Here is a 57,671-nt window from a genome sequence, read left to right as displayed (position 1 = left end):
CTCGTGCCGTTCTTCATGGACGAATACAGATTCAAGAACGACGAGACGGCTCTCGTCAAGTTCTGCGACTTCACCACGCAGGAACAGGCACGTCAGCTAACAGGAGCTGAGGTCTATTTCCCCCGTGAGCATGCCGAAGCGGACGACGGTCAGCTCTCATGGGCGCAGATTGTGGGCTTCAGCGTGCGCGACGCGGAAACAGGAAAGGTGGTCGGCGAGATACATTCCGTGGACGACTCCACCATCAACACGCTCTTCGAGCTGGTCACACCCGAAGGCGACGACCTGCTCATCCCCGCTACGGACGAGCTGATAAGCGACATCAACACCGAGGAACGCATCATTGAGATGAATCTGCCGGAAGGATTGCTTTCCCTTTAAAGACAATAAAAAGAGTATTTATGAAGAAACAGATATGTATCCTTGGCTCCACCGGTAGTATCGGCACACAGGCCCTGGATGTTATAGAACAGCATAGCGACCTTTATGAGGTGTATTGCCTCACGGCAAACAATCGCTACGAGATGCTTGCCCAGCAGGCACGCAAGTTCAGACCTGCCGCTGTCGTTATAGCCAATAAGGACTATTACGAGAACCTCAAGGCGCTGCTCGCTGACATGCCCGACATAAAGGTGTATGCAGGAGCGCAGGCTTTGGACGAGATAGTTGAGGCCGGACCCGTGGACATGGTGCTCACGGCGATGGTGGGATATGCCGGTCTTTCGCCGACCATCCATGCCATCCGTGCCCGCAAGACCATCTGCCTTGCCAACAAGGAGACGCTCGTCGTGGCTGGCGAACTGATATGCCGCCTTGCCACACAGTATAACGTAAACATCCTTCCCGTTGACAGCGAACACTCTGCCATCTTCCAGAGCTTGGTGGGTGAGGGCAACAACGAGATAGAGAAAATCCTGCTCACGGCTTCGGGAGGTCCCTTCCGCAAGTTCACGCTGGAGCAGATGGCTGACGTGAAGGCTGCCGACGCCCTCAAGCATCCCACGTGGGACATGGGAGCCAAGATAACCATCGACTCGGCTTCGATGATGAACAAGGGCTTTGAGGTGATAGAGGCGAAGTGGCTCTTCGGCGTGGAGGCTGACAAGATACAGGTGCTTGTCCATCCGCAGTCAATCGTACACAGCGCCGTGCAGTTTGCTGACGGTGGCGTGAAGGCTCAGCTCGGCGTTCCAGACATGCGCCTCCCCATCCAGTATGCCTTCTCTTATCCTGACCGCCTTTCGCTTAACGCTCCGCGACTGGACCTTTTCAAGCAGCCCCTCGAGTTCTTCGAGCCTGACATGAAGAAGTTCAGATGCCTTGCTATGGCTTATGAGGCGATACGTCAGGGTGGCAATATGCCGTGCGTGGTGAACGCCGCCAACGAGATTGTCAACGAGGCGTTCCGTCATGACCGCTGCGGTTTCCTCCAGATGGCAGACATCATCGAGGCTACCATGCAGAAGGCCACATTCATAACAAAGCCCACATACGACGATTATGTGGCTACGGACGCAGAGGCGCGCCGCATAGCAGCAGAGATGCTGGGATAAGTAAGAATAAAAAACAATTAAAACAAATAAACACTAAAGAATTTTCATGGAAATTTTTCTGTTAAAGGTCCTGCAGTTTATGATGGCCATCTCGCTGTTGGTGCTACTGCATGAGGGCGGACACTTCTTCTTCTCCAAGCTCTTCGGCGTAAGAGTGGAGAAGTTCTATCTGTTCTTCGACCCCTGGTTCCACCTCTTCGAGTTTAAGCCGAAGAACAGCGAAACACGCTACGGCATTGGCTGGCTGCCCCTCGGCGGTTACTGCAAGATATCGGGCATGATAGACGAATCGTTCGACAAGGAACAGATGGCTAAGCCCGCAGAGTCGTGGGAGTTTCGGTCGAAGCCGGCTTGGCAGCGTCTCTTTATTATGATAGGTGGCGTGCTGGTCAACTTCTTTCTCGCTCTCTTCATTTACGCCATGTGTCTTTTCACTTGGGGCGACGATTATGTGAAGACCAAGGACATGAAGCTCGGCATGAAGTTCAGCCAGGAGGCTAAGGCTCTCGGATTCCGCGACGGCGACATCCTCGTAGGAACAGACCAGGGCGAATTCAAGAGTTTCGGTGCTGATATGTTCCGCGATTTGGCTACTGCACGTCAGGCTTACGTTCTGCGTGGCGGCAAGCAGATGACTGTGGACATGCCCGGCGATCTCGATCTGCTGCAGATGTTCAAGTCGGTGCCGCCTTTCGTGGCTCCCCTTGTTGAGGCTCGCGTTGACAGCGTAGTTCCCGGCATGCTTGCTGAGCACATGGGAATGAGAAAGGGCGACCGCATCGTAGCCGTCAACGGCAAGGCAATCGGTTCGTTCAACGACTTCAACTTCGAGGTAGGACGCGTGAGCGACATGCTTGCAGGTGCCAAGACACACGCTGACAGCGTTAAGGCACTCAGTGTAAGCCTCATTCTTGAGCGTAATGCCGGCGGCAAGCTCTGCACCATAAAGACCAAGGGCATACTCAAGACTTCAGACAATGAGAAGGAGAACCTCAAGTTCGGTTTCACTCCGACAATGCCCGACAATAAGGTTACGCATGTAAGCTACGGCTTCTTCGAGAGCTTCCCGGCAGGTATCAAGTACGGATGTAACGTCCTCTCTGGATATGTAGGCGACATGAAGTATCTCTTCAGCGCTGATGGCGCCAAGTCGCTCGGAGGTTTCGGAGCCATCGGCAGCATGTTCCCCGACACATGGAACTGGCACCGCTTCTGGCTTCTCACCGCATTCCTCAGCATCATCCTCGCCTTCATGAACATCCTCCCCATCCCGGCTCTCGACGGCGGACACGTATTGTTCCTCCTCTACGAGATGATAACACGCCGCAAGCCTTCGGAGAACTTCATGATTTGGGCTGAATACATCGGCATCGGCTTGCTAATGCTCTTAATGCTGGTGGCAAATCTGAACGACGTGCTGCGCTGGTTGCACATTATATAATATAATAAAAACGGCTGTATACGATTCGCTTTAGGATCATATACAGCCGTTTTTCTTATAACGGGTCAACATCGAAGTATACGTTCATGGCGGCGTAGTGCTTGTCGCTTAGCAGTCCTTCACGTGCCTCCCTCATCAGTTGTCTTGCGAGATTGAGGTCGATGCCGTTCTCCAGTTTCAGTACTATCTTTCTTATGTTCTCCGTCTTCACTCTTGCCACGGAAGGCTTGTCCGGTCCGAGCACGCGGTCGGCAAACGACTGCCTTAGGCGCGATGCCATCTCGATGGCAGCCGACTCAACGGTGTGTTCGTCGCGATGGCGGAGGAACACATACACCAACCGCCAGTAGGGAGGATAATGAAACATGCGTCTTTCCTCAAGCAGATCGTGTGCGAATCCCGCGAAATCATTGTCAACCACCTGACGTATGACGGGCAGGTCGGCACTCTTTGTCTGCAGAATCACCAGTCCGCGGTCGCCCCTTCGTCCTGCTCTTCCGCTCACTTGCGAGAGCATCATGAAGGCATGCTCGTATGCACGGAAGTCGGGATAGTTGAGCATTGTGTCGGCATTGAGGATGCCCACGACAGCCACATTGCCGAAGTCAAGTCCCTTCGATATCATCTGCGTACCGATAAGAATGTCGGTCCTACCGGACGAGAAGTCGCCGATGATGCGGCTATATGCCCCGGTGGAACGCGTAGTGTCAAGGTCCATTCGGGCTATTCTTGCTCCGGGGAAGAGTTCTCTTACGCGGTCTTCTATCTTCTCCGTGCCATATCCGCGCCCCGTGAGCTCGGTGCTCTCGCAGTTGGGACATTGCTTTGGCACGGCGTAAGTGAAACCGCAGTAGTGGCAGGTCAGCAGGTTCTGCGAGCGATGGTAAGTCAATGACACGTCACAGTTCTTGCATTTCGGCACCCAACCGCATACACGACATTCCACCATAGGTGCAAATCCACGCCGGTTCTGGAACAGAATCACCTGCTTCTTGGCTTTCAGAGCAGCCCGTATAGCATTGAGCAGTTCCATGGAGAACGGTCCCTTCATCATCTTTCGTCTGTAAAGGTCCTTCACGTCCACCACTCGTATCTCCGGTAGAGCCACGTCGCGGAATCGTGTGGTAAGCTTCACGTAGCCGTACTTGCCCGTTGAGGCGTTATAGAAGCTCTCCATTGAGGGCGTGGCGGTGCCTAAAAGCACGTGTGCCCCTTCGTACATTCGGGCAAGCATAATAGCTGCCGAGCGTGCATGATAGCGTGGAGCCGGGTCTTGCTGCTTGAAGGAAGTCTCGTGTTCCTCGTCCACTATCACCATGCCGAGGCGCGTAAAAGGCAGGAAGACGGCGCTGCGTGCGCCCAGAATGATGTCGTAAGGATTGTCAGACAACTGCTTCTTCCATATCTCCACACGTTCTGCGTCGCTGTAACGCGAGTGATAGATGCCCAATCGCGATCCGAACACACGCTTCAGTCTTTCCGTCATCTGCACCGTCAGAGCTATCTCGGGCAGCAGATAGAGCACTTGCTTGCCCTCGTCCAGCATTCTCTGGATGAGATGGATGTATATCTCCGTCTTTCCGCTTGACGTCACGCCGTGGAAGAGCACCACGTTATGACGCATAAACTCCGTCCTTATCTGATTCATTGCGTCCTGCTGCGCCTCGCTGAGCGGAAGGATGTTCTCGGGATGAGCCTCGCCCGTGGTGTTCAGTCGTCCCACCTCACGCTGATAGACAGTCAGGAAGCGACGGTTGATAAGCTGTCGGAGCACGGCGTCCGAGGCGTGTGCTGCGTTAAGCAGTTCGTCGCACGCAATCTCTTCGATGTGTTGTGGCGGCGTCTCGCCGTCCGTTTCGTCCCAATGCGAGAGATGCAGGTAAGTGGCGAAGGTCTGCTGCTGCTTCAAGGCTCGTGCGAGAATAGACATGGCGAGCTGCATGGAAGGCTCCGTGCGAAGGTTCTCAGCCAACGTCACGCACCGCACGGTTCGCGGCTTATAGTTCTCTTCCGCCTTCAGTCCGGCTGGCAACGCCGCCTTAAAGACATCCCCCAACGGTGCCATATAGTACGTGGCTATCCATTGCCACAGCTTCAGCTGTTTCTCCAGCAACACCGGTTCGGCGTCAATCACCTGAAGGATGTCGCGCGTCTGGAAGTCGGGCTTCTGCGAGTGTGTCCTTACCGCCATAGCCGTGTAAGTCTTCGACTTTCCCAGCGGAACGAGCACACGTACCCCCATCTTCACCTTTTCCGCCATTATGTCAGGCACGGAGTAAGTGAAGACACCTTCGAGTGGTAATGGTAAGATAACCTCAACGTATAGCATGTTAAGAAAAACTTCTGCTCTGATCTTATATGACGTAAATCATAAGCAGGAAGGTCAGTATCCATGCTATGACAATCACTTGTGAGAAATGGTCTTTCAGAATCACCTTCGTAGGGTCGCCGCTCTTCTTGTCCACCACGGCTATCTGGATGTAGCGCAGCAGTCCGAGCAGAACGAAGACAAACGTCAGATATAGGTAAGGCGTCTGGAATCGCTCCACCACTTCCGGCGAAACGCAGTACATGATGTAGCAGACGAGCGTTACGGAGGCTGTTATGGTGATGGCTTGATTGATGAACGTAAGATTGTAGCGCACGGTGTTCTTACGCGGAGCCTCTCCCGTCTCGTTCATCCTCAGTACGTCATCCCTTCTTTTGGCGAACGACATGAAGAGCGTGAGGAGGAAGGTCATGATGACAATCCAGCTTGACAGCGCCAACTCGCAAGCGAAGCCTCCGGCAAGGATGCGCAGCACGAAGCCGAACGCCACGATGCACACGTCGAGGATGGCAAACTGCTTGAGCTTGGAGCAGTAAGAGAGATTGAGGATATAATAGAAGACGATGACCGCCATGACCGGACTCATCACTTCAGGCGGCAGCGCCATAAGCACAGCCATTGAAAGGAGGAAGCAAACCGTCATCAGTATGTAGCCCATACGGATGGAGAGGGCACCCGATGCTATTGGGCGCAGGCACTTAACGGGATGGCAACGGTCGGCATCCACGTCCACAATGTCGTTGTAGCAATAGATGGACGATGCCGTGAGGCTGAACGCCACGAATGTGATGGTGGCGAGCCATATTGAGTGAAGGTCGAAGAGTTCGCCTCCGAAGAACATCGGAATGAAGACAAAGAAGTTCTTTATCCATTGTTTCGGACGCGTCAGTCTTAGTATGTTCTTTATCATAGTTATGGAGTTTTAGGGGGTTCCTATTGGTTTTTCCTTTTCATTATCATTGCGGGCAACTTGGTCACTATCCACTGGAGCACCCATGCTATGGGCAGCGTTATCGCCACCGTTGCAAGGAACGTAGGCCAGTAGCCGAGGTGGTGTGGCTCGATGTAGACGAGGACGAAGTGGATGTGGATGAGATATGCCTCCAGACTCAATGCTCCGACGAAGCGGAACGAGCGGTTCACCCATTGCGGCGTGCGGCGGAAGATGCGGTTCATGAGCAGAACGGAGCAGATGGTGAAGGGGATGTAGAGCATTCTCTCCACGAAGAGCGGGAACATGCCGTGCCTTTCCTGCTCAAGATAGAGGCTTGTGCCGAAGGTCATGGCGAAGGCGAGGAGGAGCATCCACACCGCGCTGCCCTCGATGCGCCGTTCGGTTCGTACCATTTCGCCGCAGTTGATGCCGATGAAGAATATCGGGACGCGGCTCCAGAATATCTCGAGATGTCCCACGGCATGATGGATGGGCAGCACCCATTGCACCATTATGCACCATACTATCATCAGCACCGGTGTCCATCTGTATTCGCTGTGGCGCGATATCAGCTTCATGTAGAGCGGTGCAAGCAGATAGAGAAGCATAATGGCTGGCACATACCAGAACGTCAGTTCGTCGTGCAGCCAGAAGTCCCAGTTGATGGTTATGTCGCCGATAAGGTCGACAAGCGACCGTGAGAACTTCCTCGGACCGAGATAGTCAGGCAGATAGAACGCCGTGGCGCACACCAGCCATGTGGGCAAGATGCGCAGCAGGCGTCGTCTATAGAAATGCAGGATGTCCTGATTCTTGCTCCATGCAAACCATAGTCCTACGCCACTAAGGAACAGGAATATGTCTACACCCACGTTGCCGCAACGTCGCAACCCGTAGAACGGGTCGCCACGGTCGAGCGCCACGTGGAAGAGGATGACGAAGAGCATGGCAGCTCCCATCTGTTCGGCTCTGTAGCGCGAAATGTTCTTCAGTTCGATATCGGGTATAAGCATTCTTTCTGAATTTTGAATTAATTCCTAACTCCTATTTTTTTTCTGCGCGCAGCTTCGAGAAGTTATGATAGAACCATGCGAGGGCGATGGACGCAATGATGTAGAGGAGCAGTCCGGTGTAGATGTCGCCGTGGCGCGATATGGGGATGAATATCTTGCGTGTGACGGGATGGAGCACGAAGAGGGCTGCCGATATGTTGCCCACCCATGCTATCCATTTGTTTATCCTTGCCGGCGTAAGCTTAGCTATGCCTACGGAAGCCGTGCAGACGAAGAGCGGAGCCCACAGCCATGTCTGGAAGTTGAAGCTGAAGAAGAACACGAGAGCTATGGATATGACGGTCTGCGTGGTCAGGAATCCGCGACTCATCTGCTTGCCGCGTCGTGCGAAGAGCAGTCCGGCGCAGAACGGCAGCACGCCACCCATGAAGTTGTAGCGGATGCGGTTGAGCGTGTCGCCCTCGGGATCGCAGAACGCCTGCAATGCCCAGCACGCCACGATGAGCAGCAGCGGGAAGATGTCGCCGCGGCGCCACAGCAGCAGACGATAGACGATGTAGAGCTGCATCATCAGTCCGAAGAACCAGTAGGGTCCGGGCCAGATGATGTGGTCAGGGTCGGGCATCACGTTGTTGAACATAAACATCTGGCTGATGATGTCCATCACTTGGTATTTGTGAGGTCCGGGCGTTATGGCGTCCACCATCGTGAAGATCACGTAGCCCACTATCATCATCTTGAAGAGCTTCGTGAAGTGATGGGAGAGGAACGGTATGACGGCGGTCTGCTTCGGCGACGGCTTCTGCGAACCGCGGTTCTCGTACTTCATAACCAGTCCGTAAGCCGAGAGGAAGAGGAACACCGGCACGCCGTAATGTCCGAAGAAGGACACGAGGTGTACGGGCAGATAGATGTCCGGCGAAGCTATCACCTGCATGAGCTGCGAGCTCTTTGACATGGTGAAGGTGTATTCGTTCTCCTTTACAGCCATTCCCAGCCAGTGGCAATAGTTGTGGAGGAAGATGCCGATGATGGCAAGTCCTCTGAGAGCGGCGCATTCCGTGCGCGAGAGTAATGGTTTGTCCATGTTGATATTGTTGTCTGTTATGTTGTCTTTTCTTGTTTCTTGTCTTTGTTGTCCTTATTATGCCTCTTACTTCAGCTTGTCGTAGTCGGCAGAGTTTTTCAGGATGCGCGGTCTGGTCTCGTCATACGCCGGCGAGAGCAGGTTGAGGCGGTCCTTATATTCCGGGCAGCTGATGCCGGCAAGATAGAGCAGCATGTGCGGAAGGGCGTCCGTCATATATCTCTTGTTGCGGGATGCCATCACCTCGCGGAATATCTCGGGGCGCTGTCTGATGTATTTGCGTGAGCACCATATCCACATCGGGATGTCAAACTCGGCGTGAGCCAGACGTGCGTCCACCTTTGCCGAGTGCATACGGCAGAAGAAGTGCATGTCGCCCTCGTAGCATTCCTCGCCATGGTCGGGCACGTAGATGACGATGGCGTCCTTGTTCTCGAACTTCTTCACTATCTCCGTCACGATGGAGTCGTTATAGAGCACGGCGTTGTCGTAGTCAGCCAGAATCTGACGCTCTCTCGCGTTGAGTCCCGGCTTCAGTTCCTTATAGTCGTCTCCCTTGAATTTCTTTCGGTCCTTCGGCGAGCGTTGGCGGTAAGCCACGTGCTGTCCGAGGAGATGGAAGATGATGAGGTTGTTCTCTGTGTTCTGCGACTGCAGCTTGTCATAGTCTTCCAGCAGACCCTCGTCGTACTGGTGGAGTTCGGTGTTGCGTGTGTCGAACTGAGCCGCGCTGAGCTTCGGATTGTTGAGGAAGAAGCCGCCGCTGAAGTCGTACACCGCCTCCTTCGCCTTTGGCAGGAACTGATTGGTGATGAACGTGACGTGATAGCCGGCCTTTCTGAACAGTTCGGGGAAGAGCGGATAGTCACACCATTCTCCCTTGTCGCCTACGGTGTAGAGCGAGAAGATATGCTTGAATACGAAGCTGGTGAGGTTCCACGGGCTTACCACGTCCGTGTACTTGACGAGTCGTCCCTTGTGTTCCAGCTTGGTCTGCCTCGGTGCGGTAGGCATCACGTAGCCGTACTGCGACGAGTGGTGGCGGTTGTAGCTCTCGCCGATGATGAGCACGATGTTTGGCGATGTGAACGAGCATGAGTCCACTCTCACCTTGTCGGCTGTAGCAATGAGCTTGTCCACCTGCTTGGCGGTCAGCGTATTGGCGTAAATGCTGAACACGAGTCGGTAGATGGGCTGATAGAGCACGGCATGGTCTTTCTCCGTCAGCGTGTGCTCCACGTCGCCGATGGTCTTTCCTGTCATCAGCTTCAAGGTGGCAGCCTTGTTGTGCGCACTAATAACGATGGAGAAGACGAGCAACGCCAGAACAGCAAACTCCGTTACGTGGCGGACACGATGGAGAAAGAAGCGCGACTGCACGAGGATTGACCGTACCAGCCTACACCAGTTGCGCGGCACGAAGTGGGGGAAGCGCAGCTTTATGGCTGTAAGAATGTGCACAGCCATGAGCAGCAACACCCATCCCACGCCGCTCATAAGAATGTCAGGTGACACGCATGAGCGTATGAACTCGCCCGCCTCCCTTGAGTCGGTCTCGCCTACGAGCAGCAGCATGGTGGGCGTTAGCGTCGACTGGAACTTTACGAAGCAGTAGACATCCACGACGGCTGCTGTATAGAGCACAAAATAAAAGAATCCTCTTATCCAAGGCTTCACTCTTCTTGGCAGTATCGTCAGTATCGTGGCAAGTACGTATACGTCAAGGAAGAGTTCCGGATATAGGTTGTCGTACAGTTTCGCACCGCGTGCGTCAGGTAGCGTCACCCATGCACATATACATCCAAGCAGGTATATGAACGTGAAGAACGCCCAGTTGCTGCGCAGCGGAGTCATCACAAGTTGCAGCAGATGGCTTACTGTCTTGAGGTATTTCATATTTCTTTCAGTTTATTATAGTGTGTTATATCCTGTCTTCTTCATTCTTACGGCAAATTTACACATCTTTTTTTACTTATTTTATATATGCAATAACAAAATACGCTCAATCGTTCCTTAATAGCTTATTTTTTTGTGTATAAAGGTATTTGCCGAATACAATATTTGCATTTCTGATGCTCAATACTATGAGCTCAGCGCACAACAAAATCTTTGGTGCGAAATTCTTGAGTTTTGAGCGTGCAGCGATAATGCGTTGATGTGTAGCTGGTTATACGGTTGTGGAAAGAAATGTGCAATGAATAGCGGAGCCAAACAAGCATCATTGGTTGCAATAGCGCCACTTTTACACTCTAATAGTGCCACTTTTATCATGCAATAGAGCCACTTTTACACTCTAATAGTGGCACTATCGTAGTGTAAAAGTGGCTCTATCGTATGGTGTGGGTGCTGTTTGTGCAGCAAAATACCGAAAAAACAGCAAACCGGAACTCTATAATCAATTTTTATTTTGTAACAGGTTTTTACTCTTTGTACAATATTTGCATAGCGGACGGGAAGGCGTCCGAATTAGGAATTAGGAGTTTTTTTTATCTTCCCAAGTATTTGTCTGCGAGGTAGCTTGTGAGTGATTCCTTATATATGTCGCCGATGGGCAGATAGGTGTCGGCGTCCATCACTATTCGGTTCTTTGTCACCTCCTTCACCTTCTTCATGTTGACGATGTATGATCGGTGGATGCGTACGAAAGAGGAGGGCAGGCGTTCCTCCATCTTCTTCATGCTTAGGAGCATGATGATGGGGCGCTCGTTCTCGAGGTGCACCTTTAGGTATTCGGACATTCCCTCCACGTAGCGTATGTCCGCAATGTTGACACGCACTACGCGGTGTTCGGTCTTGAGGAAGATGGTGTCGTCGTCATGCAAGGGCTTCTCTTCTGTGGGCGCATCGGCTGGCGGAAGTGACAGGTCAGCCGCCATCTCCATGTCGTAACGTCGCTTTACGCGCTGTGCCGCCTTGCGGAAGTCGTCCAATGAGAACGGCTTGAGCAGGTAGTCGGCGGCGTCCACCTTATATCCGTCGATGGCATACTCTGAGTAGGCGGTGGTGAACACCACGATGGGCGGTGCTGCGAGCGATCGCACGAAGTCCATGCCGTTAAGGTCAGGCATGTTGATGTCGATGAATATGGCGTCAATCTGCTCGCGTGCTATGATGTCGCGTGCTTCAAGGGCGCTCTGGCATTCGCCGACGAGAGTGAGGTATGGTATCTTTCCGACGTAAGCTGCCAGCTGTTGCAGGGCGAGCGGTTCGTCGTCGATAACGAGAGTTCTGATCATATATATGATGTGTTTGGTGTTTGTTTAGCTGTTGTTCTTGCTTAGCGGAATTTCGAGCTGCACGTCGTATTCCTTGTCGTTCTCCTTTATATCGAGGTTGTACTGATTGGGGAACAGCAGGTCAAGTCGGCGGCGTGCATTGGCAAGTCCCACGCCTCCCTTCTTTTTCTTCTCGTCCGGCTTCTGTTCCTGTCGGCTGTTTCGGCATCTGAACTTCAGCTTCTTCTGGTCCACCTCCACCTTGATGTCTATAAACGACGGTGCGGCATAGCTGACGCCGTGCTTGAAAGCGTTCTCCACGAAGATGATGAGCAGCAGCGGTGGCAGCATCACGTCCGGCATCATCTCGGGTATGTCAAGATTGATGCTCACGCGGCTGGAATAGCGTAGGCGCATCAGCTCGATGTAGTTCTTCAGAAACAGCGCCTCGCGCTGTACGGGGATGAGCTTCTTGTCGCCCTCATAGAGGATGTAACGCATCATCTTCGATAGCTCCACGATGGTGGTCTTGGCTCGTTCAGGATTGATGTCGACGAGTGCGTGGATGTTGTTCAGGGTGTTCATGAAGAAATGGGGATTGACCTGATAACGCAGATATTCGAGTTGTCGCTCAAGGTCTTGCTTCTCCAGTCGCTCCCGCTGTTCGCGGTCTTCCTGCGTCTTGAAGTAAAGTTTTACGCCGAGGTTCATGCCCATGAGCATCAGTCCTCCGAAGAACGCCACAGCCTCTCCCGGTCCGAGCATCGGTATGGGATTGATGGGGCGCAGTTCTTCGGGATTATATCTTGGTCTGGGGAAAGGTTTCCCGCCGTGTATAGGCTTGCGGCACATGTCCTCCTTAGGGTCGTGCTCCATTTTCTGGCACAGTCCGGGAGCATGGCACGAGTCAGACTCGCCGCATATATAATAGTTGCAGTCGCTCATCTCCATCCTCTTATCCATATCGTAGCATCTCGGTCCGGCGGGGCGGATAAGGTAAGAGGCGAATGTGCATGAGATTAGCAGCGCCGAAGCCAATATCAGGTATTGCCACGTGCGGCGCTTAAGGATAAGGATGGGCAGCAGCAGGAAGTTATGGATGATCATCAGCACAAGCCAGACGGTATTAAACTCCCATGCGTTAATGATCTCATGCCATGAAAAAGCGATGTTGGGATTTGACGACATACGCATATACAGACTCGCCAGTGGCGATAGGTATAGCAAAAGCCAGATGGATGTATAGATAATGTGTTCCTTGCGGTAGTTCATGTGTGTGGTCATTGTATATTCCATTTACAAAGTTAGAGATGTATTACATAATAATGAAATATAATCAGTGAACGCCGAGAAATACTCAGCGTTCCGCCTGAAATACCGTACGTTTGACGACTTTGTTTATCTGATAGGCTTCCAGTTGAACTTCTTTACGAAGCCTATCACGAGCGAGTGCGTGTAAGTGTGTTGCTTGAGGTTGTTGACGTGTGCCTGCTCTATGGTTCCGAGATATCCGATGCGCCACGTGGTGCGTGCCAGACGGAAGTCAACGGTGAGCATCTGTCGGAATGACGGCGTGGAACCGATGGTGGTGGGCACGACGTTATGGTCATAATTGCCTTGCGTGAATATCTCGTAGTAAGTCTGTCCGTAGTTGGGCGAGAACATCAGTCCTGCAAGCGGAACCGACGCCTCATAGCGGATAACGGCTGGATAGTGGGCGCAGTCGCCGGGGCTTATTGACACTCCGCGGAAATGTCCGGGTGCGCCAAGAGGCAGGTCGAACGCCACAATCGGTCCTATGTCGAGCGAGAAGCGTGCGTTGGCTGGATTGTTGCCGTTGCGGGTGTTATATACGAAGCCGAGATTGGTGTTGACGGCGCCACCCGCCATCACTCTCAGCGTGCGTCGTCCTATGCCTAAGCGCCACTTGTGGAGCATGGCATAGCGGAACGTGTATGAGCCAGCCATCTCGCCACCGTTGCCCGAACGGTTGTCCGCGAAGGCTATGTTGCCCTCGTGGTGTATGGTTCGTGCCCACGATGAGGCGTTCTCACGCATGGTGTGTGAGACGAGCGTAAGGTTGATGCCGTTGTATTTCTCCGGCGAGAGATATGTGTCGAGGATGTTGGTATGGCCTACGCCGAGAAGCAGCGAGGTGGTCTTGCGCTTCTCCGGCGACTCGGCTTTGGCTGGTGGCGTGGCTGTCAGCAGAATGACAGCCACCGCCAGTATGGTCCTGATTATGTTCATAGCACTACATTATATATATTTATAGTCCTACATGTCTTCTTCGTCGGAGAAGAGGCGGAGCTGTCCGGTCATCTCGTCAATCACCTGCTGCTGGCTCTTGCCTGCATCGGGGTCGAGATTCTCCTGCGGTGTGTCGTCATGACGCTCCTCTTTGTCGTCTTCCGGTTCTGGCTCGGGCTGTCGTGTCGGTTCCAGCTCCTTCACGTCCGTTACGTCCAGCGTGGTGACACGCTTGCCCTTCGCCTTATATCCCTTCACGCCGATAAACTCCTCCGCGTCAACGATGATGGGCTGTCGCGGCTGTTCGGTTCCGTCGGGAGCCTTGGCAGGAGCCAAGCTCACTTCTATGCGCGGGAACGGCGTGTCGGTAAGCAATACTAGACGGTTGTTATCGTTCTCGCCGAGATAACTCTGCGGACGCTTTATCGCCTCCATGCGGAAACGCTTGATGTAGAGATTGTTGTCATTGTCGGCGTCATAGAGCACGGCAGTCCATACCTTGTTCGGATTCCACTTCTCGATGATGCGTATGTTGTCCTCGTAGTGGTTGTTAACGTCGAACGAAGACGTGTAGTAGGTGGCGTCGTCCAGTACCACGAGTATTGCGTCGTCGTCATAGAACTCGCCCAAGAGTCGTCCGTGCTCGTCATAGTTCAGTCGGTTGACATCGGCATCGTACCACACCTTGCGGCCTCCCAATGTGGAATGGCCGTGACTCTTCAGTCCGATGCGATGCACGGGGTTGCGTGTCACGAGGTTGCCCTTCGACGTGCGTCCCTTGATGCCTATCTCGGAGAAGTCTTTCTCGATGAATATCTTCTTCAGGCGCGGGTTGGCTTCGAGCGTCACCTTGATGATTTCAGCCTCTCCGTTGGGGTTGGCAGTGAAGTAGAGTATGCGCGAACCCGGTGTGCCCTGCGTGCAGTCATAGTCCTTGCCCACGGTCATTGTGGGCACGAAGAAGCGCTTGATGAAGCATGCGCCGCCCTTTCCGTCGCGATAAACCACGTTGTAGATGGTTCGCTTGTCATTGCGCTTGAACACCTGCACGTGCAGGATGTTCTTGCCCACGAATATCTTGTCAGCCGCCTTCACCATCTTATACTTGCCGTCCTTGAAGAACACGATGATGTCGTCGATGTCAGAACAGTTGCATACGAACTCGTCCTTCTTCAGTCCGGTTCCGATGAAACCTTCCTGACGGTTTATATACAGCTTCTGGTTGGCTTCCACCACCTTTGCCGCCTCGATGGTGTCGAAGCTCTTTATCTCGGTGCGGCGCGGATGGTCTTTGCCATACTTGTCGCGTATGTATTCAAACCAGCGTATCGTAACGTCGGTCATGTGCTGGAGGTCGTTCTCAATGTCGGCGAGTTCAGCCTTGATACGCGCCATGAGTTCGTCCGCCTTGTCCTTGTTATACTTGAGGATGCGCTGCATCTTTATCTCGAGCAGGCGCAGGATGTCGTCGCGTGTGATGTCGCGATGGAAGGCGTATTCCACCATCACCTGCTCCGTATTGCCGTCGGCGTCGGTGCGCTTTGACGGCACTTTGAATGTCTGGTTCTTGAACGGTTCGAGCTTCTGAGCGATGAAGCTGACCACCTCGTCCTGCGATTTCGCCTGCTCGAACTTCTTCTCCTTATATATTCGTTCCTCTATGAAGATGCGCTCCAATGACGAGAAGAAAAGCTGTTCCTCCAGTTCCGACTTGCGAATCTCAAGCTCGCGGCGCAGCAGTCCCATCGTCGAGTCGGTGGAATGGCGCAGCACGTCGCTGACAGTGAGGAAGCAAGGCTTGTTGTCCTCAATCACACAGCAGTTGGGCGATATGTTTATCTCGCAGTCAGAGAATGCGTAGAGAGCGTCAATGGTCTTGTCTGAGGATACGCCAGGAGCGAGATGCACCTGGATTTCCACCTCTGCAGCCGTATTGTCGTCCACCTTTTTTGCCTTTATCTTTCCCTTGTCGATGGCTTTCAGTATGGAGTCGATGAGCGTGGTGGTGGTCTTTGAGAACGGAATCTCGCGTATGACGATGGTCTTCGAGTCGAGCTTCTCTATCTTAGCCCTCACCTTCACCATGCCTCCGCGCTGACCGTCGTTGTAGCGTGCCACGTCAATGGATCCGCCTGTGGGGAAGTCTGGGAAGAGTTGGAAGTCCTCGCCGCGCAGGTAATGTATGGCTGCGTCGCAGATTTCCACGAGGTTATGCGGCAGAATCTTCGAGCTGAGGCCCACGGCAATGCCCTCCGCGCCTTGTGCAAGAAGGAGCGGAAACTTTGCAGGAAGCGTGATAGGCTCCTTGTTTCGTCCGTCGTAAGAGAGTTGCCAGAGAGTGGTTTTGGGATTGAACACCACGTCGAGCGCAAACTTGGAGAGTCGTGCCTCGATGTAACGCGGTGCGGCGGCGCGGTCGCCGGTAAGTATGTTACCCCAGTTACCCTGACAGTCCACCAGCAGATCCTTCTGTCCCATCTGCACGAGAGCGTCACCGATGGAAGCGTCGCCGTGCGGATGGAACTGCATGGTGTGTCCCACGATGTTAGCCACCTTGTTGAAGCGACCGTCGTCCATGCGCTTCATAGAGTGGAGAATGCGTCGTTGCACAGGTTTCAGACCGTCCTCGATGTGGGGGACGGCACGCTCAAGAATTACGTAGGAGGCGTAGTCGAGAAACCAGTTCTGATACATTCCGCTGAGATGATGTACGGCGGATGCGTCGAAACGGTTCACCGGCTTATAGTCGGAGTGCTGCGTAGGAGCTGACTCGCCGTCGGCTTCTTTGCCTTCAGCGTCGTCAGGAACGTTGCCTTCAAGTGTCTGCTCGTCCTTCTCACTCATTTCTTCATTGTCTCTTATCTCGTCGTCCATATCTTTATGTATATCGTGTGGTTTAGGGATTTTTATTAAAATAGCCGAACAGGTCGGCTAACTCGCAAAAGTAATAAAAAAAAGTGGAAAGACAAAACCGAACGCCAACTCTCAACTGTTAAACCCTTTGTTTTATAACATTTAACTACATTATAGATAGAAAATAAGGCAAAAAAGCGTAACTTTGCAATCTATAAGCTATTCTTAAGGATAGCAACAGGCAAATAACGGAAACTCAGAATAACAAAAATATATAAAGAAATGGCACAAGAAGACGTTTTCAAGAAAATCGTTAGTCACTGCAAAGAGTACGGTTTCGTATTCCCGAGCAGCGAGATTTATGATGGTCTGGGCGCAGTTTACGACTATGGTCAGAACGGCGTTGAACTTAAGAACAACATCAAGCAGTACTGGTGGCAGAGCATGGTGCTCCTTCACGAGAACATCGTGGGCATCGATTCAGCCATCTTCATGCATCCTACTATATGGAAGGCCAGCGGACACGTCGACGCTTTCAACGACCCCCTCATTGACAACCGCGACTCAAAGAAACGCTATCGTGCCGACGTTCTCATCGAGGACCAGATAGCTAAGTACGAGGAGAAGATTGACAAGGAAGTGGCTAAGGCACGCAAGCGCTTCGGCGACGCATTCGACGAGGCTCAGTTCCGTTCAACCAATCCCCGTGTGCTGGAGCACCAGCAGAAGCGCGACGCACTCCACGAGCGTTACACCAAGGCTATGCAGGGTCCTGACCTCGCAGAGCTGAAGAAGATTATCGAGGACGAGGAAATCGTAGACCCCATCAGCGGCACAAAGAACTGGACCGACGTTCGTCAGTTCAATCTTATGTTTTCTACAGAGATGGGCTCAACCTCTGAGGGTGCAATGAAGGTGTATCTCCGTCCGGAGACAGCACAGGGCATCTTCGTCAACTATCTCAACGTGCAGAAGACCGGCCGTATGAAGATTCCTTTCGGTATCGCTCAGATCGGTAAGGCTTTCCGTAACGAGATCGTTGCTCGCCAGTTTATCTTCCGTATGCGCGAGTTCGAGCAGATGGAGATGCAGTTCTTCGTACAGCCGGGCACCGAGCTCGAATACTTCCAGAGATGGAAGGAGCTGCGTATGAAGTGGCACCAGGCTCTCGGCTTCGGCGCTGAGAACTATCGCTTCCACGACCATGAGAAGCTCGCTCACTACGCCAACGCCGCTACGGACATCGAGTTCAAGATGCCGTTCGGATTCAAGGAGGTGGAGGGCGTACACAGCCGCACCAACTTCGACCTCTCTCAGCACGAGAAGTTCTCAGGCCGCTCAATCAAGTACTTCGATCCGCAGACAAAGGAATCGTACACTCCGTACGTCATCGAGACATCTATCGGCGTAGACCGTATGTTCCTCAGCGTAATGTGTCACTCATATCGTGAGGAGAAGCTCGAGAACGGCGAGACACGCGTTGTCCTGCTCCTTCCGCCGGCACTCGCTCCTACAAAGCTCGCCGTGCTGCCCCTCGTAAAGAAGGACGGACTGCCAGAGAAGGCTCGCGAGATTGTAAACAACCTGAAGTTCCACTTCAACACTCACTACGACGAGAAGGACACCATCGGCAAGCGCTATCGTCGTCAGGACGCTATCGGCACTCCTTACTGCGTGACCGTCGATTATGACACGCTGAAGGACAACACCGTTACTCTCCGTTTCCGCGACACAATGGAGCAGGAGCGCGTAAGCATCGACCAGCTCCAGGCCATCATCGAGGACAAGGTGAGCATCACCAGCCTCCTGAAGAAGCTCCAGTAAGACGTAGGGCGTGAAGCCCCACCACTTATATACACGTACTTAACATTTGATAATGAAGAAGATATATGCATACCTAACGCTCGCCATTACCACAGCTCTCGCAACAGGGCTGTCGTCATGCAGCGAGACAAAGGAAGAGGATAACGAGTTCGACAACTGGCAGAGCCGCAACGAAACTTACTTCGATGCTAAATACAATTCCGCCAAGCAACTCGCTGACGCAGGCAACACCGACTGGAAGGTGCTGCGCTCATACTCGCTCAACAGCGAGGTGGCAAAGCATACGTACGACCATGTCGTGGTGGAGGTGAAGAATGAAGGCAAAGGATCAGGCTGCCCGTTCTTTACTGACTCCGTGAAGGTGCACTACAGCGGACGCCTTATCCCCACAACCAGCTACCCGAAGGGCCTGTTGTTCGACCAGTCATGGACCGGCGACTATAATCTCTCCACCATGAATCCCTCGACGTTTGCCGTCAGCGGCGTAGTGAACGGTTTCGCCACCGCCCTGCAGAGCATGCACATCGGTGACCGATGGACGGTGACCATTCCGCAGCAGTTAGGCTATGCTTCATCGTCAAAGAGCAGCATCCCTGCCTATTCGACGCTCATCTTCGACATTACGCTCGTGGGTTACTGCCGCGCAGCATCGCCGGCGCAGGCTCCTGCAGCCAATGGCGCCAAGGCCGTGAGCAAGGCAGAGTGGATATACGAGTAAGCAGCATAGCGCGTATATACATTATATAATATATAAGCGCCCTGCAAGGGTAAAAGCATTTTATCAGAACGCTTTTGCCCTTGCAGGGCGCTTTCGTTTTTGCTCTAATGTTAAGTATACGCAACAGATTCGATGATTTTATCAAAAGTGTTGAGTATACGCAACACTTTCATAAAAAGCAAATTGCATAATACTGTCAAGCAAGTGTGGAATCTTTCCCCACTTGCTCCACACTTTTCCCCACTTTCACGCTTCTTTATTTTTGCGATATTTTTCTTACATTGTTGATATTCAATGATTTAAGTTTTTGTGCGTTGTTTTGGCACGCCCGTTGCATTATATTAATCGAACGACGCAACGAACTGAATGGTTCAGGCAGGGTTCATTAAACAGTAAACAATAAAAATATTAACAATTTAAAAATTTACGCATATGAAGAAGTTATTTTTTGCAGCTATCGCAGCTATCGTAATGGTATCAGTAAGCAACGTATTCGCTAACAACTCTATGTCAGGTCTCAACAACGCTCTCCCGCAGGACACAACAACTGTGGACACCGTGGCACCTGCAGAACAGCCCGCTGAGCAGCCCGCAGAACAGCCGGCAGACGCTCCCGTAGAGGCTGAGGATTCAGCAGTAAGCGCAACCAGCGCTGACGACACAGCCATGATGATGTTCTCTGACTCAACAGAGGTGGACACCACAAAAGCTGAGGTTACTCCTGACGTAGCATAATAGGAGGAACCAGGTCATATCCATAATATAATAATACCCCATGCCGCTTCAGCCTGCATCTTCTTGTGAAAGCAAGGGATGCAGGTGTTTTTACGATATGCAAATATCGTACAAGCGGTAAATACTTGTTACAAAAAGAAAATTGATTCTGGAGATTTCTGAAGGCGTTTTCACGGTGTTTTGCAGCGCCAACGACACATCTGCCTGTCCTTATAGGCTCTTTAGCACTCTCATAGTGGCTCTCTCGTAAGCCTACAGAGCCTCTTTTGCTCCTTAGTTGAGGCTCTATGGCAATGCTAAAGAGCCTCTTTAGCAACGTCAATAAGGCTGTTTGGCTCTTCCAAAGATTGCACACTCGGTCTGCTAACCGCTTAACTCGTTGTGCGTAAGCATACTGCCGTTGCACGCTCAAAACTCACGAATTTCGCATCAAGTGTTTCGTTGTCCGCTCAGCTCGTAGTATTGAGCGTTAGAGAGGCAAATATAAGATATTGGAGGACATAAACAATGGTTTTGCTATGTATTCACAAAATTTGCGCTCTTCTTACACTATATTTGTGTGTGTACGTACACATATTCTTTGATATAGGTCAAATTAACAGCGAAAAGACGATAAAACAGGCGGAAAAGCTTGTTTGTGTGCCCAAACAGTAGTACCTTTGCATCGTCAAAACAAGGATACCGTGAGGCATCCGAAGACAAAGGACTATAAGAGAACTTTGAGAGAAAAGGTAAAAAAGAAGGTAAAAAGGTAATCAGGTAATTTAATAGTAAGGTATAGAGATTGAGGATGACAACACAGAAGGTATTGAGATTGTATAGTGAAAGGATGACAAAAAGGTAAAAAGAGAAAGGTATTAGCCAGAAGGTAGAAAGGATTATCAAGGATAACACAGACGATTAGCAAGAGATTAGTAACGATAGGTAATTAGTGAATACAGGTAAGAAGAGAAGGTATGAAGATTGAGACAAGGTAACAATGAATGTATTAGTCAGTAAGGTAAAGGAAAAAAGATTAGGGTAACTCAAGCGTCTCAATGGTATTTAGTCGATGCTTCAAGTCGACAATTAGGTGATTAGACCTTAGGCAAAAGGTCAGGTAAATGGTTTATTAGTCAAAAAAGAGGTAAAAAGGTTATGTTGATGACAATGATGATGACCCTATTCGCAGCCAGCGCTGCAATAGGAATGTGGGGAGATGGCGACGGCAAATAGCCTGAGCTACCCACAAGGAGAGGATGGAGCGTGCGTCGAACGCGATGAAGTTCTCGACATTAATACTGAAAAAAGTAAAAACAAATAGATCAGAGGCTGTTTTGGATGTATTTCCGAGACAGCCTTTTTCGTGCGCATGCCCCAAGGGCTATGTAGGAAAAGTGTAGTTTTTAGGCGCCGAATATATAGGAAAAGTGTAGTTTTTGCTTGCTTATTTCGTAGGAAAAGTGTATTTTTGCGGTAGTAAAAACATAGGAAAAGTGTAATTATGCTATACTTTATCAACGAAATTCAGGCGTATGACCATCTTCTCACATTGTTGAAATTCTTGCGATAGGATGGTAAGTTTACTTATATTGGCACGGATTCAATCTCTATTATTACGACAACAATAAGACGGGTGAGGTGGATTAATGTGGAAACAAAAAACGGTGTCACTTATCTTCCTATTTATTATATAGCGTGCATCAAGCCGGAATAAGAGAAACAGATAACCCTATTCTTTTTATTGATAGGAAAAAAACAGGAGTTAGGAACGACTTTTTATTATTCGTTGTCCTAACTCCTTTATCAATAATAACCTTTTACGTATGGGCTTCCTAATCTTTCATTTCCTTCACTTCCTCAGGCAGGATGGGCATTGCGCCGTTCTGTGTGCAGACGTATGCGCTTACGCTTACCGCCAGCTTGTGAGCCTCCGTTACGGGCTTTCCGGCGAGGATGGATGCGCAGAATGTGCCTGTGAATGAGTCGCCGGCGCCTACCGTGTCAGCCACCTCCACCTTCGGAGTGGGCTGGTACGACATCGATCCAGGTGTGAAGACGTAGCTGCCGTTGGTGCCGCAGGTCAGCACGAGCATGTCCAGGTTGTACTTGCCGAGAATCAGCCAGCACTTGTTCTCGATGTCAAGGCCTGGATAGCCGAACATACGACCGATGAGTACGAGCTCCTCGTCGTTGATCTTGAGGATGTTGCAGCGCTTCATGCTCTCGCAGATCACTTCCTTTGTGTAGAAGTTCTGACGCAGATTGATATCGAAAATCTTCATACAGTCCTTCGGCGTAGCGTCGAGGAACTTGTAGATTGACTCGCGGCTTACGACGTTGCGCTGTGCCAGCGAACCCCAGCAGACGGCGCGTGCGTTCTCTGCAATGGCTTTCACGTCATCGTTGAAGGGGATGTTGTCCCATGCCACGTTCTCCTTGATGTCGTATGTGGGTATGCCCTCGTTGTCGAGAGTCACCTGCACGGTTCCGGTGGGGTAGGGCACGCGCGGCATGCAGTACTGCAAGTTCTTCTCTTCGAGCTGCTGTATGGTCTCTTCTGCGAGCTTGTCCTCGCCAAGAGCGCTGACAGCTATAGAGTTGAGGCCGAACTGACCTGCGTGAAAAGCGAAGTTGGCAGGTGCACCACCGAGCTTCTTACCTTCGGGAAGCACATCCCAGAGCGCTTCGCCGAGTCCTACTACATATTTCTTTTCCATAATATAATTTGGCTTTTAGTTTTTTTATTGCTTAACCTTGGGGATGTAACTCAGCAGGTATGCTACGCCTACTGCCATTACTACAGCAGCCCAAACCTGCGGATACTGTGCGCCTGAAGCCTTGGCAGCGTCGCTTGCGAATCCCATGAAGAGGGGGAATATGGTGCCGCCGAAGAGTCCCATGATCATCAGACCAGACACCTCGTTCTTCTTCTCGGGTGCTGAAAGCATGGCCTGTGAGAAGACGATGGAGAAGACGTTGGAGTTGCCGTAGCCTACGAGGGCGATGGCAGCCCAAAGTTCCCACTGCTCTGTACCGAATACGAGGCCCACCATTGCCACTGCCATCATAAGGACGATGATGGTGAAGAATGTGCGGATGTTGAGCTTGCGCATGATGATAGATCCGGTGAAGCATCCCAGTGTACGGAATGCGAAATAGATGCTGGTGGCATACTCGAACTTGCTCACCGTGTCGGTGTCAGTGCCGAGACGCTCAAGGAGGATTCGCGGAGCCACAGCGTTGGTGCCGACGTCGATGCCCACATGACACATGATGCCGATGAACGACAGCAGGATGATGGGCGATCCGAGCATCTTCAGGCAGTCAACGAAGCCTGAAGCCTTGTCCTCGAGAGGCTCTTCCTCGATGCGTGTCATGCCGAGCCAGAGTGTGGCGATAAGGCCTATCACGAAGAACAGCAGGAAGAGGATGCGCCAGCTGAGTCCGAGAATCGGAGCTGTGGTGGTGGCGCCCCATGCTGCGATGAGCGGAGCGATGAACGATGCGATGGCCTTGACAAACTGTCCGAAGGTGAGAGTGGATGCCAAGTGTCCCTTGACGAGCATTGTCACTAACGGATTGATGGAAGTCTGCATGATGGCGTTGCCTATGCCGAGGAGCGAGAACGAGATATACATCAGCCAGAGCTGGCTCTCCTTGGTAGGCATAAAGCTGTCGAAGAGCGGCAGGAATACTGCCAGCGTTGTTACGATGATGGAGAGGAGCACGGTCTTCTTGCGTCCTATCTTGTTCATCAGCATGCCCGTGGGTACGGAGAAGATAAGGAACCAGAAGAACACGAGCGAGGGGAAGAAGTTGGCTGCCGAATCAGACAGACCGAAGTCTTCCTGCATGTTATTTGATACTGCGCCGACCAAGTCGACAAAGCCCATGGTGAAGAATGCGATCATCACCGGGATAAGCGTTATTTTGCTTGAGTTGGAGTTTCCCATTTGTTGAATATGTATTTATTTAGTTATTAGCTTTGCTTGTCAAATCTGCTGCAAAATTATATATTCAGCATCGCTCAGAATATAAAAAATGTTTCATCTGATTGTAAAAAGTGTATCATACAACATTTATGCAATCAATGTAACAATACTATATTCTGAGCGATTCGGTCATTATTTCAGATTATATACCACGTATTTGCCCTTACCCTTGATGCTTACTTTGTTGTAAGGCTTGGTTGGAAACACGAGGTTGGTCATTGCCATGCGTCCTTCAGCGTCGAAAGCCTCAATGCTGCTGCGGTCGATGAAGAGTTGCAGCTGTGTCATCTTGCCGTGTACGGGAGCAGTGGTCAGTGCGGCGAAGTCGTCGCTGAAGTCCTTCTGTCCGCTCTTTGTGCGGTCCATTGAGAAAGTGCGGATCTTGTCGTCATACGTCATTACCACTTTCTCGCCAAGTTCGTTGAAGAGTGTGATGGTGGCATTGCCCTTGAGCGTAACCACCATTTCGCATGATTCGCTCAGCGTCTTTGTGGATTTCTTGGGACGTGCAGCCTTCAACTCAGGTGAGGGAGTTACGCCGCAGTATGTGTTGCCTTCATATTCGTAGAGGTCAAGGTCGCGCGGGATGGAGTTGCCCGAGCGATACTGCTTGGTTGGCACCTGGTTGGCATACTGCCAGTTGCTCATCCATGCCATAGCCACGCGGCGTCCGTCAGGAGCATTGTCGAAGGTTACGGTGGCGTAATGGTCCTTGCCATAGTCCATCCATCGTGTCACCTCGGGAGCTGTCTCACATGTGAACTTCTTGCCGTCGAAGTTGCCCACGAAGTATTGTGTAGCCGAACCTCCGAACGGTCCGCCAGGATTGATGTTGCAAATGAGCATCCACTTGTATTTGTCAGTGCCGCGCACACGCAACTTCATAAGGTCCGGACATTCCCAAACGCCGCTGTGATTGCCGTATTCTGCACCGAACTGGCTTTCGAGCTTCCACGCCTTGAGGTCGTCAGACGAATAGATGTTCATGTGCTGACCCTCTGCGAGAATCATGTTCCATTTCTTGATGTCCTCGTTCCAGAACATGTGCGGGTCGCGGAAGTCGGGCGTATTGCTTGTAATTATTGGGTTGCCGTCATACTTTGTGAATGTCTTGCCGTTGTCCGTGCTGTATGCCAGGCTCTGTGTCTGGTTTTCGCCAGCCGACGTATACATAGCCACCACTGTTCCGTTGCCGAATCCGGCAGTGTTGTTGTGGTCCACAACAGCCGAACCTGAGAATATCGTGCCCCAAGCATCGGGTTGAACTGGAGTACCCTCAAACTTCCAGTGCATAAGGTCGGTTGATGTAGAGTGTCCCCAGGTCATGTTTTCCCACTGCGATCCGTAGGGATTGTACTGGAAGTAGAGATGCCACACGCCGTCCTTATAGAACATGCCGTTAGGATCGTTCATCCATCCGTATGTCGGTGTGTGATGATAAACGGGACGATACTGCTCTGTATTTGTCGTGTCGTATGAGTCGGCATACCTCATGTTATTCCAGCATGTGAAGCTCGAAATGCCACCGTCGTTACGATATGTGCCATTCACATGGATGTCGAGCGAGATGTTCTTGCTGTCCTTGAACTCGCTGATGTAGAGCGGCACATAATAGTCGATGTGGTTGGAAGCGAGGCGGATGTTGAGTGCCTTCACCTGACTGTTGCCGTCAATCACCTTGACGTTGCACATCTCAGCCTTCTCCTGCACCGGTAAGAGCAGGACTTTCTGCGAATTGTCCACGCGATAAATGCAATGGTTGCTACTGAGAAACTTGGTTGCTTGAGCTGAGGCTGTCATGGCAACCCCAAGAAGAAGCGATGCTGCCGCATTGCGACTGAGGAATGTCTTGTTCATATTATTTGTAGGTTTTTAGAATAATCAGAATCGCATTAGCCCTATTATAGGCTTAGGTTTTCCGTGTGCAAATTTACGTAATCTGCTGGAATGTGCATGTTACTTATGTTTCCTAAACTTATAGATATCGCCTAATGAAACAATAATTGAATTATTTGTCTGTTTTTTTGAAGTGTATATATTGAGAAAATCATTAACTTTGTTACTTGAAGAAAAGAAGCAACTAAACCTTACATTCATATATGATACATAAAACCTATAATACATTACTTATAATACTTGTGGCCATTCTCGCGCTCACGGGCTGTTCTTCACATTATAAATATAAGATAGGTGTGTCGCAGTGTGTTGGCGGAAGATGGCGAGAAAAAGCCAACAACGAGATGCTCTCAGCCCAACATCTTTACGACAATGACGTGAAGGTGATTATCAAGAATGCGGACAACAACAACGAGCGGCAGTGTTTGCAGATAGACAGTCTTGTGGATGAGGGAGTAGACTTGCTCGTGGTGTCGCCTAACGACTATCATGCTCTTGACCGTAGTCTGCAGCGTGCCCGCAAGAAGAACATTCCGATAGTGTTCTTTGACCGTATCACCGCCATGAAGGATTATGCCGCCTACATTGGTGGAGACAATGTGGAGGCAGGACGCATGATGGGCGAATATGCCGCTATGCTCTGCCGCGACAGTGTTGTGACGGACGGACGACGGCCCGTGGTGCTGGAGATGACCGGCCCGCTGGAAATTTCACCGGCAACGCAACGTCACGCAGGTTTCAGCAATGCCGTCAGTAACCATTCTTCTATAGATTATCGTCATGTGCCGAGCCTATGGTCGTATGACGACTGCAAGCGCATTATGCGACAGTGGATAAAGGATGGCAAGGATGTGGACATCGTGTTCTGTCATAGCGACCTTGCTGCCATGGGCGCTTACGATGCAGCGAAAGAGTTGCACAAGGAGCGTGACATCCGCTTCCTTGGTATCGACGGACTGCCAGGAGAGGGCATTGACGCCGTACAGCAGGGCAGACTAAGCGCTTCTTACATATATCCTACTCATGGCGAGGAGGTTATAGCTCTCGCGCTGCGTATACTCGAAGGCAAGCCCTACGAGCGCATCAACAATATGAAGAGCATTGTCATAACGCCGCAGAACGTGGCGGACATATCGCTGACCAGCCATTCGCTGATGAAGCAGAACCAGTATCTTGCCACCATCCAGTCGAAGCTGGAGGCTTATCTCGGTTTTTATCAGACACAGCGTAAGCTGCTTGTGGTGTCGTTGCTCGTAATCCTGCTCTTGGTAGTGGCTGTCATTACCATCTGGCGAGCTGTGCGTGCAGTGCGTCGTGCCAACCGCCGCATGCGCGAAATGAACGACGAGCAGACCCGCTTCTTCACCAATGCCTCACACCAGCTGCGCACTCCGCTGACGCTCATAGCCGGACCAGTGGGTCAGCTTGCTGAAGGAAAGGGCGACGCAAGGCAGCTCATCAGCATCATACAGCGCAATGTGGAGCAGCTGCAGAGCCTAGTGGGGGACGTCCTGCAGTTCCGTCGTGAGAACCGCAACGTCGTAGACGACACCACCGCTGTCACAGAAGAGCAGATTCTGGCAAGTATGAAGTCGGTGCAGGAAAGCCGGCACGACTCGCTTATAAATGACAATACGGACGAACTTGCCACCGTGCTCATCGTGGACGACAACGCCGATATGCGTGCTTATCTGCGCACGCTGCTGCTCGACCGCTATTACGTTATAGAGGCGGCTGACGGACAGAGCGGACTGAAGCTTGCCGTGGAGAGCGTGCCCGACATTGTCGTGTCTGACGTGATGATGCCCGTGATGGACGGACTGACGTTCTGCACGCGGCTGAAGCAGCATGAAGCGACAAGCCACATCCCCGTGTTGCTGCTTACGGCACGCAGCAGCGAGCAACAACACATCGAAGGACTGCAGACGGGGGCTGACATGTATATGACAAAGCCGTTCAGTGTGGACCTGCTTCTTGCCAATATAGCCTCGCTTCTTGCCAACAGACAGAAGCTACGCCAGCTCTTCAAGGCAGAAAAGGAAGCCGACAAGCCTGTCGTTGAAGACAAAGCCCCGTCGCCTGACCGCCATTTCCTTGACACATTCCTCAAGGCAATGGACAAGCACATGGGCAATACCAACCTCAAAATGGAAGACCTCGGCGATGAAATGGGACTTTCCCGTGTGCAGCTTTATCGCAAGGTGAAGGCGCTGACCGGAATGACACCAGTGGAGATTCTGCGCGAAACACGCCTCAAGCGAGCCATGCAGCTGCTTAAGACCACCGACAAGACTGTTTCGGAGATAGCCAATGAAGTGGGATTTGCCACCCCAGGCTACTTCTCGTCATGCTTTAAGAAGCAGTATGACAAGTATCCGACAGACATAAGAGAGGAGTTAAGGGTATAAGTTTCCTGATAAAAGACAACTAAATTTTCATCGGAAAACAAAGAAAAACTTGCTTCTTATTGAAATTTTAGCTATTTTTGTGGCAGATGATTAAGAGTGGAGAATTATCATATACAAAGAAAGAATGTATTAATAATAAGATAGATATGGAAGGAATGAAACTGACACGAGAGGAAGCTTTGCGACGCTGGAATGCCTCAAAAGAGCTGAAACGCAAAATGTCTGAGAAATTAGAGCATTTAGTGCGTGAACGTTGTAAGGATATAGCTGACAATAATTCTATTAGTGTAGAAATATGGTAATGGAAAAACTGTCGTTGGATGCTATAAATGCAAAATCCGAATACTATGTAAAGAAAGAAGACGATGAAGGAACGTATAGTTTCATGACTGATAATATGACAGAATTTTTCATTTCTTTTGAAAAAGATGACATATTACGGTCTGGTATTGTCTATCAGTTTGGCATCTCAAATCCGCAAGGAAAAAAATCTCCTCGCGACCATAAAGTTCGCATAACGATATTGGCAATTATTGAAGAATTTTTCAATAAGAACAAGGCTGCACTTCTTTATATATGTGAGATTGGTGATGGCATGCAAAAGATGCGCAGCCGATTATTCCAATATTGGTTTAGTGTATATAACGAAAAAGAAGAATATTTATTCCTACCTCAAGTGGTGTATGATGAAGAAGAAAATGAGAATTATGCCGCTTTAATAATTAGAAAAGACAATCCTTGTTTCGTGGAATTAGTATCAGAATTTACTGAAACAATAAACCTGCTCAATGGAAAACCTGATTAGGGATTATCAACTCAACATTTTTGACTATCATGTCAACGGTTGTTACATGTTACATGAGTGATATTTTGTGAACGATTCATGAAATATCACTCATTTTATGTTTTCTAACTTTGCAAGCGAGAAGAAGATGCAGCTCATGACAGCCGCTCTTCTTGAAAGGCTAAAAACCAATTTTGATAAAAATTAGAAAATAAAATAACTTAAACCACAACATAAAACGTATATCTTATGAAAAAGGCAAAAGTCGCTTTAGTAAGTATGCTCATGCTCGCAGGCTCTGGCGTTTATGCTCAGACTGACGGCATCGGCGGAACGGTGACCGATAATACGGGTGAGCCGATCATCGGCGCGTCTGTAAAGGTGAAGGGAACCTCCAACATTGGTACGGTTACCGATATTGACGGCAACTTCAAACTGAATGTAAAGCCCGGCGAGACCCTTGTCATCTCTTATATAGGATGTAAGGATCAGGAAGTAAAGGCTGGCGAAAATCTCAAGATTGTGCTTCAGGACAATTCTGAGGTGCTCAATGAGGTGGTGGTGACCGGTTATCAGGTACAGCGTAAGGCAGACTTGACGGGATCGGTGTCGGTGGTAAGCACCAAAGACCTCAAGTCGTCTGCCGATACAGACCCTATGCGCTCGCTGCAGGGTAAGGTGCCGGGCATGACCATCACCACAGACGGTTCGCCCATTGGAGCAGGAACAGTCCGCATACGTGGTATCGGTTCGTTCAATTCTTCGCAGGATCCGCTCTTCGTCATTGACGGCGTACCTACGACAACAGCCCTCAATTCGCTTAACATGAACGATATTGAAAGCATGCAGGTGCTCAAGGATGCCGCATCAGCTTCAATATATGGTTCGCGTGCAGCCAACGGTGTTATCATCATCACAACAAAGCGTGGCAAGAAGGGTAGCAAGCTGAACGTTGATTTCTCAACAAATCTTACGGCTCAGTTCTACAACTCGCAGTCTATGATGAAGCTCTGCAACACCACTGAATATGCAACCGCCATGGCTCAGGCTGCCCTTAATGACGGCATCGACCCCGTGGCTTATGCCCGCAACTACGGTCTGGACCTCAATGCTGCCACCGGACGCACCATCAAGGCATATAATCCGGCTACCAATAGCTACAACACATATACCGTAAACGGAGCTTATGACGGATATATCAATGCCAAGAAGACGATGAGACTGTCCGATACCGACTGGCTTGACGAGATTTCGCACACTGGTTTCATGCAGAGCTACGACCTCTCTCTTTCTGGAGCTACTGATAAGTTCACGGGTCTCTTCTCTGCTGGATACAAGAAAAACGACGGTATATTGAAGTATTCAAACTTCGAGAACTTCTCTGCCCGATTTAATTCTACATACAATGTCAACAAGATTGTAAGCGTCGGCGAGAACGCCACTGTCACTTACTCAAAGCAGGTGAACTGTGCACCGATGGAGAATGCACTGAAGATGTCGCCTACCGTACCCGTGTATGAGGAGGACGGCACGACGTTCGCCGGTCCGGTGGGTGGCATGAGCGACCGTCAGAATCCTCTGCGCGAGATGTATATGAATCGCGACAACGCCCAGAAGATATGGCGTGTCTTCGGCAATGCTTACGTGGACGTGAAACCACTGAAGGGTCTTGTGCTCCGCTCCAACTTCGGACTCGACTATTATCACTCGTTCATTCATTCAATGACCCATACATTCAAGTCGGACATTGTGAACAATGATATTCCGAGCACCACTCTCTCTGCCCATGACGACGTGCGTTGGACATGGAGTAACACGGCCAACTATAACTTCAAGATAGCACGCGACCATGACTTCACGGTGCTTGCCGGTATGGAGTTTCACAAGCAGACAGTGGAGGATATGGGTGCCTACGCCCAGACCTTCGTGATAGAGGACAAGGACTATATGTGGCCTGATGCTGCTACGGGCATCGAGCGTGCCACAGGTGTCGGATCAGGATATACATTGGCTTCGTTCTTCGGAAAGGTGGACTATAACTGGCAGGACCTCGTTCTCGCTTCGTTCACAATACGTCGCGACGGCAGCTCACGCTTCGGCAAGAACAACCGCTATGGTAACTTCCCGGCTGCCACACTCGGTTATCGTCTTTCAAAGAACCTCAAGGCATCGTGGATTGACGATATTAAGATTCGTGCATCGTGGGGTAAGACCGGTAATCAGGAGATATCCAACACAGCCCGCTACGGACTCTATGTCGCTGACTACGGTTTAGACCGCGTAACGTCTACAGCCTACGACCTCTATCGTCAAGGCACGGGCATATTCCCTTCAGGCTTCCGCTCAACACAGACTGGAAATGATAATCTGAAGTGGGAGACAACAATACAGTATAACGTGGGTGCCGACTTCTTGCTGTTGAATCAGGAACTCTATGGAAACGTGGACGCATACATCAAGGATGTGAAGGACATGCTCATCTCGCCGGCTTTCCTTGGCGCTGTGGGTGAGGGTGGCTCAACCTGGTCGAACGGTCCGTCGCTCCGCAACGTGGGTATGGAGGCAAACGTAGGTTATCGCCACACCACAAAGTACGGTCTGCGCTACGACGTGTCTGCCAACTTCGACTTCTTCCGCAACAAGGTTACATACCTGCCTTCCACAACCACCGGCTCGTATGCACACACAATGAAGGAGAACCTCGTGCAGTCAAAGCAGCCTTATGGATCAATCGTGGGCTACGTGGTGGAAGGACTCTTTCAGAACGAAGAGGAAGTGAAGGCTTCCGGACAGCCTAACGCACGTGTCGGCGGTCTGAAATATGCTGACCTCGACAATAGCAAATCTATAGATGCCAATGACCAGACTTGGATTTTCAATCCGGTACCCGACTTCAACTGGGGTCTGAACGTACAGCTCGGCTACAAGAACTTCGACCTCTCGATGTTCTTCCAGGGAGTCTGCGGTGTGGATGTATATAACAACCAGAAATTCCAGACCGACTTCTGGAGCATCACCGATGCCGGAAGCAACAAGGGCAACCGCATGCTCGGCGCTTGGACTAAGGACAATACTTCGTCTTCTATCCCTGCTCTTACCACAAACAACACCGGCGACGAGGGACGTGCATCGTCTTACTTCGTGGAGCATGGCAACTGGATGAAGCTTCGTTCGCTGCAGCTGGGATATAACTTCGCAGACTCGCTGCTGAAGAAACTGAACATGACATCGGCACGTGTGTATGTGTCTGCTCAGAACGTCTTCACATGGAAGAGCAACAGCTTCACCATCTCTGACCCCGAGAATCCCAACTGGGCTTATCCTCACTCTTCGTCAGTGTCGTTCGGACTGCAGGTTAGCTTCTAAGTAGAGAATGATATCACACGAAATCCAAACATTAAAAAACAGCATAAACAATGAAAAATATATATAAATACATATTCGCAGCGATGCTGACTCTCGGCACTACAACATCATGCAGCGATTTCCTCGATGAGGCACCGAAGGGAGTCATCGACGAGGACAAGGCTTTTAGCCGTCCCGATGAAATGGTGACTTCAGCATACGCCATGCTCGGCGACTGCTGGTACTCTTATCCGTTCAACCTTTGGCCTTACGGCGACTTGTCGTCAGACGATTGCTTGAAGGGTGGTTCAGGAACCACCGACACGGGCTATCATCCCATGGAGATATGGTCTACAATGACTTCCACGCCCGGCGAGTTTGACGAACTCTGGTATCGCCTCTATTGCGCTGTGAGCCGCTGCAACCGCGCATTGCTCTCGCTTGAGCAGTATGGCGACAGCAAGCTTGGTGCGGAATTGACGAAGCAGCGTGTGGCTGAGGTGAAGTTCCTCCGCGCACACTTCTACTTCAAGCTCATCACCATGTTCCGTCAGGTGCCTTGGATAGACGAGAACGTCACAAAGAACAAACTTCAGGAACAGACACGCAACGACGAGTTTACGTACGAAGAACTGTTCGGTAAGATCATTAATGACTTCAAGGAGGCTTACGACGTGCTGCCCGATGTGCAGAAGGATCAGAACCGCGCAAACAAGATTGCTGCTGCAGCGTACCTCGCCAAGTGTTACCTCACCCTCGCATACGGCGACGGCTACGAGGCTACCAACGGCTACGACCACATCAATAAGGAATATATGCAGAAGGTGGTGGAATACACCAAGGTGGTGAAGGACGACCCCAACTATGGTTATCTGGAAGACTATGGCGACATCTTCCTTCCCGAAAAGAAGAACAGCAAGGAGAGCATCTTCGCCGTACAGACTTCTGACTATAAGGAAGACAACACAACATTCGGTCGTGCCAACTGGAGCAATGTGCTTAATGGTGTATGGGGTATGTGGTCATGCGGATGGGATTTCCACAAACCGTCACAGGACCTTGTGAGTGCATTCAAGACAAAGGATGGTCTGCCTGAGTTTGATGACTACAACAAGACCATCGCCTATCCGGTTAACGGCAAGCCGAATAACCAGAAATGGGATCCGCGCTTGTTCCACACTGTCGGTATGCCGACTTTCCCATACAAGTATGAAAAGGAATATACGCTCACAAAGGCAAACAGCCGCACGCCTAACACTTACGGCTACTACTGCTCAATGAAGGAAGTGCCGCAGCGCTCTAAGGGCGAGACCTACAACGGATCATGGCAGGCTTTCGCAATGAACGACTATGTGTTCCGCTACTCCGACGTGATGCTTATGCGTGCTGAGGCTCTTATCGAGACAGACCAACTCATGGAGGCTCGTGACATCATCAACGATATCCGTCAGCGTGCCAAGAACTCCATAGACAAGCACATCGCATACGCCAAGGACCAGTGTGACATCGCCCTCTATCCTGAGTCTTACTTCCAGAACAAGGAGACTGCACGCAAGTGTCTGCGTTGGGAACGCCGACTGGAGTTGGCAATGGAGAACGGACGCTACTTCGACCTGCGTCGCTGGGGCATTGCTTCCAAGACGCTCAATGCTTACTTCGCCAATGAGCAAAAGGATGTGTATGACGGACAGACCTATGCCACATACCTGAAGGATGCCCATTACACGGCAGGCAAGAACGAGTTCTATCCGATACCGTACAACCAGCTCTATTATGTGCCGGGACTGTATAAGCAGAACAAAAATTACTGATGATATAAAAAATAAACGAGGGGCAGGAGAATAAATCCTGTCCCTCGTTTTTGTGTTATTTCTGATCATTAAATTATTTAGACTAACTCATTTAAAACCTCTTACTAAATTAACTAACTAAAACAACAATCTTATTACTAACTTAATACTAAAACAAATCTATCTGAGAATCACTTCTTCTTTTGATTACATTGCAAAGTTAGTGAATGTGCAGTAATACATAATACACAAATCGTTCAACGGATTACATATACGTTACATGAAACAAATTTGCTCTAACTATCTGCTTAAATGAATGAAAATTGCAGCTTGTCGGTAATATATAATATGAATCAGCAGTACAAACATAGGAGGCTGTGTGGCTACGGCGAGACGCCATAGCCTCCTATGTTAGCCTTGTAAGCTTGTAAATTCCTGCTTGCTACAAAAACAAAAAAGTGCCGGACGGTATTTCCTTCCGTCCGGCACACTCTTTATGATATGTCCTTGTTAATGTTAACGTGATTCTCCAGGACTCATTCCGAACTCGTCCTTGAAGCATTTGTTGAAGTAAGAGGGTGATGTGAATCCCACTTCGTAGGCTATTTCGGCTACGGAACGTTCGGTCTTGAGGAGGAGTTTCTTGGCTTTTTCGAGGCGAGCCTTGCGCAGAAGTTCCACGGGAGTCTGTCCCGTGAGCGCTTTCACCTTGCGATAAAGCTGCACGCGTGAGAGTCCGACGTCTGCGCCGAGGCGTTCTACGGAATATTCTGAGTCGCCCATGTTCTTCTGCATCACCTCGCGCAGTCTGCCGATGAAAGTCTGGTCAAGCGTGTTGAGGCTCTTCTCCTCCTCCTTCTCTTCGGTGGAACCGGAGAAGATGGAGCGCAGCATGGAGCGTGAACGCAGCAGATTGTCAATGCGGGCAAGCAATACAGAACCTGAGAACGGCTTCGTCAGGTATGAGTCGGCACCCGTGCCGTAGCCCTCTTCGCGCTGTTCGGTCAGCGAACGAGCCGTGAGCAGGATGACGGGGATGTGGCATGTGGCGGTGTCGGCTTTCAGCTGGCGCGTAAATTCCAGTCCGTCCATCACCGGCATCATAACGTCGCAGACCACGAGCTTGGGCACCTCGCGGCGTGCCTTCTCCAGTCCTTCCTTTCCGTTGGCAGCCTCCGAGATGTTGTATTTCTGCTTCAGTATGGAGTGGAGGTATGAGCGCATGCCTTCGTTGTCGTCAATGATGAGCACGAGCGGACGGTCATGGTCGAAGTCTTCGGCGTTGGTGATGCGCTCTGCCGACTCCTTGGCGCTGATGCTGGTGGTCACGTAATTGTCGTCGATAAGCCCTGCCTCTGCTGTCGGCTTCTCCTTTTCCACGTCCTTTGCGGGGTCGTAACCCGGCTGTGAGTCGGGCAGGCTGACCACGATGGTAAGTCCCTTGCCTTCCTCGCTTTCGCCGTGCACCTCGCCCTTATGCAGTTCCACGAACGCCTTGACGATGGACAGACCTATGCCCGTGCCGCCTTCTGCTCCTCGAGCCTGATAGAATCTCTCGAAGAGGCGCGGCAGTTCCTCCTTCGCCACACCCTTTCCCGTGTCGCTCACCTTGATGGTGTATGTATGGTTGGTGTATGCCAAGGATATGTTGATGCTTCCTCCCTTTGGTGTGTACTTGAGGGCGTTGGACATCAGATTGAAGAAGACGTGCGAAATCTTGTCGCGGTCTGCAATGATGATAGGTTCCTCCTTCACTGTTGACGTGTCCACTGTGATGGTGAGCTTGCGTCTGATGGCGATGGTGCGGAAGTCCTCCGACCACAGCGTGAGAGCCTTTTGCAGGTCGAAACGGTTGAGAACCAGCTCCGCCTTGTTGGTCTGCACCTTACGCAGGTCGAGGATTTCGCCCACGAGCTGTAGCAGAAGATGCGTGTTGCGATGAATCATCTCAAGCATTGATCGGTGCGGTGCCTTCACTGTAGGGTCTTCCAGCAGCTGCTCCGTCGGCCCTGCTATTAGCGTAAGCGGCGTGCGAAGCTCATGGCTGACGTTGGTGAAGAACTGCAGACGGCGCTGCGTCATGTCCTCTATCTCCTTGGTCAGCTGCTCCTGACGCTTTACTGCCTCCTTCAGTTTTCGGTTTATGAGAGCCTTTGTGCGGTATGCGTTGACGGCAAGGGCACATGCCACAATCAGCAATATGAGGAAGCTGACAAGTATTATAAGGTACACTCTCTGAGTCTGGAAGTCGCTTGCAGCCTTGTCCACTCTCGAGCGAAGCGTAGCAAGACGGCTCTGCTGTCTTACGGTCTCGTCATACTGCATGAGCAGCACGCTTGCGTTTTCGTGCGTTACGAGAGCTGAAGCCAGCAGATTCTCGCGCTCATACTTCTTGCCCGTAAGGATGTTCATGGCGAGCTGCATCACCTCGTCGCCACGTGTGGGGTAGGTGTAGGATGCGAACAGCTTGCCCTCGCTTATGAGCTGCATGCCGCCGCCCTCTTCGGGCATTGCGTCTATGCCGCAGAAGCGAATGCGGCTGATGTCCAAACCGTGCTTCTGGCAAGCCTTTCGTGCGCCCACTGCCATGCGGTCGTTATGTGCGAAGATGCACGTGAAGTGGGGTGGGGTGGCGGAAAGCATCGAGTCCACCACGTGATAGGCGCCCTTCTCCGTCCAGTCGGCATACAGTTTCTTCACAAGGTTGATCTTGTTCTGACCGTTTGCGATGCTCTCAAAACCGTCGGCACGCTCAATGGCTGGCGACGAAGACGAAAGTCCGCACAGCTCCACCACGTCGCTTACGCCCGCTGAAGCGAGGAAGCGTCCCATGTCAGAACCTATCTTACGGTTGTCTGCACCGATGTATGCCGTGTATTTGTCCGATCGTGTGCGTCTGTCGAAGATTATCACGGGAATGCCTTTCTCGTAGGCACGGTCGATGGCTGGCGATATGCTCACCTGTCCAGGCGCCACAATAAGAAGGTCGACATCCTCATTAACGAAGGCGTCAATCTGCTGCGTCTGCATCTTGACATCGTCATTGGCTGACTTGATGTCAAGTTTCACATTGTTATAATATAGTGCTGCGATGCGCAGCTCTTCGTTCAGCTTCTCTCGCCAAACGTCTTCCGAACATTGTGACACACCGATGACGAACCGCTTCTTTTCCTTCGTGGAGCAGGAACTGAAGAGGAACGTGAATGTTGTCGTGAATAATAATAAATATATGGCATAGAGCCGTCTATGCGAATGACCTTTCATGAAAGTTAGTCTTTAAGTAATTATCGTTGTTCGTAATACCTTATTGTTGGGTGTATGTTGTATGATACGCCAAAATTACACATTTTATTCGTTTTATGAACGGAATATAGCAAAAAAAATATAGAGAAACATTTCTGATATCCGATGAACGATAAATTAAATTCAAAATCTTGGATTCTCACTAACTTTGCAAGCGTAAGTTATAGATAAAGTTTTTAGAAGTTTTAGTTATAGATATTGGTATAGAAAAACACCCACACTTATTAATTATGCGAATAATCTTTAGTGGTAGGTTTTAGTTAGATTATGAGGTTAGTTGAATTTTGGGATAACCAAGAAAAAAAGCCGTTGGAGACAGAACTGTCACCAGCGGCTTTTGCTTTTGTTTTCTGATATCTTGCTGCCATGCAAATATCGTACAGACGGTAAAAACTTGTTACAAAATATAAATTGATTCTAGAGATTTAGATGGCTGTTTTTACGGTGTTTTGCTGCGCAAACAGCACCCAAGCCATACGATAGCGCCACTTTTACACTCCAATAGTGCCACTATTAGACAGTAAAAGTGGCACTATTGCATGATAAAAGTGCCACTATTGTAGTGTAAAAGTGGCGCTATTGCAACCAATGATGCTTGTTTGGCTCCGCTATTCATTGCACATTTCTTCCCACAACCGTATAACCAGCTACACATCAACGTATTATCGCTGCACGCTCAAAACTCAAGAATTTCGCACCAAAGATTTTGTTGTGCGCTCAACTGGGAGTATTGAGCGTTAGAAATGCAAATATTGTCTGGCAAACTAACCGATAAACAGGAATTTATCAGTGCGTTGAACCGAATTTTGAATTACAGCAGACGAGGCAAACTTAGGAGGCTACGGCGAGACGCCATAGCCTCCTATTTGTGTTTTTCTTTTGACACCCTCTTGCTTTTGCTGGTGGTGCGGCTTAATTCTGCTTCGATGTCACTCCTCCGCCCTTAGTGAAGGTGATGGTGGACTTCTGCAGCTGCTTTGAGTTGTGGTCGAAGATGAGATTGGGATTGAAGCGGCGACCCTTAAACTGTGTCTCGAAGTGGAGGTGCTCAGTGGTGGCGCGGCCGGTTCTGCCCGTCAGACCGATCACCTGACCTGCCTTGACCTTGTCGCCTGCCTTGACGAGATTGCGCGACTGGTGAGAATAAAGCGTCTCCAGTCCGTTGCTGTGGCGGATGACGATGCAGTTGCCGTAGCCGTAGTGAGGACCTGAACGCATCACCACACCATCGAAGGCGGCATGTATCTCGTCGTTAGGCTTGGTCTTGAGATCTACGCCGGAGTGGCGACGCTTGCCTCCGTAGGGGCTGATGACCTTGGCGCCGGGCAAAGGATAAGCCCATGCTTCCTCACGCATCTTCTCCAAGTTCCACTTGAACGTGTTGGATTTGGCGAACAGCTCGTCCAGCTTCATCTCCTCTTTCGTCTCCTCAAACTCCGACTTGTCGCCGAGAGCCGTTACGTTCACGTAAGCGCCGTCCTTCTCAAAGAGAAGCGTCTGGCGCTTCAGATGATGGTTCTTGAGGTTTACAACGGACGTAGGATTGATGCGTCCGCCGTTCACCATGATGCTGAAGTCGCAATAAACCTTGCCGTCGCGTTCGCCAACGATGGCTATGGTCTGTCCTGCCTTGACGTGCGCACCGACGTCAACGAGGTTCTCGGCATTGTTGCCATAGACGGTCTCCAGTCCGTTGCGGTGGCGGATGACTATGGCATTGCCAAGGTCTGGAGTTTTTCGTGAGAGGCGCACAGTTCCCTCGAACATCGCTTTCACGGCGTCGCCTTCCTTTGTGACAATCTCCACGGAGCCGTTCTTGCGTGCAGTGGCCTTGCCTACGGGCAGCGGAAACGAGTAATCGTTATCGCGCAGCGTGCCGAAGTCGAAGTTGAACGCGTCATAACTTTTGAATAGTCCGGGCGTGGCGATGGATATCTGCTGCTGTTCGGCAGCGGAGAACTGCTGCTTTACAGGTGTGGAAGCTGTCGTTGTGATGGCAACGGCGAAAGAAAGAAGGAGAGATCTGATTTTCACAATGACTTGATTTTCTGGATTTTTACTTTAAATAAATGGCGGTGTAAATCCTGCCCGACTCAGTGCCGAGGCGGCGTGCTGAGAAGAATCGGTCTGTACTGTCATACGTACAGACATCGCTCTGGATGATGTTTTCGGGCTTCACGCCCATGTGCTCCAGGATGTTGCGGTTGGCAAGGGGCAGATTGATGTGCCATTTCTGCTGGAATGCCTTTGACGGGTCGGTGGCGTCCGGACAGCGCTTTATCTGATGTTCGGCTATCGCTTCCATGTCGAAGGCGGCTTGCTCGAAGGCTGCGTACACCTCGTCGCCCACCTCGAAGTTCTTGAGCGAGATGCCTGGACCGATGATGGCTTTCAGCTTCTCTGGCTCGGTGTGATAGGCGATGCGCATTTCTTCCAAAGCCTTGTGCGCTATTCTGCCCAGCGTGCCACGCCATCCGGCGTGTATGGCGCAGACGGCGCGATGTTCTTCGTCATACAATAATATAGGTATACAGTCGGCTGTGGAAACTCCCACGCACACGCCCTCCACGTTGGTCATCATCGCATCCACGCCGTCGATGAGCATGTCCTTGATGTTCTGGGGCAGGGTGAGATATTCGCTGCCGATGATTCGCGTCTCGGTGCCGTGTACCTGGTGGGGCACGATGATGTTTGGCAATGCGATGCCGATGGTTTCGGAGAGCAGCTGACGGCATGCCGAAACGTGTTCGGGGCAGTCTCCGCAGTACATGTTTATGTTGAACGACGAATAGCGGTCGGCTTCGTCGGCGCCACAACGGGTGGTGGAGAATGCCGCAGCACCCTCCCCAATGTTGTAAGTAAGAAGTTCGAGAGACGGTTTAGTCATTCTTTCCGTCCTCCTCGTACTCGTATTCGAAGTCGTCAAGGTCGTCGAAGTCGTCTGCGTCCTCAATGTCGTCCTCGTCAATGTATTCAATTTCGTCCTCGCCCTCAGCCTGCATCTCTGCAAGGAAGCGCGTCATGTCCTTGTCGCGGTGTACGATGATGTCCTCCGAAGTGATGCTCTGCAGCTTGTTGCTCTCGGCGTTAAGCTCGCGCCAGAGCAGGTCTTTAAGCTCCTGTATGCCCTGTCCGGTGACAGAAGATATGAACACCACGGGGAGATCGTCGGGCAATGTCTCGCGAAGCATGTCGATAAGTTCCTCGTCCAGCATGTCGCACTTAGTGACGGCGAGCACGCGGTGCTTGTTGAGCATCTCGGGATTAAACTTCTCCAGCTCGCTCTTCAGCAGCTCATATTCGCGCTTTATGTCGTCCGTGTCGCCCGGCACCATGAAGAGGAGGAGTGAGTTGCGCTCGATGTGGCGGAGGAAACGCAGTCCGAGACCCTTTCCTTCGCTGGCTCCCTCGATGATTCCGGGGATGTCAGCCATGACGAACGACTTGTGGTCGCGATAGTCCACGATGCCGAGAGAAGGCTCGAGCGTGGTGAAGGGATAATTGGCAATCTTCGGACGGGCGCTCGATACGGCTGAAAGGAGAGTTGACTTGCCTGCGTTAGGCAGACCCACAAGACCCACATCGGCGAGCAGCTTAAGCTCGAGGATGATGGTCATCTCCTCCATCGGTTCGCCCGGCTGTGCGTAACGGGGCGCCTGATTGGTGGCAGTACGGAACTGGAAGTTACCGAGTCCGCCTCGTCCTCCCTTGAGCAGCACCACCTCCTGTCCGTCGTAAGTGACGTCGCAGACATACTTGCCGGTTTCAGCGTTGTAGACAACGGTGCCGCAGGGCACGTCGATGTATACGTCCTTGCCGTCCTTTCCGTGGCACTTGTCGCGTCCGCCGTTGCCTCCGTGTTCTGCGAAGACGTGGCGCTGGAATTTTAGGTGGAGCAGTGTCCAGTAGTTATGGTTGCCTCTGAGGATGATGCTTCCTCCGTGTCCGCCGTCGCCACCGTCCGGTCCGCCGTTCGGATTATACTTGACGTGTCTGAGGTGCATTGATCCACGTCCGCCCTTTCCCGAGCGGCAATATATCTTTACGTAGTCTACAAAGTTTGATTCTGCCATTTCTTGTCTTTCTGTATATTTTCTTTCTGTTTCTTATAATTTTGTTTCTTGCTTTGTTGTGCCTCTTATTCGAGCGGTTCGGTTTCGAGCGACACGACGCTTCCGGTAGCTGAGTCGAGCAGTATCTTCGATGTGAGCTTCTTTCCGAACAGCATTCCTGAAAGCATCTTCACCTCTCCGAACTGTGCCGCCCATGCCTCGTATTGCGCTATCTTCTTGCCAGCAGCGGAAAGCGTCATGCGCATCTTGCCGGGGAGGATGACGCCAAGCTGGAAGTCTTCCTTCTTTGCGCTTTCTACTACGTCAAGTTCTTCTTCATCCAACCCTAAGTCGTCCACTTTGATGCGGTAAGGCTCGCCGGAGAAGTCGTCTGCGGTAAGCAGTCCGAACTTGCGCGAGAAGCGGAATGCCACCTGGTCTTTCTGTGTCTTCTCAGGCACGAAGGTCAGCACTGTCTCCGTTGTGTCCGTGGTAGTGGTGCCCTGGAAGAGCTGCATGAGTGCAGCCTCCTGCTTGTTGAGCTGGGCGTACATGATGCGGAGCTGCTCTCCGTCCTTCGGCATGAAGTCGGCTTCGCCTCGTGAGAGCTGGTTGCGAGAGTCGCGGATGTCGTAAATTTCCTGCGCCACAAGCTGTGCCATCTTGGGCAGATTGCCTGCCGAGAGGATGTCCTGACTCATATAGTCGTTGGGATTGAGTGGCGCTGGCTTTGCCGAGGGAGTGAAAGGAGCTGGCTCCTCCACACGCTTGGCGCGGGTGTTGATGGCGCGAAGCACGCCGTTAGGGTCGCAGTCGATGGAGAGGATGCTGTGCTTCTTGTCCACGGGGAGGAAGAAGCGGAGATCCTTGTCGGGCACGCCGGTCGTGGTGAACGATACGCCTACGATGCGATAGTTGTCCTGCTGTGTGGTAATGCCTTTCTTCTGGAAGTAGAGTTCAGAGAACTCAGCGAGTTTTCCGGGCTTGGTGGTGGTCTTCTCCACAAGCACAGACATGCGTACAGCCGTCTTCGGGAGGAAATATTCGAAACCCTCGGTCTTCTTTTCTCCTGCATTAGCCGACATGCATGTGAGCAATAAGATGGCGGCTATGATGCTTTTTATGTTCTTCATAAGAGCTGTCATTATGTTGTTGGTTCTTTCTTTTGGGTGTTTAATGTTAGGGATGTTTATTGGGCGAGACGCTTGAATGCTTCTGGCAGTGCGTCGATGATGTCTGATGCGATGAGGCTCTCCTTGCCCATCTTCTCTGCTGCGATGTCGCCAGCCAGTCCGTGCAGATACATTCCCACGATGCAGGCGTTCTTGCGTGAATAGCCTCTTGCGAGAAGGGCGGTGATGATGCCGGTGAGGACGTCGCCGCTTCCTGCTGTTGCCATGCCGGAATTGCCTGTGGTGTTGAAGATGACGTCGCCGCTTGGGAGGCAGAGTGCTGAATGATGACCCTTGAGAAGGATGTATGCACGCAGACTTTCAGCCATCTCGCAAGCCACGTTGAGGCGTTCGCTGTCTGAGTGGCAGCATGTGGAAGCTATTCTGTCGAACTCTCTCGGATGCGGTGTCATGATGACATTGTCGGGCAGCTGGTTTATCCATGTGCCGTGCGATCCGAGCATGTTGAGGGCGTCGGCGTCGAGGACGATGGGGCATGTGGTCTGCTGGAGCTGTGACATGAGAGCAAGGGCAGAGCCTTCCTGACGTCCGAGTCCCGGTCCGATGCCCACGGCGTCGAAGTCGTCTGTGGCTACAGCCTCAGAGTAATAGTCCTCACGGTCGAGCATGAGCACGGCTTCGGGCACAGCCACCTGCATGATGTTGTAGTTTGGGCGTGGCGTGAGAGCCGTCACCTTGCCCACACCGCTTCGCAGACATGCTCTTGTGGCAAGCGCTGCGGCTCCTGCCATGCCGTATGTGCCGGCGATGATGAGCGCGTGTCCCATCATTCCCTTGTTGGCGAAGTCGTCACGAGAGCGCAGGTTGTCCTTTATGTAGCTCTCCTCGATGATGTTGAACTTAGTGGGGATGCTCTCTATGTATTCCTTTGAAAGACGTATGTCGAGCACTTCCACCTTGCCAAGATACTTCTGTGTGTCGGCGAAGAGCATCGCCAGCTTCTTCATGTGGAGCGTCAGCGTGAGGTCAGCTCGTACGATGTTGCTGCCCTGGTCGAAGCTGTTGTTTTCCGTCAGCAGTCCGCTTGGCATGTCGATGCTCACAACGAAGGACGGCGACTGATTGATATACTTGACGAGAGAGGCGAATCCTCCCGTTAACGGCTTGTTGAGGCCGGACCCGAAGAGTCCGTCAATGACGAGTGTCTTGGGCGTGAGCTTGGGCGGATCAAAGTCGGTGGTTATCTCCGTGAACTTGTGTACGAGTCCGCCGTTGACGAGGCGGTCTCTGTTTTTCTCGCAGTCTTCAGACAGGTTGCTGTGGATATTGAAGAGATAAGTGTCGACGATGTATCCTTTCTCCGTCAGCATGCGTGCCACGGCGAGGGCGTCACCACCGTTGTTACCTGGTCCTGCGAAGACCACGATGGGCGTGGACTGGCTCCACTGCTGCGTGATGGCGAGCATAATGGCGCGTGCAGCACGCTCCATAAGGTCTATGGAGGCTATTGGTTCGTGTTCGATTGTGTAGTTGTCGAGCTCATGGATTTGTGCTCCAGTCAGTATTTTCATATTGTGTCGTTGTTGTTTGTCGGCACGTCGCCTGTGATTAGCCGCCGTGCCGTTTACGTCTTTACATTATTGTTCAGTTTACAAAAATACCAAAAATAGTTAGAATATAAGTGGTTTTGACGTTTTTTATACTGTTTGCATAGTGTTTTTTAGATAAAACAAAAGCGCCACCGTTCCGTTATGGAGCAGTGGCGCTTCAGTTTTTGTCTTTACGCTTTGTCTGTGGGTGTCGTTTATGGACAGGCTGTTAGAGCTTCTGGAACTCTGCGTAAATCTTGTCAGCAATCTCTTTCATCTCCTCTTCCGGGAGCTGCAGCTTGGGGTTGGAGAAGAGCATGTCCTTCTCTGACTGCATGGGAATGAGGTGGATGTGTGCGTGCGGAACCTCCAGGCCAAGCACAGCCTCGCCTACTTTAATGCAGGGGAATGCGTTCTTGATGGCAATAGCCACCTTCTTGGCGAACACCTGGTACTCTGCAATCTCGTCGTCCTCCATGTCGAAGATGTAGTCGACCTCGCGGCGGGGAATGACGAGAGTGTGTCCTTTTACGAGAGGGTTGATGTCGAGGAAAGCGTAGAAACGCTCGTTCTCGGCGCACTTGTAGCTGGGAATCTCACCAGCGGCAATCTTTGAGAAAATGTCCATAGTCGTAAGATTTTGCTTTCCGTATGGTGCCTGATGTCTGGCACGTGAGTTATTCTATTGTAATCTTGTCGATACGCAGATGGATAATTCCGCGCGGAATCTTGATTTCCACCTCGTCGCCCACCTTGTGGTTGAGCAGGCCCTGTGCGATAGGAGTGGTGATGGATATCTTTCCTTCGCGGAGATTGGCCTCGCTCTCGCTGACGATGGTGTATGTCATCTTCGCCTTGTTGTTGAGATTGGTCATCTCCACCTTAGAGAGAATCTGCACGCAGTCAGTGCTAAGGCGTGATGGGTCGAGAATCTTAGCCTCGGCGATAGTTACCTTTATACGGTTTATCTTTTCTTCCAGATGAGCCTGAGCCTCCTTGGCGGCGTCATACTCGGCGTTCTCGCTCAAGTCTCCCTTGTCTCGGGCTTCAGCAATGGCGGCCGATGCCTTGGGGCGCTCTACAGACTCAAGCTGCTTGAGTTCGGCCACGAGCTTGTCGTAGCCTTCTTGTGACATGTAAGCCATAATTAAGAATCTTTGTTTTTTTGTTTGTTTTATTGTTATGTATATGCTAAATAAAAAACCAAGAATTCCGACATTGGTCTTACTGCCGAAATTCTCAGTTCCTATTACGTCCAAAAAGTTATTCGTTTGCAAAGATAGTCAATTAATTCCATACGGACAAGTGTTTCAGTCTTTTTAATTTAGCCTTCTTTTTTATACGTCATAATGTTTGTAAGTTTCAAAAAAATTGTATCTTTGCATTGTCAATTAAGCCACTGCTGAAGTAGTGTAGCTCAAAAACGACTTATTCATATTTATAACACTTATAAAAACATTATTTATTATGGCATTTTTAAGTAACGAGAAACTCTTGATCGTCGGTGCAGGCGGCATGATTGGTTCAAACATGGTTCAGAGCGCTCTTATGCTCGGTCTTACTCCTAACATCTGTCTCTATGACATCTACGAGCCGGGTGTACACGGCGTGTTTGACGAGATGCAGCAGTGCGCATTCCCTGGTGCAAACCTCTCTTATACCGTAGATCCCAAGGAGGCTTTCACAGGCGCTAAGTACATCATCTCTTCAGGTGGTGCTCCCCGTAAGGACGGCATGACTCGTGAGGACCTTCTCAAGGGTAACTGCCAGATCGCTGCTGAGTTCGGCGACAACATCAAGAAGTACTGCCCGGACGTAGAGCACGTAGTTGTTATCTTCAACCCGGCTGACGTTACAGCCCTCACAGCTCTTATCCACTCAGGTCTGAAGCCCAACCAGCTCACCTCACTCGCTGCTCTCGACTCTACACGTCTGCAGCAGGCTCTCGCCCTCGAGTTCGGCGTACAGCAGGACAAGGTGACAGGCGCTCACACATACGGTGGCCACGGCGAGCAGATGGCAGTCTTCGCTTCACAGGTGAAGGTTGACGGCAAGCCTCTCGCAGAGATGGGTCTTTCTGACGAGCGTTGGGAAGAGATCAAGCACCACACAGTACAGGGTGGCTCTAACATCATCAAGCTCCGTGGCCGCTCTTCATTCCAGAGCCCGGCTTACAACGCTGTTAAGATGATTGAGGCTGCTATGGGTGGTGAGAAGTTCACATTGCCCGCTGGTTGCTACGTTAAGTGCGACAAGTGTGGCTTCAAGAACGTAATGATGGCTATGCCTTCTACTATCGACAAGACTGGCGTTCACTTCGTAGAGCCTACTGGCACTGAGGAGGAGAAGGCAAGCCTCGCTAAGTCTTACGAGCACCTCTGCAAGATGCGCGACGAGATCGTAGAGCTCGGCATCGTTCCCCCAGTTGAGAAGTGGAGCGAGATGAACCCGAACCTCTAATCAAGGCGTTTACGCTTTAATCAAGGCGTTTAAATAACAGGCGCCCCTGACTTCCCTCTTTCAGGATGTCAGGGGCGCCTTTTCGTTTATATATACAACAACAAATCGTTTTATACAGAACAACAAACTTACAAATGAAACTATCTACTATAATCCTCACTCTTCTTCTTGGCGCCTCTTATGTGACGGCGCAGACCGCCAAACCTAAATACCGACTTACCTGGCAGGACCATTATGGAAGGACAATATCCTTTTGACCGTCCTTACTATCTGCTCATAGACATGCAAACCGAAGGTTCGTGGGTGGGCAAGGCCATAAAGAGCGAGCTGCCCGTAGAGATGGAGATTGACTGGGTGAAGATGTATGACCTTGTGGAATAACATAGGTGTGCGTCCGAAATAGCTGTTTTTTATACTAACACGCTCGTAATTCGGATTTTTTTGTCTAATTTTGCACTAACTTTAAGCACATAATCCTATGAGTATAATAAAAGTAAAGGACAAGACCTTCAAGACCTCCATCCCTGAGGCGCAAATCCTTGAGCGTGTGAAGGCTGTCGCAGACCGTATAAATACCGATATGGCTGACAAGAATCCTCTCTTGCTTGCCATGCTTAACGGCTCTTTCATCTTCGCCGCCGACCTCATGCGCTACATCAACGTGCCGTGTGAGATTTCGTTCGTGAAGATGTCTTCCTATGCCGGAACATCATCAACTGGCAACGTAAAGCAGCTTATCGGACTGAATGAGGACATCAAGGGCCGCACGGTAATCGTCGTGGAGGACATCATCGAGTCTGGTCTTACAATGAAGACTCTTCTCAATATGCTTCAGGAAAAGCAGCCGGAGGCTGTGCATGTATGCACGCTCCTGCTCAAGCCTGAATGTCTGGAGGTGCCCCTTGACATCAAGTACGTGGCAATGGAGATTCCTAACGACTTCATTCTCGGCTACGGTCTTGACTATGACCAGCAGGGACGCAACCTGCGCGACATCTATACAGTCGTGGAGGAATAACTACAAAATACGCAATAGCATAACATTATATAACTAATATAAGTAATAAAAAGATGAAGAACATCGTAATTTTCGGCGCCCCGGGCTCAGGTAAGGGCACACAGAGCGACCTTATGATCGAGAAGTATGGCTTCAACCATATCTCTACTGGTGACGTGCTCCGCGCTGAAATCAAGAACGGAACAGAACTCGGCAAGACTGCCAAGGGATTTATCGACAACGGACAGCTCATCCCCGACGAGCTGATGATTGACATTCTCGCAAGCGTATATGACAGCTTCGGCAAGGAGCACAAGGGCGTAATCTTCGACGGTTTCCCCCGTACAATCCCGCAGGCTGAGGCTCTCAAGAAGATGCTCGCAGAGCGCGGACACAAGGTGGCTGCCATGATTGAGCTTGACGTTCCTGAGGACGAGCTGATGAAGCGTCTCATCAAGCGTGGTCAGGAGAGCGGTCGTTCAGACGACAACGCTGAGACCATCAAGAAGCGCCTCGACGTTTATCACAACCAGACAGCTCCGCTCATCGAGTGGTATGCTGGTGAGGGCATCCATCACCACATCAACGGACTCGGCGAACTGCCCCGTATCTTCGGCGACATCTGCGCTGTTATCGACGCTCTCTAAACCAACGGTTTAGACTTATATCGATATAGGCACATACATATTATTATATAAGACAGCCATTTCAAGGTCATCAATGAAGCCTTGGGATGGCTGTTTTTAGTTCTAAACTGAATTAAAGCCTTCCGAAAAGGGCGAAACAATCTAAAAAAGCACTAACTTTGCACCCATGATACAAAACAAGACTTCATTGAGCAGCAAGCAATATGCCGTGCCGTTCATCCTTATCACCTCACTCTTCTTCATGTGGGGCTTTGCTCGCGCCATTCTCGACGTGCTTAACAAGCACTTCCAGAACGAGCTGGACATCACCATCACACAGTCATCGTTGATACAGGTGACCACATATCTCGGCTATTTCCTCATGGCAATACCCGCTGGTCTCTTCATCAACCGACAGGGTTATCGTCGCGGCGTGGTCTTCGGACTGACGCTTTTCGGACTCGGTTCGCTGGCGTTCATCCCGTGTTCCATGGCAAATACCTTCTATGCCTATCTCGTGGCGCTCTTCATCATCGGTTGCGGACTGGTGTTCCTTGAGACCTCTGCCAATCCTTACGTAACGGAATTGGGTCCGAAAGAGACCGCTACGGCACGACTTAACTTCTCGCAGTCGTTCAATGGTGTAGGCTCGATGTTCGCCACTCTCGTTGTCGGCAGCTTCCTTTTCCAGGGCTCAGGCGAGGCAGGAAACGGAGCAAGCGCCGTCGTTCCGTATACCATTATGGGCGTACTGGTGCTCCTCATTGCCCTTGTCTTCTCACGTGTAAACCTTCCTGAGATTGCACATGATGATGATGCCGAAACCAAAGAGGGCGGTCATAACATCTCGAAGCTCTTCTCCAACAGATGGTTTGTCTGCGGACTCATTGCGCTTCTCGCCTACGAGGTGGCAGAGATAAGCATCAATTCGTACTTCATCAACTTCGTTACGGGCGAGGGATGGATGGACGCACAGTCAGCTTCCACCATTCTTACCATCGGCTTGGGCGTATTCATGATTGCCCGTTTCATCGGAGCGGCAGTTATGAGTAGCGTGGCAGCAGAGAAGTATCTGCTCATCTGCGGCGTCGGAACGGTGGTCTGCATCACGCTCTTGCTTTGCGATCTCGGTCGTGAAGTCTCGATAGCAGCCCTGCTCGGCAACTACTTCTTCGAGGCCATCATGTTCCCCACCATCTTCTCCCTCACTTTGCGCGGACTTGGCGGACTGACAAAGAGTGCTTCGTCCATCCTGATGATGACCCCCGTAGGCGGTTGCGGTTTCCTCATCATGGGTCTTGCTGCCGACCACGCCTCCAGCTTCGTCCTTCCTTTCTTCATCCCTCTCGCAGGTTACGCCATCGTCATGGCATACGCATGGAGCGTAGTGAAGAAGACCAACTGATAAGTCAGACTTAAGAAAGATATAATAACAGAAGCGCACTTTAGTAATTGCTAAAGTGGCGCTTCTGTATACATATAGTTTACTTCTTCTCTACCTTCTGGAAGTTGCCGTTTCCGTCAATCACTTCGTACGTATCCACCGATACCTTCTTGCCTTTGATGGTCAGGACGTCGAAGGAGGCGTTGCCGTCGCTGTCTCGCCAGGCATTGTTGACCTGATGGATTTCGTGTCCGCGATAGTGCTGTACGGAAGCCTCGTGGGTGTGTCCCACGAAGAAGGCGGCGAGGTTATACTGCTCGAGGATGTCGAAGAGCTGCGTGCGCTGCTCCTCCGTCCACCATTCGAGCGCCCACTTGTCGAAGCCGTAGTGCTGTACGTAAACCACTGGTCGACCGTCTGCGGCATACTTCTTCAGGTCGTCGGCTATCCATTGCATGTTGCTCTCGCAATAGGTGGTTTCGCCGGCTGCAAGCTGTCCGCACACGAAGTGCACACCGCCTATGTCGAACGAGTAAGAGCGCGATGAGCGATGGATGTTCTTTATGCGTCCGGCGTTCTTCAGGTCCAGCAGGATGGAGTCGAGATAATGCAGATTAAACTCCATGCCGATGCGGTTCTGTTCGGGTCGTCCGTTCTCCGGCGAGATGTCGTGATTGCCGAAAGTGGGGTATGTGTCGTAATGAATCTGCATATATCCCGCCCCTCGTTCCCAGCGTTGTCGGTAGAGGTCGAGTATTCTCGGGTCAGACTTGTCGAAGAGGTCGCCGGCGAGAATCACGCCGTCCAGTCGCATTCTCTCGCCAAGCGCGTTGATGGCAAGCACGTGATGATACTGGTCGGTTTCGGGCGGCATGTCGAAATGTAGGTCGGCGGCTATCACCACCGTACAGTTAGGCTCCTTCTTCTTCTCAGAGGCATATCCGTTTATGGCGGACAGTCCGAAGAGCAGCAGAGCTGCGAATAGCATTTTTGTTATCATTTCCTGTTTGTCTTGTCTTAGTGGTTTCAGATTACGTTGTTTCCTTCTTTCACTTCCTTCTCCACGCTCTCGCCGTTGCCCCATACGAGGGTAAGCTTAAACGGAATGTTGGAGTGGATGGTCACCTTCGGCTTGTCGTTCACGGAGCTGCGCTTTGCCACCTTGAACGAGATGTTGCCTTTCTCGCCGAGCGGATAGCGTTCGATGCCGTAAGCGTCCGTCAGCTGCACGTCCAGCGTAACGTGATTGTCCTGGATGTCAGCGCGGATGCCGAAGATGTACTCTATGAGGTCGGCGATGGGCGGCAGTCCGGTCCATCCCACGAAGTCCTTGCGAGCCATAAAGCCGGGCGAAGCGCTCTCCGGTGCATAATATTCCCAGAACGTACCGGTCTTCTTATATACGTCCAGCACGTTGTTATAGTGATTCATGACGATGTCGTGGGCAAGACGTCTGTAGCCTTTATTGACAAGACCTGAGATAACCATGTAGTTGGTGCCGGGCCATACGCCTCCAACCCAATAGCGTCCGTTGGCCTTATACTTGGGGTTGTCGGCTGCGAGCGAAGCCACGCGGTGCGGGCGGTTGAATTTGCACGTGTCGTCCAGATGCTCCACCAGTCTGTCGAGGCGCTCTTTTGGCAGCACGTCTGTATGGAGAGCCCAGTAGGCGTAGATGCCCTGCGTGGTGGAGAGCGAGTCGTTGGCAAACTGGTCGTACAGGAATCCGTCGCGTTCGCTCCACATATTCTTGTTGATGTAAGCCGTGAGGTTCTTGATGTCGTCCTCAAACTCCTCTATCTCCTGCCAGCGCTCCAGATAGAATCCCATCTTCAGCAGGATGTTCGCCACCATTATCTGCTGCAGGCAGGCGTCCAGCCATATCATGTGACCGTTGCTGTAGATGGTGTTATATCCCTCCGGCACGCGCGGCATGTTGTCCATGCCCGTTCCCCATCCGCTGCTCCAGTAGGTGCCGTTGCGCCACGTGCGGTTCAGCTTCAGCCACTTATAGTATGCTGCCAGCACGGGGAACACCTTGTTGAGGCGGTTGTCGTCGCCGAACTGCGTGAAGTAGAGCCATTCTGACCACGGCAGAAGGTTCGGTCCCGTGGACGTGGGGTCGTAGCGTCCGAAGCAGTCGGATCCGTCAGCGCGAATCTCTCGGCAGATGAATCCGTCAGGATGCTGCTTGGCGTAGAAGTTGTCCAGCGTCTTCTGGAACGGGAAGAAGCGGTCTCCGTATCGGCAGAACATCGTTATGAAGGCGTCGTCCCACATAAAGATGTTGCCGTTGTATGCGGGCGAGATGTATGACGTCACGAAGCCTGAGTTGTCAAGCGGCTGGCATACGTTCTTGATGCCTATCTGCCACGCCTTCCAGTACATCTCTATCTCCTTCTCATGGCCTTCCCAATAGGGTGCGGGCAGCACCTTCTTTGCCTGTTCGAAGGAGCCTGGCTTGGGCTTCTCCACCTTCGCCGTGCGGAACGTATTCTCCGCCACCAGCGTCTGCATCACGTACGTGTTCTTGTAAGGCAGCTTGTAAAGCGGCGAACCGGACGAAATGAGATTCTGGGCGGGCGACAGCATTGCGAAGAGCGAGGCTGTCAGGGTTATTATTGTTTTCTTCATTATTATAAATGTTATATTGAAGGTTCTCTCCTACACGATAGCCTTTCGTTTGCTTTATTCTCCCTCAGTCATAAGCTTCTTTATCTTCTTGAACACATCCGTATTCTCGAAGATGCCTGTGAAGTTCTCAGCTCCAGGACCGAAGGCATACACGGGCACCATTGCTCCCGAGTGGTCCTTTGTGGAGAAGCAGCACTCCACGCGTCCCTCGTCCTTGTTGCCGTTTACGAGTGTCAGACCGCCGGTCTCGTGGTCGGCAGTCACCACAACGAGTGTCTCGCCGTCCTTGGCAGCCCACTTCATCACCTCGCCCACGGTCTGGTCGAAGTCGAGCGTCTCTTTCATAAGGAGGTCCAGCTGATTGAAGTGACCGTAGTCGTCGAGCTGCGAACCTTCAATCATCATGAAGAAGCCGTTCTTGTTCTGGTTCATGAGGCTGATGCCCTTCATTGATGCACGCGCCAAGAGGTCACCGCGCTCGTCAGGCAGGGGAGTGTCCTTGTCATAAGGCACGGCGAAGATGCGGCTGTTCTTGTCGTAGGCGAAGAAGTCGTCCAGCGTGCGCGACACGTGATAGCCCTTCTTCTGAAGTTCCTTGAATATGTCGCGACCGTCCTTGCGGTTGGTGAATTTCTGCGCACCGCCGCCGAAAACGAAGTCTACTCCGCTTGTAGGATAATCGCCGACAAGCTCCTCCTCCTTATCGCGGTCGATGTTATGGCAGCAGAAGTCGCACGGAGTGGCGTCCCACAGACGGCATGTCACAGCCATGCCAGCGTCCTTGCCCAGCTCCTTAGCCACGTCTACGAGCGAAGTCAGCGGCTTGCCCTCTGGGTCGACGCCCACGGCATGATAGACGGTCTTAACGCCTGTGGCAAGCGAAGTGCCGCCCGAACCGGAGTCGGTCACCAGCTTTTTTACAGCCCACGTTTTCGACAGGCCCGTAGCCTGAGCATTCTCCAGCCATAGCTTGCCGCGGTTGGCAGTCCAAGCCGTATAGACGTGCATGAGGCTCATGCCGTCGCCGATCATGAGTATGACGTTCTTCACCTTCTTGCCCTTCGGCGCCTGGAGCTTCTCCACGGCGTAAGGATGTTCGTATGTGAAGGTCTGTGTGGGCATGTTGTACTGTGCGTTGGCGCTATGTACGCAAAGTGCGAGTGCGGCAGCTGCGAAAATTTTCCTTAATGTCATAGTGATGTGTAAAATTTGAAGATTGTTATTATCGGATAGATTGGTTTGTTTATGATTATTGCTATACAAAGGTAGTGGAATTTAGCTGTATTGCAAAGGGAATGTATGTATTTTCTCGGGAAAAAGCGTTACATTTGCATATCATAATCTAACGATAAACAAATCATAATCTAACAGTAATAAATAGTGAGAACACATGAAAAAAAATCTATTGTTTACTTTGTTCCTGCTGCTGGTTGTGGCTACGTCTTTCGCCCAGCGCCAGTTCAGATTCAAGGACGGAAAGTTCAAGGTGGTGCAGTTCACGGACATCCATTGGGACCCTAAATCGCCCGGATGCGACACCACGCGAAACACCATTCTGTCAGTCCTGAAGCAGGAGAAGCCAGACATCGCCATACTTACCGGCGACGTCGTTACCGACAATCCCGCACGTAAGGGATGGGAGGCCATAGTGAAGATATTCGAGGACGCAAAGATGCCGTTCGCAGTCACTATGGGCAACCACGATGCCGAGCCGCAATACATGAGCAAGAAGGACATCTATGACCTCCTTATGCGTTCACCTTACTTTGTCGGTTCGCACGGACCGAAGGGCATTCACGGACACGGACAGCACGTCATTCCCGTGTATGGAGAGAAGAACAAGGACAAGGCTGAGGCGCTGCTTTACTGCATCGACTCGAACGATTATCCCGAGACGGACGAACTGGGACATTACGACTGGATTCACTTCGACCAGATTGCATGGTATCGTGAGCAGAGCAAGCACTATACGCAGCTCAACGGTGGCAGTCCGCTGCCCGCATTGGCGTTCTTCCATATAGCCCTTCCCGAATATCGCAATCTGATGAACCGCAAGGGCACCTGGGGAAAGTGTGATGAGGGCGAGGTGTGCGCGGCTGACATCAACAGCGGCATGTTCGCCTCGTTCGCGGAATGCAAGGATGTGATGGGCGTGTTCGTAGGGCATGACCACGACAACGACTTCATCGGACAGGAGAAAGCCATCTGCCTGGCTTACGGACGTGTGACCGGAACGGACGCTTACGGCGGCCTGGTGCGTGGCGGACGTGTGATAGAGATGTACGAAGGTCAGAGACGCTTCGATACGTGGATTACCACTCCAGCAGGTCGTGAGTTTACCTATTATTATCCTTCCGGCATCACGTCCATAGACGAGGAGGGTCCTTACCTTCCGGCGCTGAACGTGAAGCCGACAAAGCATGGCGTCAACTATACGTACTATGAGGGCAAATTCAAGAAGACCGCCGACATTGCTAATGGCGAAAAGGTGAAGGAGGGCGTGCTCCGCAACTTCATCATCACGGAGGCAAGAAGCGATGATCATTTCGCTTACGACTTCCGTTCGTACATCAAGATTCCTGCAAAGGGCGTCTACTACTTCGACATAGCTTCAGACGACGGCTCGCGTCTCTTCATCGACGGCAAGGAGATTATAGACAACGACGGTTCGCACAGTCAGGAGTTTGTATCCGGCAAGGTTGCGCTCGAAGCCGGTTTCCATGAGATGAGAATACTGTACTTCGAGGACTATATGGGACAAAGCCTGAAGATAAAGATAACGGATAAGAACGGCAGCAGCATTCTGCCAGACGAAATGCTGTATGTGAAGTAAACAATAGGAATTGTTATGCCGAAAGGCTTATAATGTAGTCTTACTTCGGTCGATGTAAGCATGCGTATCAATTGATGTAAGCATGTGCATCGACCGAAGTAAGCATGTGTATCAGCTGAAGTAAGATGACTTTAGCTTTGGTTTTGCTAAATTTTTGATTAGCTTTATTGTCTTATTTCAGAAGCTTTGTTATATTTTCAACATTGATACCGGTCATTTCCGAAATCTGTTCTTCTGTCATTCCCTTGGCGAATAGTGCTTTAGCCATATTGCGTAGCTGTTCGTTCTGCTGCGAAAGCTGTTCGCTCTGCTGCGAAAGTTGTTCGCTCTGCTGCGAAAGCTGTTCGTTCTGCTGCGAAAGCTGTTCCTCTTGTTCTTTCAGTATTTTGTCTCGCTGCATGATGGCAGTGTCGCGATCCTCAATGGCCTTATAGTATTCGTCCTCGACGTTCATATCCTGTCGCATCTCTGAGTTGGCAGCGGCAGCTGTGAGCTTATGCAGCACGTACAGCATGTCGTTGTCGTCGGCATACTTGTCCTCGTCTATCTTGAGCACCTGCTGCGTGTTGCCCTCCACCTGGGTTTGGTCGAACACGCTGAGCACCTTCTCGAGACGATTGTTCACATTGCCGTGCAGAAGCGGTATCTGAACGATGATACTGTTATGGGTGAGACTCTCCACGAATGGCTCTTCGCTGCCTTCCTTCACGATGTTGCCGTTATAGTCGAACACGTCGTGATTGACGTATACTATCGGTTCATTGATATTTCCGACACGGTGTCCGAGGAGATATACAGCCACCATCGGGTAAGCAAAGCCTTTCTCGTCTTCTTCGCGTATGTTGCTCTTGTTGCTGTATTGTGCTCCGAGATACTGGCGGAAACGGAGTGTTTCTGTGTTGAGCCATGTCTTCTGCAGCTCAATCAGCACAACACGGTTCTTCTCCACATCGCCTTCGCACTCACGAACGGTAGCCGCGAAGTCAATGCGGAACATAGAGAGCGTGTCGCGTGTGGTGTTGCTGTATTCATGCGGACGTACCGTCACGTGCACCACTTCTTTCTTCAGCAAAGCGGACAGCATGGTCTTGGCTATGCGCTCGTCCTCCATGATGTATTTGAACACGGAGTCGTAAATCGGGTTGGCTACATGTATAAACATAACTTTCTGGTTTTATTGTTTTTACAAAAGTAGATAAAATATTCCGAATAACGAGGCTGTTACATAAAAAAACTCCGCACGGCAATCTTTCATCGCCATGTGGAGTCTTTATCTGTAGCGTATCATTACGCTCGGTTTTCTTACTTGGTGTAGCCCTCGTTCTGCTTCAGAGCGCCACCAGACTTTGTGATTTCGGTTGACGGGTAGGGGAAGGCTATCATATAGTCCTGATATGTGCTCTTGTTCTGATAGTCCTCATAGTCGCCTACGGTGAAGGTGCTGTTCCAGTCAGAACGGTCTGCATAGTGGCGGGCACGCGGATGAGCGTTGAGCTCCTTCGATGCGCAATCCTTTATTTCTGCGTCACCAGAGTGATACCAGCGCTTCAGGTCGTAGAGGTGGTCGGTGAACTCGAAGGCAAGCTCGCAGCGGCGCTCGTGATAGAGGTCGGTCCATGTGGCGTTGCCGGTGAGCGGAGTGAGGTGAGAGCGTGTACGGATGCGGTTGATGTCTGTGGCAGCCTTGTCGGCATGACCGGTGGCGAGGTAAGCCTCGGCGCGGAGCAACAGCATGTCTGCGAAGCGTACAAGCGGGAGGTTTACGCGGGCTGTAGGCCAGTTGCCGTTGGAGCTGACGTATGCCTTTGTGGCGTCCTCGTGCTTGAACGGATCCATATACTTGTTGATCATGAAGCCCGACTCGACGTCTGACGTAGAGAAGAACTTGCGTGTTTCGCCGAAGAACTGGAACTCCTGTCCGTACTCGAGGACTGAGCGGGTGATGCGGGCGTTGCCGGCACCGTCCTTAAGCATTTCCTCGAAGATGTCTAAAGAGGGCTTTATCTGGCCCCAACCGTTGTAGATGCCCCAACCCTTGTTCTCAAGGATTACGCCGGGGAATTCAGAACCACCGGGGGTGTCGCCACCGGTTCCGGCGATGCCGAAGAGATACTCCTTGGTCCAGTAGTTGGCAAAGTCTGAAGAGAAGACATCGGCAAACTCAGGAGCGAGGTCGCGACCGTAGTCGCTCTCCAGAGAGTTGACCATCTTTATGACGTTCTCCCACTGTGTCTTGTCCCATGTAGCCCAGTAAGCGTAAACCTTGGCCTTGTATGCCACGGCTGCTGCCTTGTGTGCACGACCGCGATTGTCAATGTCGTATTCCTCAAACTTGGGCAGGTAATTGATGGCGTTGTCGAGGTCTTCGATGATAAGCTTGTAGTTGTCCACTACAGAAGCCTGCTGCTTTGGGATGGAGTTGTCGTATCCGCCGGGATAGTCCTCATAGCGTGTGAATGGCACGCCCTGCTTGTCCGTGCCGTAACGGTAAGCCACGTAGAAATGGCTGAA

41 protein-coding genes and 1 pseudogene (2 of these 42 cut by a window edge) are annotated in these 57,671 nt (G+C 51.2%); 17 read left to right on the top strand and 25 right to left on the bottom strand.

Annotated features, from left to right (window positions below; translation table 11 throughout):
* The 3 genes in view from rimM to rseP are tightly spaced (at most 46 nt apart) and all read left to right on the top strand, a layout consistent with a single transcriptional unit that may run on beyond the window.
* A protein-coding gene (gene rimM, locus CHL74_RS03525; RefSeq protein ID WP_094879782.1) for a ribosome maturation factor RimM crosses the window boundary here: on the top strand, positions 1-381 show its 3' portion. It extends 141 nt beyond the left edge of the window; only the last 381 of its 522 coding nucleotides appear in the window; its start codon lies off the left edge, out of view; the stop codon is at positions 379-381.
* Between the two features lie 20 nt (positions 382-401).
* Positions 402-1,553: a 1-deoxy-D-xylulose-5-phosphate reductoisomerase gene (locus CHL74_RS03520; protein WP_094879781.1), complete on the top strand. Its 1,152-nt coding sequence runs from the start codon at positions 402-404 to the stop codon at positions 1,551-1,553.
* Between the two features lie 46 nt (positions 1,554-1,599).
* Positions 1,600-2,994, top strand: a complete 1,395-nt coding sequence (rseP, locus tag CHL74_RS03515; protein WP_094879780.1) for an RIP metalloprotease RseP — start codon at positions 1,600-1,602, stop codon at positions 2,992-2,994.
* 55 nt (positions 2,995-3,049) lie between these two features.
* On the opposite strand, the gene priA is transcribed toward rseP, so the two are convergent.
* The 9 genes from priA to CHL74_RS03470 all read right to left on the bottom strand — a co-directional run bounded on the left by priA (position 3,050) and on the right by CHL74_RS03470 (position 16,696).
* Entirely contained in the window at positions 3,050-5,323 is a 2,274-nt protein-coding gene (priA, locus tag CHL74_RS03510) for a replication restart helicase PriA (RefSeq protein ID WP_094879779.1), read from the bottom strand.
* 25 nt (positions 5,324-5,348) lie between these two features.
* Positions 5,349-6,233: a decaprenyl-phosphate phosphoribosyltransferase gene (locus CHL74_RS03505; RefSeq protein WP_176452159.1), complete on the bottom strand. Its 885-nt coding sequence runs from the start codon at positions 6,231-6,233 to the stop codon at positions 5,349-5,351.
* Positions 6,234-6,256: 23 nt separating this feature from the next.
* A complete protein-coding gene (locus tag CHL74_RS03500) occupies positions 6,257-7,270 on the bottom strand; it encodes an acyltransferase family protein (protein ID WP_094879778.1) in 1,014 nt (337 codons plus the stop codon).
* A 31-nt stretch (positions 7,271-7,301) separates the two neighbouring features.
* Positions 7,302-8,357, bottom strand: a complete 1,056-nt coding sequence (locus tag CHL74_RS03495; protein ID WP_094879777.1) for an acyltransferase family protein — start codon at positions 8,355-8,357, stop codon at positions 7,302-7,304.
* A 66-nt stretch (positions 8,358-8,423) separates the two neighbouring features.
* Entirely contained in the window at positions 8,424-10,253 is a 1,830-nt protein-coding gene (locus CHL74_RS03490) for a phosphoethanolamine transferase (RefSeq protein ID WP_094879776.1), read from the bottom strand.
* Between the two features lie 590 nt (positions 10,254-10,843).
* Positions 10,844-11,593 (bottom strand): LytR/AlgR family response regulator transcription factor, encoded by a 750-nt coding sequence (locus tag CHL74_RS03485; protein ID WP_094879775.1) that lies wholly within the window; start codon positions 11,591-11,593, stop codon positions 10,844-10,846.
* A gap of 24 nt (positions 11,594-11,617) precedes the next feature.
* Positions 11,618-12,868, bottom strand: a complete 1,251-nt coding sequence (locus tag CHL74_RS03480) for a sensor histidine kinase (protein ID WP_094879773.1) — start codon at positions 12,866-12,868, stop codon at positions 11,618-11,620.
* A 102-nt stretch (positions 12,869-12,970) separates the two neighbouring features.
* Entirely contained in the window at positions 12,971-13,822 is an 852-nt protein-coding gene (locus tag CHL74_RS03475) for a DUF3316 domain-containing protein (RefSeq protein ID WP_094879771.1), read from the bottom strand.
* 27 nt (positions 13,823-13,849) lie between these two features.
* A complete protein-coding gene (locus tag CHL74_RS03470) occupies positions 13,850-16,696 on the bottom strand; it encodes a DNA gyrase/topoisomerase IV subunit A (protein ID WP_094879769.1) in 2,847 nt (948 codons plus the stop codon).
* Between the two features lie 261 nt (positions 16,697-16,957).
* On the opposite strand from CHL74_RS03470, the gene CHL74_RS03465 reads away from it, so the two are divergent.
* The 3 genes from CHL74_RS03465 to CHL74_RS03455 all read left to right on the top strand — a co-directional run bounded on the left by CHL74_RS03465 (position 16,958) and on the right by CHL74_RS03455 (position 19,952).
* Positions 16,958-18,499 (top strand): glycine--tRNA ligase, encoded by a 1,542-nt coding sequence (locus CHL74_RS03465; RefSeq protein ID WP_094879767.1) that lies wholly within the window; start codon positions 16,958-16,960, stop codon positions 18,497-18,499.
* Between the two features lie 52 nt (positions 18,500-18,551).
* Positions 18,552-19,217: an FKBP-type peptidyl-prolyl cis-trans isomerase gene (locus CHL74_RS03460; protein WP_094879765.1), complete on the top strand. Its 666-nt coding sequence runs from the start codon at positions 18,552-18,554 to the stop codon at positions 19,215-19,217.
* Between the two features lie 432 nt (positions 19,218-19,649).
* Positions 19,650-19,952, top strand: coding sequence for a hypothetical protein (locus tag CHL74_RS03455; protein ID WP_094879763.1), 303 nt, complete (start codon positions 19,650-19,652; stop codon positions 19,950-19,952).
* Positions 19,953-21,766: 1,814 nt separating this feature from the next.
* Here CHL74_RS03455 and CHL74_RS03450 read toward each other — a convergent pair.
* From CHL74_RS03450 to CHL74_RS03440, 3 genes are all read right to left on the bottom strand, one after another.
* A complete protein-coding gene (locus CHL74_RS03450) occupies positions 21,767-22,651 on the bottom strand; it encodes a carbohydrate kinase family protein (RefSeq protein ID WP_094879761.1) in 885 nt (294 codons plus the stop codon).
* 24 nt (positions 22,652-22,675) lie between these two features.
* The gene (locus CHL74_RS03445) at positions 22,676-23,887 is read right to left on the bottom strand and encodes an MFS transporter (protein WP_094879759.1); all 1,212 of its coding nucleotides are present in this window, start codon (positions 23,885-23,887) and stop codon (positions 22,676-22,678) included.
* A gap of 171 nt (positions 23,888-24,058) precedes the next feature.
* Complete coding sequence (locus tag CHL74_RS03440) at positions 24,059-25,783, bottom strand: DUF4980 domain-containing protein (protein WP_094879757.1); 1,725 nt, start codon at positions 25,781-25,783, stop codon at positions 24,059-24,061.
* 242 nt (positions 25,784-26,025) lie between these two features.
* Here CHL74_RS03440 and CHL74_RS03435 point away from each other — a divergent pair, with 242 nt between their 5' ends.
* The 5 genes from CHL74_RS03435 to CHL74_RS03415 all read left to right on the top strand — a co-directional run bounded on the left by CHL74_RS03435 (position 26,026) and on the right by CHL74_RS03415 (position 34,170).
* Complete coding sequence (locus CHL74_RS03435) at positions 26,026-28,230, top strand: hybrid sensor histidine kinase/response regulator transcription factor (protein WP_094879755.1); 2,205 nt, start codon at positions 26,026-26,028, stop codon at positions 28,228-28,230.
* A gap of 146 nt (positions 28,231-28,376) precedes the next feature.
* Positions 28,377-28,532 carry a protein tyrosine phosphatase gene (locus CHL74_RS03430; protein ID WP_094879794.1) on the top strand — a complete coding sequence of 52 codons (156 nt, stop codon included), beginning with the start codon at positions 28,377-28,379 and terminating at the stop codon, positions 28,530-28,532.
* Positions 28,532-29,035: a DUF6169 family protein gene (locus tag CHL74_RS03425; RefSeq protein ID WP_254923210.1), complete on the top strand. Its 504-nt coding sequence runs from the start codon at positions 28,532-28,534 to the stop codon at positions 29,033-29,035. Before CHL74_RS03430 ends, CHL74_RS03425 begins: the two co-directional genes overlap by 1 nt.
* Positions 29,036-29,263: 228 nt before the next feature.
* On the top strand, positions 29,264-32,380 hold the full coding sequence (locus CHL74_RS03420) for a SusC/RagA family TonB-linked outer membrane protein (protein WP_094879753.1): 3,117 nt from the start codon (positions 29,264-29,266) through the stop codon (positions 32,378-32,380).
* A 50-nt stretch (positions 32,381-32,430) separates the two neighbouring features.
* The gene (locus tag CHL74_RS03415; RefSeq protein ID WP_094879751.1) at positions 32,431-34,170 is read left to right on the top strand and encodes a RagB/SusD family nutrient uptake outer membrane protein; all 1,740 of its coding nucleotides are present in this window, start codon (positions 32,431-32,433) and stop codon (positions 34,168-34,170) included.
* Positions 34,171-34,665: 495 nt separating this feature from the next.
* On the opposite strand, the gene CHL74_RS03410 is transcribed toward CHL74_RS03415, so the two are convergent.
* From CHL74_RS03410 to greA, 8 genes are all read right to left on the bottom strand, one after another.
* The gene (locus tag CHL74_RS03410) at positions 34,666-37,413 is read right to left on the bottom strand and encodes a substrate-binding domain-containing protein (protein ID WP_094879749.1); all 2,748 of its coding nucleotides are present in this window, start codon (positions 37,411-37,413) and stop codon (positions 34,666-34,668) included.
* A gap of 951 nt (positions 37,414-38,364) precedes the next feature.
* Entirely contained in the window at positions 38,365-39,486 is a 1,122-nt protein-coding gene (locus CHL74_RS03405; protein ID WP_176452158.1) for a M23 family metallopeptidase, read from the bottom strand.
* A gap of 22 nt (positions 39,487-39,508) precedes the next feature.
* Positions 39,509-40,339 (bottom strand): peptidoglycan editing factor PgeF, encoded by an 831-nt coding sequence (gene pgeF, locus CHL74_RS03400; protein ID WP_094879745.1) that lies wholly within the window; start codon positions 40,337-40,339, stop codon positions 39,509-39,511.
* Positions 40,332-41,525: a GTPase ObgE gene (gene obgE, locus CHL74_RS03395; RefSeq protein WP_094879744.1), complete on the bottom strand. Its 1,194-nt coding sequence runs from the start codon at positions 41,523-41,525 to the stop codon at positions 40,332-40,334. Before obgE ends, pgeF begins: the two co-directional genes overlap by 8 nt.
* A 65-nt stretch (positions 41,526-41,590) precedes the next feature.
* On the bottom strand, positions 41,591-42,637 hold the full coding sequence (locus CHL74_RS03390; RefSeq protein WP_254923209.1) for a DUF4831 family protein: 1,047 nt from the start codon (positions 42,635-42,637) through the stop codon (positions 41,591-41,593).
* 56 nt (positions 42,638-42,693) lie between these two features.
* The gene (locus CHL74_RS03385) at positions 42,694-44,208 is read right to left on the bottom strand and encodes an NAD(P)H-hydrate dehydratase (RefSeq protein ID WP_094879742.1); all 1,515 of its coding nucleotides are present in this window, start codon (positions 44,206-44,208) and stop codon (positions 42,694-42,696) included.
* 247 nt (positions 44,209-44,455) lie between these two features.
* Positions 44,456-44,854, bottom strand: a complete 399-nt coding sequence (locus CHL74_RS03380) for an HIT family protein (RefSeq protein ID WP_094879740.1) — start codon at positions 44,852-44,854, stop codon at positions 44,456-44,458.
* A gap of 49 nt (positions 44,855-44,903) precedes the next feature.
* Positions 44,904-45,371 (bottom strand): transcription elongation factor GreA, encoded by a 468-nt coding sequence (gene greA / locus CHL74_RS03375; protein ID WP_094879738.1) that lies wholly within the window; start codon positions 45,369-45,371, stop codon positions 44,904-44,906.
* 322 nt (positions 45,372-45,693) lie between these two features.
* Here greA and CHL74_RS03370 point away from each other — a divergent pair, with 322 nt between their 5' ends.
* The 5 genes and pseudogenes from CHL74_RS03370 to CHL74_RS03350 all read left to right on the top strand — a co-directional run bounded on the left by CHL74_RS03370 (position 45,694) and on the right by CHL74_RS03350 (position 49,714).
* Positions 45,694-46,686, top strand: a complete 993-nt coding sequence (locus tag CHL74_RS03370) for a malate dehydrogenase (RefSeq protein WP_094879736.1) — start codon at positions 45,694-45,696, stop codon at positions 46,684-46,686.
* A gap of 198 nt (positions 46,687-46,884) precedes the next feature.
* Positions 46,885-47,067 (top strand): annotated as a pseudogene (locus CHL74_RS03365) (hypothetical protein); the annotation flags it as partial.
* A gap of 97 nt (positions 47,068-47,164) precedes the next feature.
* A complete protein-coding gene (hpt, locus tag CHL74_RS03360) occupies positions 47,165-47,704 on the top strand; it encodes a hypoxanthine phosphoribosyltransferase (RefSeq protein WP_094879734.1) in 540 nt (179 codons plus the stop codon).
* Positions 47,705-47,757: 53 nt separating this feature from the next.
* Complete coding sequence (locus tag CHL74_RS03355; protein ID WP_094879732.1) at positions 47,758-48,330, top strand: adenylate kinase; 573 nt, start codon at positions 47,758-47,760, stop codon at positions 48,328-48,330.
* 166 nt (positions 48,331-48,496) lie between these two features.
* Entirely contained in the window at positions 48,497-49,714 is a 1,218-nt protein-coding gene (locus CHL74_RS03350; RefSeq protein ID WP_094879730.1) for a sugar MFS transporter, read from the top strand.
* A 79-nt stretch (positions 49,715-49,793) separates the two neighbouring features.
* Here CHL74_RS03350 and CHL74_RS03345 read toward each other — a convergent pair whose 3' ends face one another.
* Genes CHL74_RS03345 through CHL74_RS03335 form a run of 3 tightly spaced genes read right to left on the bottom strand, consistent with a single transcriptional unit; the run spans position 49,794 to position 53,521 of the window.
* A complete protein-coding gene (locus CHL74_RS03345) occupies positions 49,794-50,693 on the bottom strand; it encodes a metallophosphoesterase family protein (RefSeq protein WP_176452157.1) in 900 nt (299 codons plus the stop codon).
* Between the two features lie 26 nt (positions 50,694-50,719).
* Complete coding sequence (locus CHL74_RS03340) at positions 50,720-52,327, bottom strand: MGH1-like glycoside hydrolase domain-containing protein (RefSeq protein ID WP_094879726.1); 1,608 nt, start codon at positions 52,325-52,327, stop codon at positions 50,720-50,722.
* Between the two features lie 54 nt (positions 52,328-52,381).
* Positions 52,382-53,521: an alkaline phosphatase gene (locus CHL74_RS03335; RefSeq protein ID WP_094879724.1), complete on the bottom strand. Its 1,140-nt coding sequence runs from the start codon at positions 53,519-53,521 to the stop codon at positions 52,382-52,384.
* Positions 53,522-53,717: 196 nt separating this feature from the next.
* Between CHL74_RS03335 and CHL74_RS03330 the strand changes: the two genes are divergently transcribed.
* Positions 53,718-55,160 (top strand): PA14 domain-containing protein, encoded by a 1,443-nt coding sequence (locus tag CHL74_RS03330; protein ID WP_094879722.1) that lies wholly within the window; start codon positions 53,718-53,720, stop codon positions 55,158-55,160.
* Between the two features lie 172 nt (positions 55,161-55,332).
* Here CHL74_RS03330 and CHL74_RS03325 read toward each other — a convergent pair whose 3' ends face one another.
* Positions 55,333-56,322, bottom strand: coding sequence for a hypothetical protein (locus CHL74_RS03325; RefSeq protein WP_094879720.1), 990 nt, complete (start codon positions 56,320-56,322; stop codon positions 55,333-55,335).
* A 140-nt stretch (positions 56,323-56,462) separates the two neighbouring features.
* Positions 56,463-57,671 carry the 3' portion of a RagB/SusD family nutrient uptake outer membrane protein gene (locus CHL74_RS03320; protein ID WP_094879718.1) on the bottom strand. 429 nt of this gene lie beyond the right edge of the window, so only the last 1,209 of its 1,638 coding nucleotides appear in the window; the start codon falls outside the window, past its right edge; it ends in the stop codon at positions 56,463-56,465.

Origin of the sequence: Prevotella sp. 885 (genome assembly GCF_002265625.1) — a bacterium.
In the GTDB taxonomy this organism is placed as follows: Bacteria; Bacteroidota; Bacteroidia; order Bacteroidales; family Bacteroidaceae; genus Prevotella.
This window is presented reverse-complemented; position numbering and strand designations above follow the sequence as displayed.

Bases quoted from the DNA above. Each gene is read 5' to 3' on its own strand.
- CHL74_RS03520 (WP_094879781.1), top strand. From the start codon at position 402: ATGAAGAAACAGATATGTATCCTTGGCTCCACCGGTAGTATCGGCACA.
- rseP (WP_094879780.1), top strand. From the start codon at position 1,600: ATGGAAATTTTTCTGTTAAAGGTCCTGCAGTTTATGATGGCCATCTCG.
- priA (WP_094879779.1), bottom strand. From the start codon at position 5,323: ATGCTATACGTTGAGGTTATCTTACCATTACCACTCGAAGGTGTCTTC.
- CHL74_RS03505 (WP_176452159.1), bottom strand. From the start codon at position 6,233: ATGATAAAGAACATACTAAGACTGACGCGTCCGAAACAATGGATAAAG.
- CHL74_RS03500 (WP_094879778.1), bottom strand. From the start codon at position 7,270: ATGCTTATACCCGATATCGAACTGAAGAACATTTCGCGCTACAGAGCC.
- CHL74_RS03495 (WP_094879777.1), bottom strand. From the start codon at position 8,357: ATGGACAAACCATTACTCTCGCGCACGGAATGCGCCGCTCTCAGAGGA.
- CHL74_RS03490 (WP_094879776.1), bottom strand. From the start codon at position 10,253: ATGAAATACCTCAAGACAGTAAGCCATCTGCTGCAACTTGTGATGACT.
- CHL74_RS03485 (WP_094879775.1), bottom strand. From the start codon at position 11,593: ATGATCAGAACTCTCGTTATCGACGACGAACCGCTCGCCCTGCAACAG.
- CHL74_RS03480 (WP_094879773.1), bottom strand. From the start codon at position 12,868: ATGGAATATACAATGACCACACACATGAACTACCGCAAGGAACACATT.
- CHL74_RS03475 (WP_094879771.1), bottom strand. From the start codon at position 13,822: ATGAACATAATCAGGACCATACTGGCGGTGGCTGTCATTCTGCTGACA.
- CHL74_RS03470 (WP_094879769.1), bottom strand. From the start codon at position 16,696: ATGGACGACGAGATAAGAGACAATGAAGAAATGAGTGAGAAGGACGAG.
- CHL74_RS03465 (WP_094879767.1), top strand. From the start codon at position 16,958: ATGGCACAAGAAGACGTTTTCAAGAAAATCGTTAGTCACTGCAAAGAG.
- CHL74_RS03460 (WP_094879765.1), top strand. From the start codon at position 18,552: ATGAAGAAGATATATGCATACCTAACGCTCGCCATTACCACAGCTCTC.
- CHL74_RS03455 (WP_094879763.1), top strand. From the start codon at position 19,650: ATGAAGAAGTTATTTTTTGCAGCTATCGCAGCTATCGTAATGGTATCA.
- CHL74_RS03450 (WP_094879761.1), bottom strand. From the start codon at position 22,651: ATGGAAAAGAAATATGTAGTAGGACTCGGCGAAGCGCTCTGGGATGTG.
- CHL74_RS03445 (WP_094879759.1), bottom strand. From the start codon at position 23,887: ATGGGAAACTCCAACTCAAGCAAAATAACGCTTATCCCGGTGATGATC.
- CHL74_RS03440 (WP_094879757.1), bottom strand. From the start codon at position 25,783: ATGAACAAGACATTCCTCAGTCGCAATGCGGCAGCATCGCTTCTTCTT.
- CHL74_RS03435 (WP_094879755.1), top strand. From the start codon at position 26,026: ATGATACATAAAACCTATAATACATTACTTATAATACTTGTGGCCATT.
- CHL74_RS03430 (WP_094879794.1), top strand. From the start codon at position 28,377: ATGGAAGGAATGAAACTGACACGAGAGGAAGCTTTGCGACGCTGGAAT.
- CHL74_RS03425 (WP_254923210.1), top strand. From the start codon at position 28,532: ATGGAAAAACTGTCGTTGGATGCTATAAATGCAAAATCCGAATACTAT.
- CHL74_RS03420 (WP_094879753.1), top strand. From the start codon at position 29,264: ATGAAAAAGGCAAAAGTCGCTTTAGTAAGTATGCTCATGCTCGCAGGC.
- CHL74_RS03415 (WP_094879751.1), top strand. From the start codon at position 32,431: ATGAAAAATATATATAAATACATATTCGCAGCGATGCTGACTCTCGGC.
- CHL74_RS03410 (WP_094879749.1), bottom strand. From the start codon at position 37,413: ATGAAAGGTCATTCGCATAGACGGCTCTATGCCATATATTTATTATTA.
- pgeF (WP_094879745.1), bottom strand. From the start codon at position 40,339: ATGACTAAACCGTCTCTCGAACTTCTTACTTACAACATTGGGGAGGGT.
- obgE (WP_094879744.1), bottom strand. From the start codon at position 41,525: ATGGCAGAATCAAACTTTGTAGACTACGTAAAGATATATTGCCGCTCG.
- CHL74_RS03390 (WP_254923209.1), bottom strand. From the start codon at position 42,637: ATGAAGAACATAAAAAGCATCATAGCCGCCATCTTATTGCTCACATGC.
- CHL74_RS03385 (WP_094879742.1), bottom strand. From the start codon at position 44,208: ATGAAAATACTGACTGGAGCACAAATCCATGAGCTCGACAACTACACA.
- CHL74_RS03380 (WP_094879740.1), bottom strand. From the start codon at position 44,854: ATGGACATTTTCTCAAAGATTGCCGCTGGTGAGATTCCCAGCTACAAG.
- greA (WP_094879738.1), bottom strand. From the start codon at position 45,371: ATGGCTTACATGTCACAAGAAGGCTACGACAAGCTCGTGGCCGAACTC.
- CHL74_RS03370 (WP_094879736.1), top strand. From the start codon at position 45,694: ATGGCATTTTTAAGTAACGAGAAACTCTTGATCGTCGGTGCAGGCGGC.
- hpt (WP_094879734.1), top strand. From the start codon at position 47,165: ATGAGTATAATAAAAGTAAAGGACAAGACCTTCAAGACCTCCATCCCT.
- CHL74_RS03355 (WP_094879732.1), top strand. From the start codon at position 47,758: ATGAAGAACATCGTAATTTTCGGCGCCCCGGGCTCAGGTAAGGGCACA.
- CHL74_RS03350 (WP_094879730.1), top strand. From the start codon at position 48,497: ATGATACAAAACAAGACTTCATTGAGCAGCAAGCAATATGCCGTGCCG.
- CHL74_RS03345 (WP_176452157.1), bottom strand. From the start codon at position 50,693: ATGATAACAAAAATGCTATTCGCAGCTCTGCTGCTCTTCGGACTGTCC.
- CHL74_RS03340 (WP_094879726.1), bottom strand. From the start codon at position 52,327: ATGAAGAAAACAATAATAACCCTGACAGCCTCGCTCTTCGCAATGCTG.
- CHL74_RS03335 (WP_094879724.1), bottom strand. From the start codon at position 53,521: ATGACATTAAGGAAAATTTTCGCAGCTGCCGCACTCGCACTTTGCGTA.
- CHL74_RS03330 (WP_094879722.1), top strand. From the start codon at position 53,718: ATGAAAAAAAATCTATTGTTTACTTTGTTCCTGCTGCTGGTTGTGGCT.
- CHL74_RS03325 (WP_094879720.1), bottom strand. From the start codon at position 56,322: ATGTTTATACATGTAGCCAACCCGATTTACGACTCCGTGTTCAAATAC.